At 66.5% G+C, this 54,953-nt stretch carries 60 protein-coding genes and 4 tRNA genes (2 of these 64 cut by a window edge); 31 read left to right on the forward strand and 33 right to left on the reverse strand.

Annotation, left to right across the window (positions count from 1 at the left end; genetic code table 11):
- The 9 genes from AWC25_RS14075 to AWC25_RS14115 all read right to left on the reverse strand — a co-directional run.
- Positions 1-82 carry the 5' portion of a GtrA family protein gene (locus AWC25_RS14075; protein WP_069402650.1) on the reverse strand. Its footprint begins 341 nt before the window's first position, so the window shows 82 of its 423 coding nt (coding positions 1-82); it begins with the start codon at positions 80-82; its stop codon lies beyond the left edge, outside the window.
- A gap of 39 nt (positions 83-121) precedes the next feature.
- The gene (locus AWC25_RS14080; RefSeq protein WP_061557591.1) at positions 122-601 is read right to left on the reverse strand and encodes a GreA/GreB family elongation factor; all 480 of its coding nucleotides are present in this window, start codon (positions 599-601) and stop codon (positions 122-124) included.
- A 108-nt stretch (positions 602-709) separates the two neighbouring features.
- Positions 710-922, reverse strand: a complete 213-nt coding sequence (locus tag AWC25_RS14085; RefSeq protein ID WP_069402651.1) for a helix-turn-helix domain-containing protein — start codon at positions 920-922, stop codon at positions 710-712.
- Positions 923-979: 57 nt separating this feature from the next.
- Positions 980-2,110: an SPFH domain-containing protein gene (locus AWC25_RS14090; protein ID WP_085166981.1), complete on the reverse strand. Its 1,131-nt coding sequence runs from the start codon at positions 2,108-2,110 to the stop codon at positions 980-982.
- 488 nt (positions 2,111-2,598) lie between these two features.
- Complete coding sequence (wzm, locus tag AWC25_RS14095) at positions 2,599-3,429, reverse strand: galactan export ABC transporter permease subunit Wzm/RfbD (protein ID WP_069402653.1); 831 nt, start codon at positions 3,427-3,429, stop codon at positions 2,599-2,601.
- Entirely contained in the window at positions 3,426-4,337 is a 912-nt protein-coding gene (glfT1, locus tag AWC25_RS14100; protein WP_069402654.1) for a galactofuranosyltransferase GlfT1, read from the reverse strand. The genes wzm and glfT1 overlap by 4 nt, the downstream gene beginning before the upstream one ends.
- Positions 4,330-5,178 carry a galactan export ABC transporter ATP-binding subunit Wzt/RfbE gene (wzt, locus tag AWC25_RS14105; protein WP_069402655.1) on the reverse strand — a complete coding sequence of 283 codons (849 nt, stop codon included), beginning with the start codon at positions 5,176-5,178 and terminating at the stop codon, positions 4,330-4,332. The genes glfT1 and wzt overlap by 8 nt, the downstream gene beginning before the upstream one ends.
- An 11-nt stretch (positions 5,179-5,189) precedes the next feature.
- Positions 5,190-5,747 carry a bacterial proteasome activator family protein gene (locus AWC25_RS14110; protein ID WP_069402656.1) on the reverse strand — a complete coding sequence of 186 codons (558 nt, stop codon included), beginning with the start codon at positions 5,745-5,747 and terminating at the stop codon, positions 5,190-5,192.
- 12 nt (positions 5,748-5,759) lie between these two features.
- On the reverse strand, positions 5,760-7,751 hold the full coding sequence (locus tag AWC25_RS14115) for a DUF6541 family protein (protein ID WP_085166962.1): 1,992 nt from the start codon (positions 7,749-7,751) through the stop codon (positions 5,760-5,762).
- Between the two features lie 118 nt (positions 7,752-7,869).
- Between AWC25_RS14115 and AWC25_RS14120 the strand changes: the two genes are divergently transcribed.
- Positions 7,870-9,066: a cysteine desulfurase-like protein gene (locus tag AWC25_RS14120; RefSeq protein WP_069402658.1), complete on the forward strand. Its 1,197-nt coding sequence runs from the start codon at positions 7,870-7,872 to the stop codon at positions 9,064-9,066.
- 127 nt (positions 9,067-9,193) lie between these two features.
- Here AWC25_RS14120 and AWC25_RS14125 read toward each other — a convergent pair whose 3' ends face one another.
- Positions 9,194-10,165, reverse strand: a complete 972-nt coding sequence (locus AWC25_RS14125) for an NAD(P)H-quinone oxidoreductase (protein ID WP_069402659.1) — start codon at positions 10,163-10,165, stop codon at positions 9,194-9,196.
- A 36-nt stretch (positions 10,166-10,201) separates the two neighbouring features.
- Here AWC25_RS14125 and AWC25_RS14130 point away from each other — a divergent pair.
- A tRNA-Ser gene (locus AWC25_RS14130) sits at positions 10,202-10,288 on the forward strand.
- A gap of 250 nt (positions 10,289-10,538) precedes the next feature.
- On the opposite strand, the gene AWC25_RS14135 is transcribed toward AWC25_RS14130, so the two are convergent.
- Genes AWC25_RS14135 through AWC25_RS14145 form a run of 3 tightly spaced genes read right to left on the reverse strand, consistent with a single transcriptional unit; the run spans position 10,539 to position 12,850 of the window.
- Positions 10,539-10,727, reverse strand: a complete 189-nt coding sequence (locus AWC25_RS14135; protein ID WP_069402660.1) for a hypothetical protein — start codon at positions 10,725-10,727, stop codon at positions 10,539-10,541.
- A 28-nt stretch (positions 10,728-10,755) separates the two neighbouring features.
- The gene (lipE, locus tag AWC25_RS14140) at positions 10,756-12,000 is read right to left on the reverse strand and encodes a lipase LipE (protein WP_069402661.1); all 1,245 of its coding nucleotides are present in this window, start codon (positions 11,998-12,000) and stop codon (positions 10,756-10,758) included.
- A gap of 25 nt (positions 12,001-12,025) precedes the next feature.
- A complete protein-coding gene (locus tag AWC25_RS14145) occupies positions 12,026-12,850 on the reverse strand; it encodes a crotonase/enoyl-CoA hydratase family protein (protein WP_085166963.1) in 825 nt (274 codons plus the stop codon).
- Between the two features lie 23 nt (positions 12,851-12,873).
- Here AWC25_RS14145 and AWC25_RS14150 point away from each other — a divergent pair, with 23 nt between their 5' ends.
- A complete protein-coding gene (locus AWC25_RS14150) occupies positions 12,874-13,458 on the forward strand; it encodes a TIGR03086 family metal-binding protein (RefSeq protein WP_198166735.1) in 585 nt (194 codons plus the stop codon).
- Positions 13,459-13,474: 16 nt separating this feature from the next.
- On the opposite strand, the gene AWC25_RS14155 is transcribed toward AWC25_RS14150, so the two are convergent.
- Positions 13,475-13,936 (reverse strand): DUF4334 domain-containing protein, encoded by a 462-nt coding sequence (locus AWC25_RS14155; RefSeq protein ID WP_069402664.1) that lies wholly within the window; start codon positions 13,934-13,936, stop codon positions 13,475-13,477.
- Positions 13,933-15,000: a pyridoxal phosphate-dependent aminotransferase gene (locus AWC25_RS14160; protein ID WP_085166964.1), complete on the reverse strand. Its 1,068-nt coding sequence runs from the start codon at positions 14,998-15,000 to the stop codon at positions 13,933-13,935. The genes AWC25_RS14155 and AWC25_RS14160 overlap by 4 nt, the downstream gene beginning before the upstream one ends.
- Positions 15,001-15,089: 89 nt before the next feature.
- On the opposite strand from AWC25_RS14160, the gene AWC25_RS14165 reads away from it, so the two are divergent.
- Both AWC25_RS14165 and AWC25_RS14170 read left to right on the forward strand, forming a co-directional pair.
- Positions 15,090-15,178 (forward strand) — tRNA-Ser (locus AWC25_RS14165).
- A 34-nt stretch (positions 15,179-15,212) separates the two neighbouring features.
- Positions 15,213-15,285 (forward strand) — tRNA-Arg (locus AWC25_RS14170).
- A gap of 23 nt (positions 15,286-15,308) precedes the next feature.
- Here the strand turns inward: AWC25_RS14170 and AWC25_RS14175 are convergent.
- From AWC25_RS14175 to AWC25_RS14190, 4 genes are all read right to left on the reverse strand, one after another.
- Positions 15,309-15,812, reverse strand: a complete 504-nt coding sequence (locus AWC25_RS14175; RefSeq protein WP_069400059.1) for a DUF732 domain-containing protein — start codon at positions 15,810-15,812, stop codon at positions 15,309-15,311.
- Between the two features lie 128 nt (positions 15,813-15,940).
- A complete protein-coding gene (locus AWC25_RS14180; protein ID WP_069400058.1) occupies positions 15,941-16,156 on the reverse strand; it encodes a hypothetical protein in 216 nt (71 codons plus the stop codon).
- 68 nt (positions 16,157-16,224) lie between these two features.
- The gene (locus AWC25_RS14185) at positions 16,225-17,223 is read right to left on the reverse strand and encodes a phosphotransferase family protein (RefSeq protein WP_085166982.1); all 999 of its coding nucleotides are present in this window, start codon (positions 17,221-17,223) and stop codon (positions 16,225-16,227) included.
- A 47-nt stretch (positions 17,224-17,270) separates the two neighbouring features.
- Positions 17,271-17,636, reverse strand: a complete 366-nt coding sequence (locus AWC25_RS14190; RefSeq protein ID WP_069400056.1) for a nuclear transport factor 2 family protein — start codon at positions 17,634-17,636, stop codon at positions 17,271-17,273.
- A 124-nt stretch (positions 17,637-17,760) separates the two neighbouring features.
- Here AWC25_RS14190 and AWC25_RS14195 point away from each other — a divergent pair, with 124 nt between their 5' ends.
- The 5 genes from AWC25_RS14195 to AWC25_RS14210 all read left to right on the forward strand — a co-directional run bounded on the left by AWC25_RS14195 (position 17,761) and on the right by AWC25_RS14210 (position 21,671).
- Entirely contained in the window at positions 17,761-18,702 is a 942-nt protein-coding gene (locus tag AWC25_RS14195; RefSeq protein ID WP_085166965.1) for a class I SAM-dependent methyltransferase, read from the forward strand.
- 238 nt (positions 18,703-18,940) lie between these two features.
- A complete protein-coding gene (locus AWC25_RS27420; RefSeq protein WP_232326970.1) occupies positions 18,941-19,177 on the forward strand; it encodes a hypothetical protein in 237 nt (78 codons plus the stop codon).
- Positions 19,178-19,188: 11 nt separating this feature from the next.
- Positions 19,189-19,344 (forward strand): DUF6131 family protein, encoded by a 156-nt coding sequence (locus AWC25_RS27010; protein WP_169717127.1) that lies wholly within the window; start codon positions 19,189-19,191, stop codon positions 19,342-19,344.
- A gap of 121 nt (positions 19,345-19,465) precedes the next feature.
- Positions 19,466-20,170, forward strand: a complete 705-nt coding sequence (locus AWC25_RS14205; RefSeq protein WP_085166966.1) for a response regulator transcription factor — start codon at positions 19,466-19,468, stop codon at positions 20,168-20,170.
- Complete coding sequence (locus AWC25_RS14210; protein ID WP_069400054.1) at positions 20,148-21,671, forward strand: sensor histidine kinase; 1,524 nt, start codon at positions 20,148-20,150, stop codon at positions 21,669-21,671. The genes AWC25_RS14205 and AWC25_RS14210 overlap by 23 nt, the downstream gene beginning before the upstream one ends.
- Here the strand turns inward: AWC25_RS14210 and AWC25_RS14215 are convergent.
- A complete protein-coding gene (locus AWC25_RS14215; RefSeq protein WP_069400053.1) occupies positions 21,664-22,137 on the reverse strand; it encodes a lipoprotein LpqH in 474 nt (157 codons plus the stop codon). The genes AWC25_RS14210 and AWC25_RS14215 overlap by 8 nt on opposite strands.
- A 165-nt stretch (positions 22,138-22,302) precedes the next feature.
- On the opposite strand from AWC25_RS14215, the gene AWC25_RS14220 reads away from it, so the two are divergent.
- On the forward strand, positions 22,303-24,183 hold the full coding sequence (locus AWC25_RS14220) for an alkyl/aryl-sulfatase (RefSeq protein WP_169717130.1): 1,881 nt from the start codon (positions 22,303-22,305) through the stop codon (positions 24,181-24,183).
- A gap of 126 nt (positions 24,184-24,309) precedes the next feature.
- Here the strand turns inward: AWC25_RS14220 and AWC25_RS14225 are convergent, their stop codons facing one another.
- From AWC25_RS14225 to AWC25_RS14250, 6 genes are all read right to left on the reverse strand, one after another.
- On the reverse strand, positions 24,310-25,278 hold the full coding sequence (locus AWC25_RS14225; RefSeq protein WP_069400051.1) for an NADPH:quinone oxidoreductase family protein: 969 nt from the start codon (positions 25,276-25,278) through the stop codon (positions 24,310-24,312).
- Complete coding sequence (locus AWC25_RS14230) at positions 25,278-25,889, reverse strand: TetR/AcrR family transcriptional regulator (RefSeq protein ID WP_069400050.1); 612 nt, start codon at positions 25,887-25,889, stop codon at positions 25,278-25,280. The genes AWC25_RS14225 and AWC25_RS14230 overlap by 1 nt, the downstream gene beginning before the upstream one ends.
- A complete protein-coding gene (locus AWC25_RS14235) occupies positions 25,886-27,193 on the reverse strand; it encodes an acyl-CoA dehydrogenase family protein (RefSeq protein WP_085166968.1) in 1,308 nt (435 codons plus the stop codon). Before AWC25_RS14235 ends, AWC25_RS14230 begins: the two co-directional genes overlap by 4 nt.
- Before the next feature lie 17 nt (positions 27,194-27,210).
- On the reverse strand, positions 27,211-27,975 hold the full coding sequence (locus tag AWC25_RS14240) for an SDR family NAD(P)-dependent oxidoreductase (protein WP_069400048.1): 765 nt from the start codon (positions 27,973-27,975) through the stop codon (positions 27,211-27,213).
- A 5-nt stretch (positions 27,976-27,980) separates the two neighbouring features.
- Entirely contained in the window at positions 27,981-29,024 is a 1,044-nt protein-coding gene (locus tag AWC25_RS14245) for a phosphotransferase family protein (RefSeq protein WP_069400047.1), read from the reverse strand.
- A gap of 126 nt (positions 29,025-29,150) precedes the next feature.
- Positions 29,151-29,822: a class I SAM-dependent methyltransferase gene (locus AWC25_RS14250; RefSeq protein ID WP_069400046.1), complete on the reverse strand. Its 672-nt coding sequence runs from the start codon at positions 29,820-29,822 to the stop codon at positions 29,151-29,153.
- 113 nt (positions 29,823-29,935) lie between these two features.
- Between AWC25_RS14250 and AWC25_RS14255 the strand changes: the two genes are divergently transcribed.
- Both AWC25_RS14255 and AWC25_RS14260 read left to right on the forward strand, forming a co-directional pair.
- Positions 29,936-30,544: a histidine phosphatase family protein gene (locus AWC25_RS14255; RefSeq protein ID WP_085166969.1), complete on the forward strand. Its 609-nt coding sequence runs from the start codon at positions 29,936-29,938 to the stop codon at positions 30,542-30,544.
- Positions 30,545-30,553: 9 nt separating this feature from the next.
- The gene (locus AWC25_RS14260; protein WP_069400044.1) at positions 30,554-31,600 is read left to right on the forward strand and encodes a phosphotransferase family protein; all 1,047 of its coding nucleotides are present in this window, start codon (positions 30,554-30,556) and stop codon (positions 31,598-31,600) included.
- Here the strand turns inward: AWC25_RS14260 and AWC25_RS14265 are convergent.
- Positions 31,597-31,971 carry a LapA family protein gene (locus AWC25_RS14265; RefSeq protein WP_069400043.1) on the reverse strand — a complete coding sequence of 125 codons (375 nt, stop codon included), beginning with the start codon at positions 31,969-31,971 and terminating at the stop codon, positions 31,597-31,599. The two genes, AWC25_RS14260 and AWC25_RS14265, sit on opposite strands and share 4 nt — an antisense overlap.
- 103 nt (positions 31,972-32,074) lie before the next feature.
- On the opposite strand from AWC25_RS14265, the gene AWC25_RS14270 reads away from it, so the two are divergent.
- From AWC25_RS14270 to AWC25_RS14290, 5 genes are read left to right on the forward strand one after another with little or no spacing between them, the layout of a single operon-like run.
- Entirely contained in the window at positions 32,075-33,022 is a 948-nt protein-coding gene (locus AWC25_RS14270; RefSeq protein ID WP_085166970.1) for an ABC transporter substrate-binding protein, read from the forward strand.
- Between the two features lie 22 nt (positions 33,023-33,044).
- Positions 33,045-34,136, forward strand: a complete 1,092-nt coding sequence (locus AWC25_RS14275; protein ID WP_085166971.1) for an ABC transporter ATP-binding protein — start codon at positions 33,045-33,047, stop codon at positions 34,134-34,136.
- 2 nt (positions 34,137-34,138) lie between these two features.
- Positions 34,139-34,825, forward strand: coding sequence for an ABC transporter permease (locus AWC25_RS14280; protein ID WP_069400040.1), 687 nt, complete (start codon positions 34,139-34,141; stop codon positions 34,823-34,825).
- The gene (locus tag AWC25_RS14285) at positions 34,822-35,580 is read left to right on the forward strand and encodes an ABC transporter permease (RefSeq protein WP_069400039.1); all 759 of its coding nucleotides are present in this window, start codon (positions 34,822-34,824) and stop codon (positions 35,578-35,580) included. Before AWC25_RS14280 ends, AWC25_RS14285 begins: the two co-directional genes overlap by 4 nt.
- 47 nt (positions 35,581-35,627) lie before the next feature.
- Complete coding sequence (locus tag AWC25_RS14290) at positions 35,628-36,182, forward strand: putative glycolipid-binding domain-containing protein (RefSeq protein ID WP_084229281.1); 555 nt, start codon at positions 35,628-35,630, stop codon at positions 36,180-36,182.
- Here AWC25_RS14290 and AWC25_RS14295 read toward each other — a convergent pair.
- Positions 36,145-37,083, reverse strand: coding sequence for a prephenate dehydrogenase (locus AWC25_RS14295; protein WP_069400037.1), 939 nt, complete (start codon positions 37,081-37,083; stop codon positions 36,145-36,147). The genes AWC25_RS14290 and AWC25_RS14295 overlap by 38 nt on opposite strands.
- Positions 37,084-37,233: 150 nt before the next feature.
- On the opposite strand from AWC25_RS14295, the gene AWC25_RS14300 reads away from it, so the two are divergent.
- From AWC25_RS14300 to AWC25_RS26835, 6 genes are all read left to right on the forward strand, one after another.
- Positions 37,234-37,755, forward strand: a complete 522-nt coding sequence (locus AWC25_RS14300; protein WP_044508957.1) for a tRNA adenosine deaminase-associated protein — start codon at positions 37,234-37,236, stop codon at positions 37,753-37,755.
- Between the two features lie 76 nt (positions 37,756-37,831).
- The gene (locus tag AWC25_RS14305) at positions 37,832-38,290 is read left to right on the forward strand and encodes a nucleoside deaminase (protein WP_069400036.1); all 459 of its coding nucleotides are present in this window, start codon (positions 37,832-37,834) and stop codon (positions 38,288-38,290) included.
- A 29-nt stretch (positions 38,291-38,319) separates the two neighbouring features.
- A tRNA-Ser gene (locus tag AWC25_RS14310) sits at positions 38,320-38,409 on the forward strand.
- Positions 38,410-38,755: 346 nt separating this feature from the next.
- A complete protein-coding gene (locus AWC25_RS14315; protein WP_069400034.1) occupies positions 38,756-39,589 on the forward strand; it encodes an alpha/beta fold hydrolase in 834 nt (277 codons plus the stop codon).
- Between the two features lie 104 nt (positions 39,590-39,693).
- A complete protein-coding gene (locus AWC25_RS14320) occupies positions 39,694-40,272 on the forward strand; it encodes a TetR/AcrR family transcriptional regulator (RefSeq protein WP_069400033.1) in 579 nt (192 codons plus the stop codon).
- Positions 40,273-40,332: 60 nt separating this feature from the next.
- A complete protein-coding gene (locus tag AWC25_RS26835) occupies positions 40,333-40,503 on the forward strand; it encodes a hypothetical protein (RefSeq protein ID WP_158089749.1) in 171 nt (56 codons plus the stop codon).
- A gap of 35 nt (positions 40,504-40,538) precedes the next feature.
- On the opposite strand, the gene AWC25_RS14325 is transcribed toward AWC25_RS26835, so the two are convergent.
- Complete coding sequence (locus AWC25_RS14325) at positions 40,539-41,126, reverse strand: TetR/AcrR family transcriptional regulator (protein ID WP_085166972.1); 588 nt, start codon at positions 41,124-41,126, stop codon at positions 40,539-40,541.
- A gap of 171 nt (positions 41,127-41,297) precedes the next feature.
- Between AWC25_RS14325 and AWC25_RS26840 the strand changes: the two genes are divergently transcribed.
- On the forward strand, positions 41,298-42,623 hold the full coding sequence (locus AWC25_RS26840) for a DUF2255 family protein (protein ID WP_158089750.1): 1,326 nt from the start codon (positions 41,298-41,300) through the stop codon (positions 42,621-42,623).
- A gap of 83 nt (positions 42,624-42,706) precedes the next feature.
- Here AWC25_RS26840 and AWC25_RS14335 read toward each other — a convergent pair whose 3' ends face one another.
- On the reverse strand, positions 42,707-43,837 hold the full coding sequence (locus AWC25_RS14335; protein WP_069400030.1) for a glycoside hydrolase 5 family protein: 1,131 nt from the start codon (positions 43,835-43,837) through the stop codon (positions 42,707-42,709).
- A gap of 95 nt (positions 43,838-43,932) precedes the next feature.
- The gene (locus tag AWC25_RS14340; RefSeq protein WP_069400029.1) at positions 43,933-44,424 is read right to left on the reverse strand and encodes a TM2 domain-containing protein; all 492 of its coding nucleotides are present in this window, start codon (positions 44,422-44,424) and stop codon (positions 43,933-43,935) included.
- 144 nt (positions 44,425-44,568) lie between these two features.
- Here AWC25_RS14340 and AWC25_RS14345 point away from each other — a divergent pair, with 144 nt between their 5' ends.
- Genes AWC25_RS14345 through AWC25_RS14365 form a run of 5 tightly spaced genes read left to right on the forward strand, consistent with a single transcriptional unit; the run spans position 44,569 to position 49,010 of the window.
- The gene (locus AWC25_RS14345) at positions 44,569-44,955 is read left to right on the forward strand and encodes a DUF2237 family protein (RefSeq protein ID WP_069400028.1); all 387 of its coding nucleotides are present in this window, start codon (positions 44,569-44,571) and stop codon (positions 44,953-44,955) included.
- A 44-nt stretch (positions 44,956-44,999) separates the two neighbouring features.
- Positions 45,000-46,268: a sulfotransferase family protein gene (locus AWC25_RS14350; RefSeq protein WP_069400027.1), complete on the forward strand. Its 1,269-nt coding sequence runs from the start codon at positions 45,000-45,002 to the stop codon at positions 46,266-46,268.
- Between the two features lie 15 nt (positions 46,269-46,283).
- Entirely contained in the window at positions 46,284-47,543 is a 1,260-nt protein-coding gene (locus tag AWC25_RS14355; RefSeq protein WP_085166974.1) for an MBL fold metallo-hydrolase, read from the forward strand.
- Entirely contained in the window at positions 47,540-48,019 is a 480-nt protein-coding gene (locus AWC25_RS14360; protein ID WP_085166975.1) for a VOC family protein, read from the forward strand. The genes AWC25_RS14355 and AWC25_RS14360 overlap by 4 nt, the downstream gene beginning before the upstream one ends.
- 1 nt (position 48,020) lies before the next feature.
- Positions 48,021-49,010 (forward strand): LLM class flavin-dependent oxidoreductase, encoded by a 990-nt coding sequence (locus AWC25_RS14365; protein ID WP_085166976.1) that lies wholly within the window; start codon positions 48,021-48,023, stop codon positions 49,008-49,010.
- 301 nt (positions 49,011-49,311) lie between these two features.
- On the opposite strand, the gene AWC25_RS14370 is transcribed toward AWC25_RS14365, so the two are convergent.
- Together AWC25_RS14370 and AWC25_RS14375 are read right to left on the reverse strand one after the other, a co-directional pair.
- Positions 49,312-50,634 (reverse strand): M1 family metallopeptidase, encoded by a 1,323-nt coding sequence (locus tag AWC25_RS14370; protein WP_244899518.1) that lies wholly within the window; start codon positions 50,632-50,634, stop codon positions 49,312-49,314.
- Positions 50,631-54,602, reverse strand: a complete 3,972-nt coding sequence (locus tag AWC25_RS14375; RefSeq protein ID WP_372513443.1) for a Pls/PosA family non-ribosomal peptide synthetase — start codon at positions 54,600-54,602, stop codon at positions 50,631-50,633. The genes AWC25_RS14370 and AWC25_RS14375 overlap by 4 nt, the downstream gene beginning before the upstream one ends.
- A 296-nt stretch (positions 54,603-54,898) precedes the next feature.
- On the opposite strand from AWC25_RS14375, the gene AWC25_RS26590 reads away from it, so the two are divergent.
- On the forward strand, positions 54,899-54,953 hold the 5' end (the start) of the coding sequence (locus AWC25_RS26590; RefSeq protein ID WP_142278840.1) for a hypothetical protein. Its footprint extends 101 nt past the window's final position; 55 of the gene's 156 nt are visible here — the first part of the coding sequence; its start codon is at positions 54,899-54,901; its stop codon lies beyond the right edge, outside the window.

Raw genomic sequence — 54,953 nt, forward strand, 5'->3', positions numbered from 1 at the left:
GTCCCCCGGTCACCACGAAGCGGGTGATCTGCGCGGTCAAGCTCAGGCGCACCGGCGCGGTTGCGGACTCGGGGGGAAGCATTGGGGGAGTTTATCGGGGGCGCGCCCGTCCCCGGGTCGGCTAACGGGGCAGCTTCACCGAGATCAGCTCGACCTGGCTTTCGCCCTGTGGCGTCGAGTAGGTGATGGTGTCGCCGGCCTTGTGACCGGCCAGCGCCTGCCCGAGCGGGCTGTGCGCGGTCAGCGTCTCGGCCTCGCGCCCGGCCGGCGTCTCCTCGACGATGGAGATGACGTGCATGGTGACGACTTCCCCGTCGGCGAACCGCAAGGTCACCTCGGTGCCGCCGGGCAGCGTCTCGTCCTCGTCGGAGTGCGACGGCCCGGCCCGCAGCCTGCGGTCCAGTTCGTTGATGCGATCGCCGAGCACTACTAGCTCCTCGGCCCGCTGAATTGCCTCGGCCGCGTCGCCGTGGTCGCCGATCATGCCGCGATCGTTTTTGACCTCGGCCTCGAGAAGATCGCGCCGCTGTCGCAGCCGGTCCACCTCCGCGGCGAGGTTCTCCCGCGCCGCGTCGGCCGCTGATTGGACCTTCTTGCCCACGTCGGTGAACCTTTCGCCCAGTTTGCTTGGGGTGGCGTATCAGTCTCGCACCACGACGGAGTAGCCGCCACCATTATTCGGCAAGCGCTTACACCCGTTTCCGAACCCCTATCCAGGCGGCCCCGCGACGAGGACGAATTGGGCGAGGTCGACGGCGCGCTGCTCCCATCGGGACGTGACGCCGAGCTTGGCGAGGATGCGCCCCGAATGCCACTGCACGGTGCGTGGGCTGATGAGAAGCCGCGCGCCGATCTGCGAGTTGGGGTAGCCGTCGCGGGCCAGCCGCTCCGTCAGGGGGCTTTCGCCGTCTGCCGGTTGCATTCCAAATGCTCTATCGCACAATGGTATTCAGCGTCTGCATTGCACCTGGTCGGGCAATCAGAGGCTGACATGCCCCGCGTCGTTGTTCGTCGGGACCGGCGGAGCGTCGTCGTATTCGACGATGTCGCCGCGCAGCGCCTCGTAGATCGCCAGGCCCTGCGACACCAGCCCGGCGGCGACTTGACCGAGGCCCTCGGCGCCGTTGAGCACCGTGAGGTTGGAGTTTGACAGGCCCAGCGCGGCCTTTTCGACGATCTGCGGCAGCTGGTCGACCAACGCCTTGTCCAGCGCGACGCGGTTGTGCGACGCAGCCGCTTCGGCCAGGATCTTCATCTTCTCGGCGTCGGCGACGGCCATGATCCGGACGCGTTCGGCCTCGGCCTCGGCGGGCTTGACGACCTCGGCAACCAGTTCCTGCTGGCGCAGTTCGGCGGCCCGCTGCGCCAGCTCGGTCTTCATCTCCAGCACCTCGCGCTGGGCCTGGGCCTCGGCCAGCGGCCCGGCCTGGGCGGCCTGTGCCTGCGCCTTGTCGACCTCCGCCTTGTACTGGGCCTTGACGATCGCCGTCTCCCGGGCGAACTCCGCCTGCTTGCGCTGCGACTCCTGCTCGGCCTCGGCGGCCGCCTGGTTCGCCTGGGCCTGAGCGATCTGCGCCTGTTGCTGGATGGCTGCGTTGTGCGGCGCCGACATGGCGTTGATGTAGCCGAGGCCGTCGTCGTCGATGGACTGGATCTGTAGCGCGTCGACGGCCAATCCGATGCGGGCCATCTCTTCCTTGGATCCGTCGAGTACTTCGGTGGCCAGTTTCTGGCGTTCCCGGATGATCTGTTCGACCGTCATCGAACCGATGATCGAGCGCAGGTGCCCGGCGAAGATGCGGCCGGTGAGGACGGACATCTGGTCTTGTTCGGACAAGAACCGCTGGGCGGCGCTGATGATGCTTTCGGTGTCATTGCCGACCTTGAACGCGATCACGGCGCGCACGTTGAGGGTGATTCCCTGTTGGGTGACGCACTTTTCGGCCACCTCGGACTCACACATGGCGAGCGTCAGGAAGCGCGCCTTTCGGAAGAACGGGATGACGAACGCGCCGTGCCCGGTGACGACCCGGAAGGGGGCGTTACCCTTGGCCCGGCCGCCGGAAATCAGTAGCGCCTCGTCGGGGGCGGGCACCTTGTAACCGAGCATTTGGGGGCTCCTTTCGGTTGGTTGTGTGCAGCAGCGGGTTTCACTCGCCGGTCGGGCCGGTCCAGGTATGGTGCGGCGTCGGCCAGGCTCGACGACGACGGCCCGCCCGCTACGAATTTCGACCACCAGGACCTGACTGTCCTTGGGCAGTGGGTCGTCGGACCACGCCAGGAAGGTCTCCTTGGCACCCCGCACGGTCACCAGCACCTCGCCGGGACCGCGGTCGCCGCGTGTCGCCACGACGAGCCTGCCCACACAACCGATTGCCACGGCGTCGCTCACGATCGCATATTCCCCCATCGACGGGTTCCAGCGTCGAGTTTCTCCGTCTTTGGCCGTCAGGATGGATCCGCAGGCCGCGATCGGTTCATGGTCGAACAGCATTCGCATCGCAATCCCCTCGCCGCGTGCCGGTACCTGGTCAGCACAGCGTCAAAGCGGCGCCTTGGCGGATCCTCAAAGGCTTCTTGGCGCCGGACCGCAACGGGTCAGACCCAATAGGGAACCCGGGCGCGGTATTGCCGCATCGCGAACGCGGCCAGCAACCAGCCGACGACGGTCAGCACCAGCACCACGGCCCAGTGTCGCAACTCTTGGTGGGCGCCGAGCAGCGGCGCGCGCACGATGTCGAGATAGTGCAGCAGCGGGTTGAGTTCGACAATTTTCGACCAGCGGCCGGCGCCCTGCTGCCGCAGCGTGTCGTCGTTCCAGATGATCGGCGTCATAAAGAACAGCAGCTGCACGACCGAAAACAGCAGCGGTCCGATGTCGCGGTAGCGGGTCGCCAGAATGCCGAAGCACAAAGACACCCAGATGCAGTTGAGCACGATCAGCCCGAGCGCGGGGATCACCGAAAGATCGGCCCACGACCAGGGTTTGGGGAAGATCACTGCGACGACGAAGTAGATGACGATGTTGTGAGCGAACAAGATCATCTGTCGCCACACCAGCCGGTAGACGTGCACGCTCAACGGGGTGGGCAACTGCTTGATCAGTCCTTCGTTGGCTACGAAGACGTCGGCGCCTTCCAGGATGGCCGCGTTGATCAGGTTCCAGATGATCAGCCCGAGGGTGACGTAGGGCAGGTGCACCGCCAGGTCGAGATGAAACAGCTTCGAGTACAGCCCGCCCATCGCGACGGCGGTGGTGCCGGTCGCGATGGTGATCCAGAACGGACCCAGCACCGAGCGGCGGTAGCGCTGCTTGATGTCCTGCCAGCCCAGATGCAACCACAGCTCGTGCCGGCGGAAACCAGAGACCAGGTCGCCCCAGGCCCGGGCGAATGTCCGCGACTGCGCGGCGGCGTCGATGAAAGTCATGATCCTCCCGGCTTGCCGAACTGTTCGCGACGGCCCATGCGGCGCAACCGAATCCACTCCTGCAGGCCCTTGGGATCGCGCCGTGATATCAGGAAGAACCAGCCGAACCGCAGCCACTCCTGAGCGATCAGTTTGCGCAGGCCCGGCTGGGCCAGCAGATAGCCGCGGTTGCGGTAGGTGTAGAACCGCTTCGTCGGATTGTCGGGGTACTGGGTGTGCATGCGGCCACCCAGAATCGGCCGGAACTCGTCGGACCCACACGGATGCAGATAGACGGCGTTCAGGCAAGTTCCGAACGGCAGGCCCGACCGCACCAGCCGGCGGTGCAGTTCCACCTCGTCGCCGCGGATGAACAACCGCATGTCCGGGACGCCGACGGCATCCAGCGTCGACGCCCGGAACAACGCGCCATTGAACAGCGACGCGATGCCGGGCAGCAAGTCCTGTCCCGATTCGGTGCGCAATTCGCTTGCGCGCCTGCGCCATACCAGGCCGCGACGCAACGGAAACGCCAGCCGCTCCGGGTCGTCGAGGTTGCACACCATCGGTGACACCTCGGCCAGGCCGTGTTTGTCGGCGCAGGCCAACAGCGTGGCCAGCACCCCGGGGTCCTGCGGGCGGCCGTCGTCGTCGGCCAGCCACACCCAGTCGGCACCCTGCGCCAGCGCGTGCAAAATGCCGAGTGCGAAGCCGCCCGCTCCGCCGAGGTTGCGGCGTGACGGCAGGTAGGTGGTCGAGATGGGTTGGGCGGCAACCAGTTCGGCTATCCGACTGTCCGCGGCGCCGTCGTTGTCGACGACGATCAGGTGATCGGGTAGCCGGGTCTGGGTGCTGAGCATGTCCAGCGATTTGGCGAGTTCTTGCGCGCGCCGGTGGGTGACCACGACGGCGAAGATGGATTCACTCATCCCCGGAAGCGCTTTGCGCCAGCGGCCGGTCGGTGTGGTTTTGCAGGCGGGTTTCTTCGAGCACCTCGCGCACGTGGCGTGCCGCGTCTTCACCCTCGTAGGCGCGCACCACGTCTTCGATGCCGCCCGATTGCCGGATGCTTCCGTGGTCGATCCACATCGCCGTCTTGCACAGCCGGGCCAAAAATTCGTTGGAATGGCTGGCGAAAACCAGGATTCCGGAACGCTCCACCAGCTTCTGCAGCCGTGACTGCGCCTTCTTCAGAAAGTCGGCGTCCACGGCGCCGATACCCTCGTCCAGCAGCAGGATCTCTGGATCGATGCTGGTGACCACGCCCATCGCCAGCCGGACCCGCATACCGGTGGAGTAGGTGCGCAGCGGCATCGACAGATAATCCCCGAGCTCGGTGAACTCGGCGATCTCGTCGACCTTGCTCAGCATCTGTTTTCGGGTCTGCCCGAGAAACAGGCCGCGGATGATGATGTTTTCGTAACCGGAGATCTCGGGGTCCATGCCCACGCCGAGGTCGAACACCGGTGCGACCCGGCCGGTCACCCTCGCCCAGCCACGGGTGGGCTCGTAGATGCCCGAAAGTAACCGCAGCAGTGTCGATTTCCCGGCCCCGTTGTGGCCGACCAGGCCGACGCGGTCGCCCAGCTCGAGCGACATGGTGATGTCCCGCAACGCCTCGACGACGACGACGTTGGAGTTGTTGCGTCCGATCGTGCCGCCCGCCTTACCCAGAAAGGCTTTCTTCAACGAACGCGACTTGGCGTCGAAGATGGGAAACTCCACCCACGCGCTGCTGGTCTCGATATGCGGACCGCCAGGACCGGACACTGACGCTGCTCTTACAGGTACTGCCCGGTGCCCGAGCCGTGTCCGTGGCCCGAGCGCCCGATGCCGGGCGGCAGCGCGCCTTGGCGCATCTGCTCGAGCTGCGCGCGGGCCGCCATCTGCTGGGCGAACAATGCGGTCTGGATGCCGTGGAACAGTCCCTCGAGCCAGCCGACGAGCTGCGCCTGCGCGATGCGCAACTCGGCATCCGAGGGTTCGGAGTTCTCGCTGAACGGCAGCGTCAGGCGGTCGAGCTCCTCGCGAAGCTCCGGCGCCAGTCCGTCTTCCAGCTCGCGGATGCTGGTGGCGTGGATGTCGCGCAGCCGCTTGCGGCTGGCCTCGTCCAGCGGTGCCGCGCGCACCTCTTCCAGCAGTTGTTTGATCATCGTCCCGATCCGCATCACCTTGGCCGGCTGCTCGACCAGGTCGGTCAGGGAGCGCTCCTCGGAGTCTTCGTCGTCAGCGCCCGCGCGTATTGCCATGACGCGCGGATCGACGCCACCAATGATTTCGACACCGTCGGCGTCTGGGCCATCAGGGCTACCTGAGCCGTTACTCAATCCGGTCACCATCCTCGTGTGGTCCTAGCGGCGGGGCTGATCGGCATCTGCGCGCCATTCGTAGATCTTCGCCCCACCGTTGTCGTAGATCAGCGCCCACGACTTCGATTTTTCCAGCGACACTAGTCCGTCCGGTACGGCGAATCCGCGGACCGTCGGAGTGCTGGTGAGGATGTACCGAATATTGAGGGCTTTAATCGCCTCGACCACCCTGGGATCGGATATGCCGCGCCGGGCGAAGGCCCAGAAGTTGTAACGCTGCGGTCCGGGTCCCATTTGTTGCGGATAGTCATAGTGGGTCCAGAGCGGGTGCAGGTCGGCCACGGCGTACATCCAGGCGGTGCCGTCGGTGTTGGCGTTGCCGATCAGCGTGCTGCGCGCCCCGGGCAACCTGGCCAGATAGGCCATCGCCATCAGGTCGCGCTGGTCGATCATCACGGAGTCGTATTTGTCTCCCATCAGCCACAGGTGCCGGTAGAAGTAGTGCCGAGCGATGAACACGGTGGACAGCACCAGCAGCGCCGCGGTCGCAACCACCCAGATCCGCTCGTGCTGCTTCTCGCTGGTGGGGGAGGGTTTGAGCCGTTCGGTGCCGCGCCGGGCCCCGGCCACCAGCGCGACGACGATCGCGAACAACCCCACCCCGGCCATCGGCTCGAGCAGCAGGGTGATCGCCGCGGAGATGCGGCGGGGATCCTTGTAAAAGAACTCCCCGATGCCCCCGGCCAGCGTGCCGATCACCCCGCCGACCGGGGTGCCGGCGTCGACCCCGACCACGACCAGCAACAGCCACACCACCAGTGGCCACCAGACTTTTTTTACGAGGAAGATCAGACCCCCGATCGCTGTCAGGGCGGTCAGGCCGTACTGGACCGGGAAGTCGTTGAGGTGGCGGGAGTGCTGGAAGACCATGTCGAAGACGCCCCGCCTGGTGCTCAGGTAGGTCAAAAACGAATGCCCGGCGATGATGTCTTCCTGCTGCTGGACGCTGATGAACTGCGGCAACAGGATCAACCCCGCCACCACCACGACACCAGCCAATGCCAGTGCGTCGGCGAGCCTGCCCCGAACCGGACGCCACAAGCAGTCGGCGGCCCACCACGCCAGCAGGAACAGCAGGACGATGAACCCGCCGGTGATGTGCACCGACATGACGCCCACCAGGGCCAGCACGGCGACGGGGATGCGGTCGCGGTGCCGCAGCGTCGAGGTGATCAACACGAAGGTCGGCACGGCGACGCCGTAGGCGGCCAGGTTGGGCATCGCCGCGACGCCGAACTCGACGTAGGGGAGCGCGGTGAATGACGCCGACAGCGCGGCCGCGGTGGCCGACGCTCCCGCCGTGCGCCATTGGCTGGTGTGCGGTCGAACCAGCTGCCAGGTCAGCATCGCCGCGCTGGTCGGGAACAGCCAGACCGACCCCGCCACCGCGTTGAGCGTGTAGGCCGTCGTCGGCGCCGCCCCGGTGAGCTGGCAGAACACGGCGGTCAGCGCGTGAAAAACCGACGGGTAGTAGAGCAGGTGGTGGGTTTCGACGTTGCGCAGCTCGCCCATGTGGGTCGAGGACGCCTGGCCGGTGTCGAGGATGAACCGGACCTCGTTGGCGTGCCAGACCGCGTCCCAGGTGCTGGGGATGGTCTGCCAGTGAGCCGCCAATCCGCGGTAGGCCGCCCACATGACCAGCAGTGCGCCCAATAGGACGCCGGCCGCCACCGCCAGCGCCGGCCAGCCCCCGATGCCGCGGGCTTCGGCCTCGGTGTCGCGGTAGCGGGCGAGCACCAGCTGCAGAGCCGTCATCACGATGCACACGACGGCCAGTGCGGCGAGCGCAGTCCAACCGTTCCACGGTATTCCGACGGCACCGAAGGGGATGATCGCCAGCGCGATCACGCCGTAGGTCAGCGCCGGGCCCACGGCGACCGCGACCGGCCAGCTCAGCTGGGCTATGCGCGCGATGATGGTCCCCGGGGCGATCAGCAAGAACAGCGCGGTCAGCGTTCCGATCCAGAGCCCCACTCGACTAGTATGGCTGCCCGGGTGACCTGGCTCGGGAAGCCGCCGTCTGGCTTGAACCGTCGCGGCGCCCGCAACCGTCACAGTTTCGCGGGATTACGCAAGCTCTAAGGTGGCTGGCATGGCTTACGACGTCGCCCGGGTGCGCGGACTGCATCCATCGCTGGGTGACGGGTGGGTGCACTTCGACGCCCCGGCCGGGATGTTGATTCCCGATTCCGTGGCGACCACCGTTTCCACGGCGTTCCGCCGGTCGGCCGCCACGACCGTGGGGGCGCACCCGTCGGCGCAGCGCAGCGCGGCGGTGTTGGACGCGGCCCGGGCCGCGGTGGCCGACCTGTTCAACGCGGACCCCGCGGGCGTGGTGCTGGGCGCCGACCGCGCGATCCTGCTGTCCTCGCTCGCCGAGGCGTCGTCCTCGCGGGCCGGGCTGGGATATGAGGTGGTCGTCAGCCGGCTGGACGACGAGGCCAACATCGCGCCCTGGCTGCGGGCGGCGCACCGCTACGGCGCCAAGGTGAAGTGGGCCGAGGTCGACATCGAGACCGGTGAGCTGCCGACGTGGCAGTGGGAAGGCTTGGTCGGGAAATCCACCCGGCTGATTGCTGTGACGTCGGCGTCGGGCACGTTGGGCACCGTCACCGAGCTGCGGGCGATGACCAAGCTGGTGCACGACGTCGGCGGCATGGTGATCGTGGACCATTCGGCGGCCGCGCCGTATCGGCTGCTCGACGTCAAAGAGACCGACATCGACGTGGTGGCGGTGAACGCGCTTGCTTGGGGCGGCCCGCCGATCGGGGCGATCGTGTTTCGCGATCCGGCGCTGATCAACACGTTCAGCGCGGTTTCCACCGATCCCAACGCCAGCGGCCCGGCGCGTTTGGAGGTCGGTGCGCATCAGTACGGTCTGCTGGCCGGCGTGGTGGCCAGCATCGAATACCTTGCCGCGCTGGACGAGTCGGCGCGCGGCACCCGGCGCGAGCGGCTGTCGGTGTCCATGCAATCCGCCGCGGCGTATATGACCCGCATCTTCGATTACCTGATGACGTCGTTGCGGTCGTTGCCGTTGATGATGCTGATCGGTCGCCCGGAGGTGCGCATCCCGGTGGTCAGCTTCGCGTTGCACGGTGTGCCGGCCGAGCGGGTCGTTCAGCGGTTGGCGGACAACGGAATTCTGGCCGTCTCGAACGCAAGCTCGCGGGTGCTCGACGCGCTGGGCGCCAACGAGGTAGGCGGCGCGGTGACCGTCGGGCTGGCGCACTACTCGACGATGGCCGAGGTCGACCAGCTGGTGCGTGCACTGGCATCGTTCGGCTGATCGACGTCTATCTCACGCTCGCCCGTGTCGTGATGGCGTTCCCGGTGCCTGGAAGGCGGCGACACGCCGACCCATGCCGCCCTGTCAGCACGGCGAAAACCTCAGCGGCACAACGGAGATGGGACGGCTAAACGGTCAGCACGATCTTGCCGTGCACCTCGCCGGCCACCAGGCTGCGGTGGGCCTCGCCGGCCTTGTTGACCGGCATCCGCGCCCCGATGATCGGCCGGACCCGCCCGTCGGCAATCATCGGCCAGACCGACTTCGTCACCGCCGCAACGATTTCGCCCTTGCTGTTCGGGCCGGTCACCGGCCGGGCCCGCAACGTGGTGCCGATGACCCGCAAGCGTTTCGGCAGCAGTTTGCCGATGTTCAGCTCGGCCTTCAGCCCGCCCTGCATGCCGATGATGACCAGCTGACCGTCGGGGGCCAGCGCGTCCAGATTGCGGTCCAGGTAGGAGGCGCCCATGATGTCGAAGATCACGTCGGCGCCGTCGGTCTGCTCGCGCAGCCGCGCGACGAAGTCCTCTTCGTGATAGTTGATCGTGATCTCGGCGCCTAGGTCGCGACAGATGTCGAGCTTGGCCGCCGAGCCGGCGGTGACCGCCACCCGCGCACCCAACGCCCTGGCGATCTGGATCGCGTGCGTGCCGATGCCGCTGGCCCCGCCGTGCATCAGCAGCAGCTGACCCTTGCTCAGATTCGCGGTCAGCACCAGATTCGACCACACCGTGCAGGCCACCTCGGGCAGCCCCGCGGCGTCCTCCAGCGTTACCCCGTGGGGTACCGGCAACACCTGCACCGCGGGAACCGCGACGTATTCGGCGTAGCCGCCGCCGGCCAGCAACGCGCAAACCTCTTGTCCCACGGACCATCCCGTGACACCAGACCCCACTTCGGCGATCAGGCCGGACACTTCCATGCCGATGGTGTCGCTGGCTCCCGGCGGTGGCGGATACTTCCCGGCGGCCTGCAGCACGTCGGCCCGGTTGACCCCGGCCGCGGCGACTTTGATCAAGACCTCGCCGGGACCCGCAGAGACATCGGGGATCTCTTGCCAGACGAGTTGGTCGGAGGATTCGGCGACGATAGCGCGCATGCGGGCCACGGTACTAGCCCCGTTACCCTGGTCAGCGGTGGCGTGGCAGAGCGGCCTAATGCACTCGCCTTGAAAGCGAGAGACGGCAAAAACCGTCCGGGGGTTCAAATCCCTCCGCCACCGCTGCGTGCAGCGGCGACGCTGCGACCGTGTCGGTGAACAGCGAACGACTAGTGCAGCGTCGGCGCCTTGCTGTTCGAGCTGCTCACGCAGCGCCCGCCACTTGAGCTCGCGTTGGGCCTCGGCGTCATGGGTGTCGTGGGAATCGTCGAAGTAAACCGAGGCGAATGGCCCCGGGCCGTCCAGCAGCGAACGGAAGCGCCCAGTATCGATAGCGCTTAGGGTGCCCGCCGAGACAGCAGACGGATCGGACTCAGGCCCGGTCGCCCTCGGTGTCGTCGAAGAACGACCACTGCCCGTCATGCTCGACTTCCATGCGCCAGCCTAGTTCGCTGTTGTCGGCCTTGTTGTCGACGAACCATGCGTGCGCGTCGTCGGCGCTTTCGATGTCCTTGGTGGCGACGACTTCACCGTGCGGGTTGATCACTCGATAGTTGGCCATTGCCACAGTGTTCCCACCGGGGGCGCGGTCAACCCGTCGGGATTTCGGCGGCGATGGTGTTCATCAGGGCGACGTAGCGGCGGCCTTCCGGATCGCGGCCGGGTTTGCCGCTGCTGATCAGGCCGGCCGCCAGGCTGCGTTGCGGGTCGGCCCAGATCGCGATGTTGACCAGCCCGAGGTGACCGAACGCGGCCGGCGCGTTGCGTCCGAACGGGCCGAACCTGTTGGTGCCCAGGATGAATCCGGTCGACCAGCGTGCCGGCATCAGGCCGACCGCGAAGTCCGGCCGCAACCGCCGGCTTTCGGCGGTCGCGGCACGCAGCGTGTCCGGCCGCATCACCTGTACGCCGTCGAGTTCGCCTCCGCGGCGCCATATTTCGGCGAAGCGGGACATCTCGTCGGCCGTCGAGACGGTGTTGGACGACGGGATCACGGTGGTCAGGAAGAACGGCGTGTTGGTCACCGGGATCATCTCGTGCATGGTGCCGCCGATGGCCTTGCGGAATATCTGCGCGATGACCGGAGTCAACGGCCGGCCGGTCGCGTGGCTCGGCGCGACCAGCTCGAGGTCTTTTTTGTCGACACCGAAGTTGGTCCAGCGGAAGCCGAGCGGGTCGAGGATCTCGGCGGCCAGGATTTCGCGGATGTCCTTGCCGGTGGCCGCGTAGACGATTTCGCGCATCAGCGGGCCCCATGTCAGCGCGTGATAAACGTGCACCAGGCCGGGACGGTAGAGCGGCCGCAGGTTGCTGAGCATCTCCTGCGCGTACTGGTGATCGTCGGTCCGCTTGAGGTCCGGCATCGGCCCTGTGGGGAAGGGCAGCCCGGCGCTGTGGGTCATCACGTGGCGGATCGTGATGCGGTCCTTGCCGTGGCTGGTGAAGTTGGGCAGGTACTCGCACACCCGATCGTCGAGCGAGAAAACGCCGCGTTCGACGAGCATGTGCACCACGGTCGCGGTGATGCCCTTGGCCGCTGAGTACACGCAGAACGGCGTGTCGGTGGTGACGGGGATTTTGTCGCTGTCGGGGGCATCGGTGGGGGCGTTGCCCCAGCCGTGGCCGATTGCGCGGTTGAGCACGACGCGCCCACGGTGCCGGAGGCACAGCTGGATGGCCGGATGCATGCCCGCCCGATACCAGTGCCGGACGGCCTGCCAGATGCGTTCGACGGCGGCGGGGTCGATGCCGGAATGGTCTTCCTCGCCGACGGCGGTGACCGCATCCACGTCGGCCGGGACGCGGATCTTTCCGTCTTCAGTCGTAGTCGCCACCCCAGCGAGGGTACGTGGCGGCGAATTACTCCCCGGTGAACTGCGGCGCGCGATTGGCGAACGTCGCCGAGATGCCTTCGGTGAGGTCCTTGGAGGGCAGGAACGCCGCGTTCCACGCCGCGACGTACCGCAGGCTCTCTGCGACGGCGGCGGCGCGCTGCTGGTCCAGCACGTCCTTGATGCCGTGCACGGTCAGCGGTGGGTTGGCGGCAATCTCCGCGGCGGTGGCGTGGGCGGCGGCCAGCGTCGCCTCGGCGTCGGTGTACACGTCGTTGACCAGGCCGATCTTCTCGGCGCGGGCGGCGTCGATGTCCTTGCCGGTCAGCGCGAGCTCGCGCAGATGACCGTCGTTGAGGATCAGCGGCAGCCGGGCCAGGCTGCCGACGTCGGCGACGATGGCGAGTTTGACTTCCCGTACCGAGAACTTGGCGTCGGCGCTGGCGTAGCGGATGTCGACGGCGGAGATCAAGTCCACGCCGCCGCCGATGCACCAGCCGTGCACCGACGCGATGGTGGGCGTGCGGCAGTCGGCGACCGCGGTGATCGCCGCCTGCATGCGCTTGACCTCGCGGTGGAACACCGCGCGGGGCCCGGCAAGCGCATCGCCGGACAGCAGCGGCGTGAAGGAGCCGCCCATGGCCGGCACGTCCAGGCCGTAGCTGAAGTTCTTGCCGGAACCGGTCAGCACGATGGCCCGCACCTCGGGGTCGGCGTCCAGGGTGGCGAATAGTTCGGGCAACTCCGACCAGAACGCGGGCCCCATCGCGTTGCCCTTGCCCGGCCCGATCAGTGTCACCTGTGCGACCAGGTCTTTGATCTCGACGGTGACGGATTCGTATGTTTCGCCCATGTGCAGACCGTAGCGTGGCAAATATGTCTCGTGATTTGCGACCCGGCCCTCATTCCCCGCCCGCCGACGAGCTGCACAGCGCGGAGGACACGTTAGGCATCTTGCAGCGCGTGCTTCATCCCATCGCCACCGACGATCTGTCCAAGCAGACACCGTGCACCGAGTTCGACGTCGCCAAGTTGACCGAGCATCTACTCAAGTCGATCGGCGGCATCGGCGGCATGGTCGGCGCCGAGATTCCGGCGAGCGAGGGACAAGGTTCCGTCGAGCGGCAAATCATCGCCGCGGCTCGGCCCGCCCTGGACGCCTGGCATCGCCGGGGCCTGGACGGCACGGTCAGTGTCGGCGACAACGAAATGTCGGCCCGGGCGGCGTGCGGCATCTTCTCGATCGAATTCCTGGTCCACGCTTGGGATTACGCGGTCGCGGTGGGGCATCAGCTCAACGCCCCCCAACCGCTGGCCGAGTACGTGCTGGATCTCGCGCACAAGACGATCCGGCCGGAGTTCCGCGGGTCCGCAGGCTTCGCCGATCCCGTCGAGGTGCCCGACGACGCGGGGGCGCTGGAGAGGCTGGTCGCGTTCACCGGCCGCGACCCGGCCGCCTAACGGCGCATACCGGCCGTTACACCCGTTCGAGGTAGAAGTAGAAGTACCGGCCCTTATCGCGCACACCCTTGCCGTTCATGATGCCCATCACGGCGTCGTCGTCGATCTTCTTGAAGTGGTCGTGCACCGGCTGCCCGTCGTAAACCATCGTCGCGGTGACCTCGCCGCGGAACTCCTCCAGCCACAGGCTGGCCTCGCCCTTACCCATCTCGGTGTTGGAGAACTTGTTGCCGTCGGCGTCCAGGCACACCAGGGGCTGCACGTCGCGCTCGGAGTTGAAGTTCTTGCCAAACCAGCGGGCCTTTTCCAGCAGATCGTTCATGCGGTGGCCGGTGGCGAACCCGCCGCCCCTCCACTGTCCGATCATGCCGTCGAGTGTGGCCGGCTCCAGGCTCGCCCAAAAATCGTCGAGCTCGACGTCATCGATCGGGCTGCTGCGTTCTTTGAAGTCGGTGAACTTCTTGCGCGCCAAGCTCATTCGTCACTCCCGGCTATCCAGTTGCCGGCGAACTGAAGCAGGGCGTCGTTCTCCTGTGGCGCGCCGATGGAGACGCGGACCCCATCGTCGCCGTAGGGACGCAGCACGATCCCCGCGTCGGCGGCCCGCGCGACGAAGCCCGGCGTCCTGGGCCCCAACGGCAGCCAGACGAAGTTGGCCTGCGACGGCGGCAAACTGAACCCGGCGTCGCGCAACCCGGTGCTCACCCGCACCCGGTCGGCCACCACCGCGTCGGTGCGGGCCAACAGTTCGTCGGCGGCATCCAACGAGGCAATCGCGGCGGCCTGCGAGACGTTCGTGACGGAGAACGGGACGAAAACCTGATCCAGCGCGGTGATCACGTCGGGGTGGCCGACGGCGTAGCCGACGCGCAGTCCTGCCAACCCGTAGGCCTTCGAAAACGTGCGCAGCACAACAACATTGGGGTGTGTGCGGACCAACCCCAGGCTGTCGGGCAACATGTCGTCGCGAATGTACTCGACGTAGGCCTCGTCGAGGGCGATCACGATGTGCGGCGGGACGGCCTCGACGAAGCGCGTCAACGCGTCCGGGTCGACGACCGTCGACGTGGGGTTGTTGGGGTTGCATACGAAGATCAGCCGGGTGCGTTCGGTGATCGCGGCCAGCATCGCGTACAGGTCGAAGGTGTGGTCGGTCAACGGCACCTTGACCCCGACGGCACCGGCGACCTGGGCCAGCGGCGGATAAAGCTCGAAGCTGCGCCAGCCGAAGATCACCTCGTCGCCGGCCGAGGCGGTGATCTGAACCAGCTGCTGGCAAAGGCTTACCGAGCCGGCGCCGACGGCGACGTGCTCGGGTTCGAAGCCGGAGCCGAGATGTTTGGCGAGCGCGGCCTTGAGGTGAACGCAGCCGTTGTCGGGATAGCGGTTGACGATGTCAGTCGCTCGTTCGATCGCGGCGCGAACGCTCGGCAGCGGGCCGAACACCGTTTCGTTGCTGGCCAGTTTGATCGAGCCCGGCACGGTCTTACCAGGCACGTATACCGGCAGCCCGGCCAGCTCGGGCCGTAGGCGGGCAGTCACTTCGACAGCATATGTCGCGGCTGTGTACGCTATGCCTCCGGCGGTTCCGGGACGCCCGCCATGCGTCCGGTACCCTCAGAAAGTCCAAGGGAGGCGTGCCAGAGCGGCCGAATGGGGCTCACTGCTAATGAGTTGTCCCCCTCAAAGGGGACCGGAGGTTCAAATCCTCTCGCCTCCGCTGAGTCCTTTCGAGGACGCATAACTGAACACCGGCGCCCGTAGCTCAACGGATAGAGCATCTGACTACGGATCAGAAGGTTAGGGGTTCGAATCCCTTCGGGCGCGCTTTGCAGCAGCGAATGTCCGGCCTATCCCGGTTTGGCGGGGCAGTAAATGGCCACCGCGGTGTTGACGAACACCACCGATTCGGTGAATGTCATGCCTTCCCGCGTGAGGCGGTTGGCAAGCTCTGTCAGGGTCCGGCCTTCAGCGGCTCGGGTGCACGTCTCGTGGGCGGCCTTGACCAGTGCGGCACCGCCATCGGCGGGGGCGCTGCCGTGCAAGGTGGTCATGACCGCGATCAGCCGCTCGTCGGCGTTCTTGGGCATTGCGCCGCGCGACGGGATCGCCGGTGGTGCACCGGCCGAGCCGTACGGCGACAGGATCACGGTCGGCCGGGTCGCGACCAGCAGCACGCCCACGACCGCGATCACCAGGAAGGCACCCGCGATCACCACGCCGGAAAAGCCCTCGGTGGTGACCTTGTGGCGGGGGCTGCGGTGCAGGGCTGCGCCCGGGTCGGGCGGGGCGCCCCCAGCGTGTGTCTGGACGTGATCGGTTGCGGCGGGCTTTGTTCGGCGCGCGATATGCATCGTCGACGTTCCCCCGCTGACTCGATGAATTTCAGCCGTGGCCAGCCCGTTAGCACCCGGTCGAATAAGGCCGCAGTCTAATTCGGCGACGTTCGCCGTGGGGCCGGTTCGTGCGATTCGCCGCGGACCTACTCCGGATGCCGGTCGCTGTCGGCGCCGTCGGTGTCGGGCATCGGCCCGATAGTGGCGATCATCGGGACTCGCAGCGTCTTACCGCCGGCGATCGGCAGGTGGATCGAGAAGAAGACGATCTTGAGCTCCAGGCTCACTTGCCGCATCGGCTGGGCATAGAGGTCAAAGCGCATGTCCCGCAACCGCGCCAGGCCGCGTTCGAGCCGACTCATGGCGTCGACCCTAGTTGCTCGCGTTGCGGGTGCGCCACGGGCGCTGATCAAACCCCGGGGCGACGTGGTCAGGACTCGGTGGCGATCAAGGCCAGCGCCCGCTCGAACAGGTGGACCGTGCCGGCGTGCAATTGATCGCCGACCTGCTTCTCGGCCTTGCCGGCACACGCGCGTGCCAAGGTGCCCTCGATGACGATGCCCAGCTTGAAACAGGCCAGCACGGTATACCAGGTGATCTGGGACAGGTCGCGGGTGGTGTTGGCGGCGTAACGCTCGAGGAGCTCGTCGGTGCTGGCCAACCCGTCCTGCCCGCCGAGCGCATGGCTGAACACGCTCGATCCGTCCGGCTGACGCCAAGTGGCCAGCAGCCAGCCCAGGTCCAGCAGCGGATCCCCGATGGTGCACATCTCCCAGTCGACGATCGCCACGACGTCGGACCCGGTGTGGGAGAACATGACGTTGGCGGCGTGGTAGTCGCCGTGCATGATGCCGGGCGTCCACGTCGCCGGGCGGTGATGTTCGAGCCAGCCGGATACCTCATCGATCCCCGGGATGTCGGGGCCGGGATAGCCGTCGTACTCGCTGTAGGAGTCCAGCTCGGCGAGCCAGCGCGGGACCTGGCGTTCCAGAAAGCCCTGCGGCTTGCCGAAATCGCTGAGACCCACCGCGGCGTGGTCGACGGCACCCAGTCTTGCCAGGGCGTCGGCCATGGACAGGCCCATGCCGTGCCGGATCTCGGCGTTACCGGCGTGCAGCGGCGGCAGGCCCTCGCCGGCGTTGAACCCGTCGATCGGGTCCATCAAATAGAACACGGCGTCGCCCAGCACACCCGGGTCCTCGCAGACGGCGATCAGGTGGGGGTGTGGCACGTCGGAACCGGCAAGTGCCGCAAGCACTTTCGTTTCCCGCAGGATCACGCTGTTGCTGCGCGGACGCAGATGCCGCGGTCCGCGGCGCAGCACATAGGGCCGACCGGATCGTTCGAACCGCAGCATCACGTTCTGTGTTCCGCCGGTCACGGGGGAAACGTTGTCCAGCGGTCCTTCGCCCAGGCCCTGCGCAGACATCCATTCCGCAACGGCTGTCAAGTCCACGTGCTCCACGTGGTGTGAACCTACTCTGCGGCTACGCGTCGGCCCTTCGGTGCCAGGGTGTAACAGAAAGTCTGTGCGAGGATCATGCCGTCGCGGAACACGAAGGTGTCGACGCCGTCGTCGGCGCGATGGTCGGCCGTCTCGGCGCGCCACTGAAGGAAGAGAAAGTCACCGTCGAAGATCTGCGTCTTGAGGGCCCATTCCGCGCTCGGCAGATCGTCGAGCAGCGCGGCGAAGGCCTTGCGGATGGCGTCTTTGCCGCGCGCACTGCCCATCGGGCTGATCACCACGGCGTCCTCGTGGTAGTCGGCGACGATCGCGTCGAGGTCGCCGGCGACAATCGCCTTGACGTGTTGATCGAATACTTCCTGGGGCGTACGTATCATGGCGCTCCTCGCTGAAACTGTGGACCGTCTGGGAATCAGCCTAGGTGCCCATGGTCGCGACGCCAGCGGTCCGAGAGCCTGGAAGAATAGTGAACGCAACCGACTATCAAGGTGGAGGAACGGCATGCCGCGGACCGATAACGATTCTTGGGACATCACGCAGAGCGTGGGGGCCACCGCGCTCGGCGTCGCGGCGGCCCGTGCCGCGGAGACCGAGAGCGACGATCCCCTCATCCGCGACCCGTTCGCACGCGTCTTCGTCGACGCCGCGGGGGAGGGTGTGTGGAGCATCTACGCCGATCCCGCGCTGTTGGCCAAGGCCGTCGCGATCGAACCGGACGTGCAACATCGGCTGCAGCTGATGGTCGACTTCATGGCGACCCGCACGGCGTTTTTCGACGAGTTCTTTCTCGGTGCGGCCGAGTCCGGCGTTCGGCAGGTGGTGATCCTGGCGTCCGGCTTGGACGCCCGGAGCTGGCGGTTGCCCTGGCCGGACGGCACCGTCGTCTACGAGCTGGACCAACCGAAGGTTCTTCAGTTCAAAAACGAGACGCTGCGCGAACACGGTGCACACCCGAGGGCGCGGCTGGTGAACATCGCCGTGGATCTGCGGCAGGATTGGCCGAAAGCATTGCAGGACGCCGGTTTTGACCCTTCGCAGCCCAGCGCATGGTCGGCCGAGGGGTTGATTCGGTATCTGCCGGCGCAGGCTCAGGACTTGTTGTTCGAACGGATCCTTTCCCTGAGCGCGCCGGGCAGCTGGTTGGCGTCCAACGTTCCGGGGGAGGGATTCGCCGATCCCGAGAAGGTGCGTCGGCACCGCGAAGACATGGCGCGGGTGCGCGCCGCAGCCGCGAAGGTCATCGACGCGGAAGTCACCGATTTCGACGAGCTGTGGTATCCGGAAGAGCGCACGCCCGTCGACAGCTGGCTGCGTGAGCGTGGTTGGGACGTACTGTCGTTGAGCTTCCCCGAACTGATGGCCCGCTACGGGCGCAGCATTCCGGCGGGGCACGAGGACTCGATGTCGCCGATGCAGTTCATCTCGGCGCACCTCACGGCGTAAACATCGCCCGGCGGTTCGGACGAACCTCGAGTTCGTCACGGCGCCTACCGGTTTCGGCCGGGACAATCACGATTAATCGGGCCAGGCTACTCAGGTTAGATCAGCACGTGTGGTACTGCCCGTTGACCGGGTCCGAATGGCATTTCTGCTGCCGCGGAGTTTGCCGTGCCGATGTTTAGACATAAGTCCAATGGGTACCGTTAGGCCACGGGAATGTCTTTCTCGAACGGAGGTCACGATGCGTGGTCGCGGAATAATCGGCGCGGTCGTTCTGGTGTGGCTGCTCATTGGGGTCTTCGCGGCTTGGCAACGCGGTTACTTCAAAAATGAGCAAACCAACTGTGTCACAGCAGGAAACATCGCTCTAACTGTGGTGGCGGGTCCGCTGAATTACGGGGGCGTCAACCCGAAAGTCAAGGATTGCCATGTGCCGCAACCCAGTTCTATGCCGAGTCAACTAGTGTCACTCACGTAAAGGAAACTGTCATGATTGTCTTGGGCGTCGTTCTGCTCATTCTTGGATATGTTTTCACCATTCCTTTGCTATGGACGATCGGCATCATTCTGATCGTTATCGGCGCGGTGATGTGGGTGCTCGGCGCGGTGGGCCGTCCGGTCGCCGGCAGGCGGTACTGGTACTAGTGGCTCCTGGCGCTCGATAACGCCTCACAGGACACACATAGGAATGTCATAGCGGTGGCTCAGTAGGCCGCGGATACTGGAACTTGTGACGCAGTCTCGATCCTCCGTAGAGCGTGTTGTCATGTGCCGCGCCGACGGCAATCCGATCAACGTGCTGGTCGTCGACGACGAATCGGTGTTGGCCGAAATGGTCTCCATGGCACTGCGATACGAGGGCTGGAACATCGCCACGGCCGGGGATGGCGCCTCGGCCATCGCCTCGGCCCGTGCCCATCGGCCCGACGTCGTCGTGCTGGATGTCATGTTGCCCGACATGAGCGGCCTTGAGGTCCTGCACAAACTGCGCGAGGAGAACCCGCAACTTCCGGTGCTGTTGTTGACGGCCAAGGATGCGGTGGAGGATCGGATCGCGGGGCTGACCGCTGGCGGCGACGACTACGTCACCAAGCCGTTCAGCATCGAAGAGGTGGTGCTGAGGTTGCGAGCGCTGTTGCGGCGCACCGGCGTAACCACCGTGGACAGCGGCGCCCAGCTCGTTGTGGGCGACTTGGTGCTCGACGAGGACAGCCACGAGGTGACCCGCGGGGGGGAGCCGATCTCGTTGACTTCCACCGAATTTGAGTTGCTGCGCTTCATGATGCGCAATTCCAAGCGGGTGCTCAGTAAAGCGCAGATCCTCGACCGGGTGTGGAGCTACGACTTCGGTGGCCGATCCAACATCGTCGAGCTGTACATCTCGTACTTGCGCAAAAAGATCGACAGTGGCCGTGACCCGATGATCCACACGCTGCGGGGTGCGGGTTATGTCCTCAAACCAGCCCGTTAGGTCACGGCGGGTCTGGTCGCTTCGGCTGCGGCTTCTGGTTGGCCAGGTCGTGGTGCTCGCCCTGGTCTGCGTCGGAATCACCGCGGCCACCGAACTTTCGCTCAATCATCACCTGATGCGCCAGCTTGACGCGCAGCTCGACGGCACCTCGCACCGCTCCGCTCTGCTGTACCCGGAACCGAACCACCCCGGTCGGCACCGCGACCGGGATCGGGTCTACTACCCGCGGCCGGGGCCGGGCCCGCGCTTCCTCGACGCGCCCGGCCAGCCCGCCGGCATGGTCGCCGCGGTGGTCAGCGATGGCAAGACGGTCGATGCTGGCTACTTGACCAGCATCGGTTCCCGGGCCGCGCTGAGCGACAAGGCTCAGGAGCAGCTCGCGGCGATCGCCGGCGGCCGCGCCCCGGTGACGCTGGACCTCGACGGCCTCGGCCGCTACCGCGTGGTGGCAGCCCCGAGCCGCCGGGGCGGCGACCTGATCGTCACGGGGCTGTCGATGTCCGACGTCGATGCCACCCTGCTGCAGATGCTGGTCATCTTCGGAATCGTCACCGTCATCGCCATCGCCGCGGCGACGATCGCTGGAGCCGTGATCATCCGCCGCGCGCTCGCCCCGCTCCGCCGCGTCGCCCAGACCGCGCGCCGGGTTTCCAACCTGCCGCTGGACCGCGGCGAGGTCGAACTGCCGGTGCGGGTGCCCGAATCCGACGCCAATCCCGCGACGGAGGTCGGTCAACTCGCCTCGGCGCTCAACCGCATGCTCGACCACATCGCGGCCGCGCTGTCGGCGCGGCAGGCCAGCGAGACCCGGGTGCGGCAGTTCGTCGCGGACGCCAGTCACGAACTACGCACCCCGTTGGCCGCGATCCGCGGCTACACCGAACTCACGCAACGGATGGGCGACGACCGCGAGGCGGTGGCGCACGCGATGAGCCGGGTCGCCTCCGAGACGGAGCGGATAACGCGTCTCGTCGAGGACCTGTTGTTGTTGGCACGGTTGGACTCGGGCCGGCCGTTAGAACGCGAACAGGTGGACCTGTCCCGGCTCGCCGTGGACGCGGTCAGCGACGCGCACGTTGCGGGACCGGATCACCAGTGGGAGCTCGACCTGCCGGAGGAACCGGTGGTCGTCGTCGGCGACGCGGCTCGCCTGCACCAGGTGCTGACGAATCTGCTTGCCAATGCCCGCATTCACACCGGCGCCGGGGCCGTGGTGACAACACGGCTCAGCACCGACGCGACGCACAGCGTGCTGCAGGTCATCGACAATGGCCCCGGTATTCCGAAAGCGTTGCAGTCGGAGATTTTCGAACGGTTCGCCCGCGGCGATACCTCACGCTCCCGCAAGGGCGGCAGTACCGGGCTGGGTCTGGCGATCGTGTCCGCAGTTGTCAAGGCGCACAACGGAACCATCACGGTCGACAGTTCGCCCGGGCGGACCGAGTTCACGGTGCGGTTGCCACTGGATGGGTGGCAACCGCCCGCAGACTTGGCTAGCTAGAGCAGGTTACGTCGATTTCGAAGGACTTGTTCACCGGCTGTGTTGGGTTGGCGGTGTCGATGCCGGTGGCGGTGCCGGTGATTTTGTAGCTGTTGCCGTTCTTGGTGGCCGACGCGTTGCCGCCGCCGCCCGCCGAGGAGTACGCGAGGGCGACGCCATTGACGTTGCCCAACCCGACGGAGGTCACCTGGGGCGGGTTCGCGTCGGTCAGCACCGCGGCGATGCCCGAAGCGGCCCCGCCGATTGCGATGTTGACGTTGCCGCCTGCCGTCGTGCAGACGACCGAGCCGGTCACGTTCTGATCTTTGCCGTCGATGACCACCTTGGTACCGCCACCCCCGCTGGCGGTAGCCGACGAACTCGCCGACGACGACCCACTCGTGCTCTTCTTGTCGCTCGAACAACCGGAAAGACCGGCGACCAGAATCGCTGCTCCGGCAACCGCGACCGTCAGTTCACGCTTCACCTGTTCTCCTTTGCCCGATCGTTGCGGCCCACCACATTGCGGGCCGTTCAGGCAGTATGCGGCTTTGCCGGGCCGCGCAAAAGAGGTTCGAGCAAATTGTTTCGTTTTGGTTAACTGGCCACTCCCAGCAAGTTCTTCCCGGCGAGGGGACGTTGATGGCACTGTATTGCCGTGGACCACAAACCCCCTAGCGCGACCATCGAATCGGCGCATCGGAACAATTCCCTGCCCTGGCACGACACAACAGATTTCGACAACGCCGACCGCGGGTTCATCGGGGCGCTGTCCCCATGCGTGATCACGGCGGCCGACGGACGCGTGGTGTGGGACAACGACGCCTACACCTTTCTGGACGGCCCCGCGCCGACGTCGGTGCATCCGAGTCTGTGGCGACAATCGATCCTCAACGCCAAACAAGGCCTCTACGAGGTGGTGCCGGGAATCTATCAAGTGCGTGGCTTCGACATCTCCAACATCACTTTCGTCGAGGGCGACACCGGGATCATCGTCATCGACCCGTTGGTCTGCACCGAGGTCGCGGCCGCCGCGCTCGGCCTGTACCGCGCCCACCGGGGTGGCGAGCGTCCCGTCGTCGCCGTGATCTACACCCATAGCCACGTCGACCATTTCGGGGGCGTGCTGGGTGTCACCTCGCAGGCCGACGTCGACGCCGGCACGGTGGCCGTGCTGGCACCGGAGGGGTTCACCGCACATGCGGTGCAGGAGAACGTCTATGCCGGCCCGGCCATGCTGCGTCGTGCGACGTACATGTACGGCAGCCTGCTGGCGCGCGGACCCCAAGACCAGGTGGGTTGCGGCCTCGGTCAGATCCCCTCGTCGGGTGAGGTCGCCATCATCGTGCCGACTATCGACATTCGCGCGACGGGCCAGACGCACACCATCGACGGCGTGGAGATCGAATTCCAGATGGCGCCCGGCACCGAGGCGCCGGCCGAAATGCATTTCTACTTCCCCCGTTTCCGCGCGCTGTGCATGGCCGAAAACGCCACCCACAACCTGCACAACCTGCTGACGTTGCGCGGGGCCTTGGTCCGCGACCCGCACGCGTGGGCCGGCTACCTCACCGAGGCCATCGATACCTTTGCCGCGCGTACCGATGTCGTGTTCGCGTCGCACCATTGGCCGACGTGGGGCCGGGACAACATCGTCGCGTTCTTGTCGCTGCAGCGCGATCTCTACGCCTACCTGCACGACCAAACGCTGCGCCTGCTCAACCAGGGCTACACCGGTGTCGAAATCGCCGAAATGTTCCAGCTGCCACCGGCTTTGGACGACGCATGGCACACCCGCGGCTATTACGGGTCGGTCAGCCACAACGTCAAGGCCGTTTACCAGCGTTACATGGGATGGTTCGATGGAAATCCGGGCCGGCTGTGGCCACATCCACCCGAGGCGCTGGCACCCCGATACGTGGCGGCGATGGGCGGGATCGAGCGTGTCGTCGAGCTGGCCCGAACTGCCTTCGATTCCGGCGACTTCCGTTGGGCGGCGACACTACTCGATCATGCGATCTTCACCGACAGCGACCACGCCGCGGCGCGGGCACTGTATGCCGACACCTTGGAGCAACTGGCCTACGGCGCCGAAAACGCCACCTGGCGTAACTTTTTCCTCAGCGGGGCAGCAGAACTGCGGAATGGCAACTTCGGCACGGCCGGTCAGGTCACCTCGCAGACCATGCTGTCCCAGCTGACACCGGAACAGATATTCGACGGCCTCGCCATTCGGGTCAACGGACCGCGCAGCTGGGAGCTCGACATCACCACCGACATCACATTCGCCGACCTGGGTGTGAATTACCGGCTAACGTTGCGCAACGGCGTACTCGTGCACCGCCAGGTCGCCGCCGACCCCGCGACGGCAACGGTGACGATCAAGCTGGACAACAAGTCTCGCTTGTTGGCGACCGCCATGGGCGACTTTGATTCGCCCGGCCTGCAAATCTCCGGCGATCGCGGTGCACTGCAGGCCTTCCTGGGTGCACTCGAACAACCGAACCCGAACTTCAACATCGTCACACCCTAGGCGTGTCCCTTGTGCCCGCCTCCGAGCGACAATCAGGCGAGCGCACCCACCGAACCCGGCGTTGTCGCTCGGAGGCAGGCAAATCGGCACCGACCTCGGCGAGCAACCAGTGTGGCGCTTGTGACCTCATGCGACATCGATGACGACCTTGCCGAGCACCTTGCGGTCGGCGACGTGGCGCAACGCCGCGGCGGTCTGCGACAGCGGGAACCGCGCACCGATATAGGGGCGCACGGTGCCGGTGGCGAACATCCGCGTCAGCTCCGCGATGTCCCTGGCCGCCTCGTCCGGGTAATCGGTCATGAACGTGCGGATTTCCATACCCCGCACGCAGATATCTTTGAGCAGAACGAGATTGAGCGGGATGGCCGGGATGCTGCCCGCGGCATAGCCCAGCGTGACGAACGTGCCGCCGCGCGCCAGGGCGCGCAGCGCCGGCTCGGCATACGCTCCTCCGACCGGATCCAGGACAACACGGGCGGCGTCGCCGGTGAGTTCACGGATCCGCGACTTGAGATCCTCGCGGTCGTAGTCCACCACGGCCGCGGCGCCCCGCTGGCGGCACAGCTCGAGTTTCTCCGGGCTCGACGCCGCCGCCAGCACTCGCATGCCCATCGCCACGCCCAGATCCACCGCCGCCAGACCGACGCCGCCCGCGGCGCCCAGCACCACAACCCAGTCACCGGCCGTCACGGCGGCGGTCGAGCGCAGCGCGTGATACGCGGTGCGGTAAGTCACCCCGAACGCGGCGGCCTCGGCGAAGTCCGCATCGTCGGGCACGACGGTCGCCTGGGTCGCGTCCAGCAGCGCCTGTTCGGCGAACGCCCCGAAGGTGGTGCCGGACACCCGCTGCCCGGGGCTGAACGGCGCGCCCGCCCCGACGGCGAGCACCTCGCCGGCGATCTCATTGCCCGGGATGAACGGTGGCGGAATTTTGACCTGATACTTGCCGGCGATGAACAGCACATCGGGAAAGTTGACCGCCGCGGCGTGTACCCGCACCAGCAGCTGGCCCGGTGCGGGCACGGGTTCGGGCACGTCATCGAGTTCCAGGCTTTCCGGCGGACCATACGAGCGACAGACAACAGCGCGCATCATGCGACCCCCAGACCGTTGAGACAGAATTGCACCACATGTGCGATGTCCTCGGGTCCCGGCCGGTTGGCCGCGCCCAGGTAGCGGCGCATCATCGCCGCCGTACAGCAGAACACGGCGTCGACATCGCGTTGTACATCGCTACTGCCCAGGGCCGCAATGGGTTCGACCAGAAGATCACGCAGCGGGCGCATCATTTCCTGGTCGACCGTACGCCAATCGGCGGCCGCCGAGATCTGACCGGCCGCGGCACGGCTCTTTCTGATCAGGTCGGGCGCGGCGACCTGGGCCAGCGTGCCCTCGATCCACCGGACGAGCTTGTCCCGGGGCGCCGACTCCTTTGCCATCTGATGCTCGAGATAGGACACCACGATCGCGATGCCCCGCTCCATGACGGCCAGGATCAGTTCGTCCTTGCCGGCAAAGTATCGGTAGAACGCCTTATTGGAGGACCCAGCCTCCGCGACGATGTCACTCACCCGGGGCGCCTCGGGAGCGACGCGCTCCATGACGCGCACCGCGGCGGCCAGGATGCGTTCGACCTCCTCGGTCGCCTCCCGATGCCGGTCGTCGAGGGCACGCCCGACGGCCGCGGCGACTCTGTTGGTCACGGCGAATGCGGCTGCGCCGGAACGCTGCCGACCAGGGCACCGTACTTCTCCCTGGCCACGGCACGGCGAACGTCGAGCATCTCGCTGGGCCAGGCACCGTCTTCGGCGTCGTATCCCTTGAGCAGCATCCGGGCCAAGTTGACCTTGTGCGCCTCGGTCGGCCCGTCGGCGAGACCCAATGCGATCCCGCCGAGCAGCACGTTGACCAACGGCAGCTGGTCGGTCAGACCGAGCGCGCCGTGGACCTGGATCGCCCGCAGCGCAATCGATTTCAGCACTTGAGAGGCGAGGATCTTGCACGCGGCGATCTCGGCGCGGGCGGCATGCTCGTCGCCGTTGTCGATCAGCCAGGCGGCGTGCAGTACGGTCAACCGGAACGGAATCAGCTCGGTGTATGAGTCGGCGACGAACTCCTGCACCAATTGTTTGTCTGCCAGCGAACTGCCCTGCGTGAAACGGCTTTTCGCGCGCCGGGACATCATCTCGACGGCGCGCTGCGCCATCCCGATGGAACGCATCGCATGATGCAGCCGCCCGCCGGCCAATCGAGTCTGCAAAATCAGGAAGCCCTGTCCCGGCTCGCCCAGCAGCGCATCGGCCGGTACCCGTACCCCGTCGTAATGAACCAGCGAATGTCCCGGCTCGTGCGGGTCAGCTCCCACCAGATGGTGGTTGGCCTCCACCTTCAGTCCGTCGGTCCCGGCGGGGATTAGAAAGGTCGACGCCCCGCGGTGGACGGGTACGTCCGGGTCGGTGATCGCGACCACGATGAAGAACGACGCGACGGAGGCGTTGGAGGAGAAGTACTTTCGTCCGGTAATGACCCATTCGTCGCCGTCCCGGACGGCGCGGGTGGTGAATACGCGGGGGTCGGCCCCGCCCTGTGGTTCCGTCATCGAGAAGCAGGAGAAGATCTCCCCGGACAGCAGGCCGGCCAGATAGCGATCTTTTTGGGACTGGGTGCCGAAGCGCGCGATGATCTCCGCGTTGCCGGTGTCGGGCGCCTGGGTCCCGAAGACGATCGGTGCCCACGGGCTGCGGCCCAGAATCTCGTTGATCAATGTCAGCTTGACCGCCCCGAACCCCTGCCCGCCCAGTTCCGGGCCCAGATGCGGGGCCCACAAGCCATTCTCGCGGACCTGTTGCTTGAGCGGGTCGACGACGCGACGTCGTTCGTCGTTGAGCGGCAGGAACTCGCAGCCGGGAAACAGCACCTCCAGCGGTTCGACTTCCTCGCGTACGAACTCGCGAACCCAGGCGAGTTTCTTTTCGAACTCCGGCTCGGTGGAAAAGTCCCAAGGCATGTCGAGTACTCCTGTTGTTACGGAATTCCGCCGTCGGCCCGCACGATGGAACCGGTGGTAAAGCTGGACGCGTCAGAGGCCAAAAACAGTGCGGCACCGATGATTTCGGGAGGTTCGCCGGGGCGTTGCAGTGACAGATGTGCAAACCTGTTGGTCTTGTCCTGGTCAAGGTTCCAGGCCTTGCTGACGTCGGTCAAGAAGGGACCGGCCATCAGCGTGTTGACCCGCACCGACGGTGCGAACGCCCGGGCCAGCCCCTCGGTCATCGCGTTGAGGCCGGCCTTGGCCGCCGCGTAGGGAACGATATCGGCGCCGGGACGCAATGATCCGGTGGAGCTGACGTTGATGATGGATCCGCTGCCCGCGGCCACCATCCGCTCACCCACCAGCGCCGACAGCCGAAATGGGCCCTTCATGTTCAGGTTGACCACCGCATCGAACAGCTTCTCGGTGACATCGCTCAGCTTGTCGTAGAGCGGTTGCATGCCGGCGTTGTTGATCAATGTGTCAATTTTGCCGAACTTTTCGTAGGTCGCCTCCACCAGGCCGTCGAGTTGCTCCCAGCGGCCGACGTGCACCTGATAGGGCAGGGCGGTGCGCCCGGTCTCGGCCTCGATTTCCTTGGCCGTCGCCACGCAGTTGTCCATCTTTCGGCTGGCGATCACTACATCGGCCCCACAGCGCGCGACCGCGAACGCCATCTCCCGGCCCAGCCCGCGGCTGCCGCCGGTGATCAGCACCACCCGGTCGGTGAGGTCGAAAAGCCGGTCGGCGTAACCCATTTCGGCTAACCCTTCGTCTTCAGCGACCGGGACAACTCGGCAGCGGTCGCGATGAGTTGCAAAATCATCGGCCCGAACGCATCGGTGATTTTCGGGTCGACCTGGCCGGTGCGCACTCCGGCAGCGTAGGTCTTCTCCAGCACGATGCCCAGCTTCCAGTTGGCCAGCACCAGGTAGTAGTCGATGTGCTCGGTGGACAGGCCGCTGACGTCTTCGTAGTGGGCGAGCAACTCACTGCGGGTCGGCATGCCGCGCATGTCCAGATAAAACCCGTCGGCCTTGGGGGTTTCGCCGTCGTAGCCCAGCAATGCCCAGGCCAGATCCAGCAACGGATCTCCGACGGTGGTCATCTCCCAGTCCACGATCGCGGCGAGTCGAGGCTGGCTGCCGTGGGCGAACATGACGTTGGCGAACTGGTAGTCGCCGTGCATGATCCCCGGCCGGTACGAGGCGGGCCGGTTGTTGCGCAGCCAGTCGGCGGCCTCGTGCAGGCCGGGCAACTCGCGCACCCGATACGATTCGAGGAACGCCAGCCAGCGATCGACCTGGCGATCGTGGAACCCGTCCGGGCGGCCGAAGCCTTCGAGTCCTTGGCGGCGCCAATCGACGCGGCCGAGCTTGGCGGCGCCCTCGACGAGTTGGAATGCCAAGCCGCGTCGCGCATCCAGGTCGGTGTCGAATGGCGGCTGCCAGCCGCCGTCCACCGGGCTCCAGCCGTCGATCGCCCGCATTACGTAGAACGGCCTGCCCAGCACCGTGCCGCTGTCGTCGGCGGCGATCAACTCGGCGTGCGGTACGTCGGTGCCCGACAACGCCCGCACCAGCCGGATCTCCCGCAGCAGGCCGTCGATGCGAGCCGCGTCCGCGCGCGGGCCCGGCATCCGCAGCACCATGCGTTGTCCGCCGCGAGTAATCAGATACAGCGTGTTCTGCGAACCGCCCTTGAGGGGGTCCAGCAGCGGCTCTTCGCCACTGCCGGGGGCGTCGCTGGCGTCTAGCCAGCGGCCAAGTGCCCGCGGGTCCAGCTGGGTTTCACCGGCAGTCGTCATTGTCCGCACACCCCACTCTCTCCATGGAGAATAGCATTCTCCATGGGTGGCGCTAGCGTTATGCCTGACATCGCCGAACGTGCTTCGATGGCGAAAATCCAGCGGCAAAATCCTGCCAGTAGAGCGCTAGTTCGGTTTGTGGGCACTGAGCAGAAAGCCCGGTACCATGAAATGCCCCTCACCGTCGTGCTCTACGTTCGGTAACTCGGTGTCGAGGGCGGCCTCGTTGCCGTAGACCTTTGCGGGGCGAACGTCGTCGACCTGCCACTGTGCCCCGACCGACTCACGTAATTCGCCTTCGGTGAAACCGCGTGGACCGGGCCGATCATGCGAGTCACCGAGCGCCCCGGCGGCGAACGCCAAGATGTACAACGCCGCACCGGGCGCGGCCGCGCGAAGAATCGACCGCAAATAGTCCTGGCGCCCCTCGGGAGGCAGGGCATGGAACAGCCCGCTATCCACGATGGTGGCAAACCGGCCTTCGGAACCGGGTGGGTAGCCGCCGAAGGATGTGACATCAGCCTGCGCGAAAGTCGCTGTCGTCAAACCTCGTTCGGCAGCAGCGGCGGCCGCGGCGTTGACCGCGGTCGCGCTGGCATCCAGCCCGACGACGGTGTAGCCGCGCTCAGCGAGCGCCAGCGACAGGGCGGCATGGCCACAACCGGAGTCCAGCACGTCCCCGCGGATCTTGCCCTGATCGATCAGTGCCGCCAGCTCGGGCTGAGGCCGACCGATGCTCCATGGCGGTGGTGATTCCTGTCGGTAGGCGGCATCCCAATCGATGCTCGGTTGGGTCATCTGTCCTCCTCGAGGTGGGCCTCCTTGCAGATTAGGCGGCGGCCGCGCGCGGCCGCATCGCGCGATGAGAAACTGCGAACCCGTCACTGGACACCCGACCGACAGGGAGAGCCATGCAAGTCCTTCTGGTCCGGCATGCGCTGCCGCTGCGCAGCGAACACGGCCAGGGATCTGACCCCGATTTGTCCGAAGAGGGCATCGCGCAGATCGCGCGCCTGCCGCAGGCACTGGCCAGGTTCCCGATCGCGCGGGTGGTCAGCAGCCCGCAGCGGCGCGCCATCCAGACCGCCGAACCGGTTGCCGCCGCCCGAAACCTCGCCGTCGAGGTGGACGAGCGGTTCGCCGAATACGATCGCGACCTGCCCGTGTACATCCCGGTCGAGCAGATCCGCGCGGAAAACCCCAAGGAGTGGCAGCGACTGGCCCAGGGGCATCTGCCCAGCGCGGTCGACGAGGACGCGTTCCGGGCGCGGGTAATCGCGGGGATAGCTGATCTCGTCGCCTCGTCCGAGCCCCAGGACACCGTCGCGGTCTTCAGCCACGGCGGGGTGATCAACGTGGTGCTGCACCACATCCTGGGCACGCAGCGGCTGTTGTCGTTTCCCGTCGACTACGCGTCGGTCACGCGTCTGTTGTACTCGCGCACCGGTTCAGCAACGGTGGCGGGAGTCAACGGCGTCGAACACGTGTGGGACCTGTTGCCGCGTAATCAGCGATGGTAAACAAGTTCGGTGACTTCGGCTGATCGACTCGACGGGCTGGACCTGCCCGCCCTGGACCGGTATCTGCGTTCGCTCGGCATCGAACGCGACGGCGAACTGCGTGGCGAGTTCATCTCCGGCGGCCGCTCCAATCTGACGTTCCGGATCTACGACGACAAGACGAATTGGTTGGTGCGCCGGCCGCCGCTGCACGGCCTCACGCCGTCCGCGCACGATATGGCCCGCGAGTACAAAGTTGTGGCGGCACTGCAGGACACGCCCGTACCGGTGGCGCGAGCTATCGCGCTGTGCGAGGACGACTCGGTGCTCGGTGCGCCGTTTCAGATCGTCGAGTTTGTCGCTGGCCAGGTGGTGCGCCGCCGCGCGCAGCTCGAAGCCCTCAGCCACACGGTGATCGACCGATGCGTGGACAGCTTGATCCGCGTGCTCGTCGACTTACACAATGTCGACCCGGATGCCGTGGGGCTGGCCGATTTCGGTAAGCCCAGCGGATACCTGGAGCGGCAGGTGCGCCGGTGGGGGTCGCAATGGGCATTGGTGCGACTGCCCGACGACCAGCGCGACGCCGACGTGGAACGCCTGCATTCCGGTCTGCAGCAAGCCATTCCGCCGCAAAGCCGCACCTCGATCGTGCACGGCGACTACCGGATCGACAACACCATCCTCGACGCCGACGACCCGACGCGGGTGCGCGCCGTGGTGGACTGGGAACTCTCGACGCTGGGCGACCCGCTCTCGGACGCCGCCCTGATGTGCGTGTACCGCGACCCGGCGCTGGATCTGATCGTCAACGCGCAAGCGGCCTGGACGTCGCCGCTGCTGCCGACGGCCGACGAACTGGCCGACCGCTATTCACTAGTCGCGGGTCTGCCGCTGGCGCATTGGGAGTTCTACATGGCGTTGGCCTACTTCAAGCTGGCCATCATCGCCGCGGGTATCGATTTCCGCCGACGCATGGCCGATCAGGCCAGCGGCCGGGAGTCCGAGCACACGCCCGAAGTCGTCGCGCCGTTGATCTCCCGCGGTCTGGCGGAGCTTGCCAAGCTGCCGGGCTAGCCGCGCGGCCCGGCGTGCTGCTTCTTGGCGGCGCGGCGCAACTGCAGGATCCGCGCGGTCCCGACGGCGACGGTGATCAGCCCGCCGACCACGGCCGCGAGCAAGATGGCCACCCCCAGCGGCAGGCTCCAGTGCCAGCCCAAGAACTGGAACGGCGTCGACGTCGTGTTCTGGGTGATGAAGATCAGCAGCAGGATCAAAATCAGGAAACCCGCGATCAGGGCCGTCCACAGCGCCCCGGCGCGGGTGAACCCGATCGCGGGATCGCCGGGTTTGGCGCCGACGCGGCGACCTGAAGCTGGGGCCGGGGGCGGTACCGGAGGTGGTTCAGGCGGCGGGTTACCCGGCGAACCGGGTGTGTTGCTGCTCATAGATCTATCTTTGTCCCATCCGGGCCAGATTGAAACCAAACCCGCCGAACCGCTCGCATTTCCGGCCCGGCGTCCGGGCGATTCTGCCGATAGGGTCACCGTTATGCGGATGCTGCGGCGCGTGCGGCGCCCGATCATCTTCGCGGCGGTGGGCGTTGCGGCCATGTGTCTGATGGTGTCCTGCATCAACTCCGACCCGCTGGGACCGCAGGTCCGGAGCATGAATTCCATCGTGGTCGGCTCGGCGGATTTCCCGGAATCCCAGATCGTGGCCGAGATCTACGCACAGGCGTTGCGGGCCAATGGTTTCGAGGTGGGCCGACGGATGGGCATCGGCAGCCGCGAGACGTACATCCCGGCACTCAAAGACCATTCCATCGATCTGGTGCCGGAATACGTCGGCAATCTGCTGCGGTATTTCGCCCCGGAGTCCACCGCAACCATGCTCGCCCCCGTCGAATTGGAGCTCTACCAGAAACTGCCGGGTGATCTGTCATTGCTGACGCCGTCCCCGGCCACCGACACCGACACGGTGAGCGTCACCAGTGCGACCGCGGCGATGTGGCGTCTCAAGACGATCGGAGACTTGGCCCGGCATTCGCCGGAGGTGAAATTCGGCGCCCCGTCGGCCTTCGAAACCCGGCCGTTCGGCCTGCCGGGGCTGCGCCAGAAGTACGGGCTGCTCATCAGTCCCGGGAACTTCGTGGCAATCAACGATAGTGGCGGGGCCGTCACGGTGCGGGCGCTGGTGCAGGGGCGGGTGACGGCCGCCAACATCTTCACCACCTCCCCGGCGATACAGCAAAACGATCTGGTCACGTTGGACGATCCCGAACACAACTTCTTGGCGGGTAACATTGTGCCGCTTGTGAATTCGCAAAAGAAGTCCGACCGGCTCAAACGTGTGCTGGACGCGGTGTCGGCAAAGTTGACGACGGCCGGCATGGCCGCGCTCAATGCGTCCGTGGCGGGCAATTCGGGTGTCGATCCGGACCAGGCAGCACGAAACTGGGTGCGGGAAAACGGTTTCAACCACCCGATCGGACAGTGATGGGCGGCTGGAGAGTGGGAAAGTGATCGTCTTCGACGACGTCTGCAAGACATTTGCCGACGGGACCACCGCCGTGGACCACCTGAACCTGGTGGCCGCCAACGGTAAGCTGACCGTCTTCGTCGGCTCGTCCGGCAGCGGCAAAACGACGGCGCTGCGGATGATCAATCGGATGATCGAGCCGACCTCGGGCCGCATCACCGTTGACGGCAAAGACGTTTCGGCCGTCAACCCGGTGACCTTGCGGCTCGGTATCGGCTATGTGATTCAACACGCCGGGCTGATGCCGCACCAGCGGGTCATCGACAACGTCGCGACCGTCCCGGTGTTGCGAGGACAGTCGCGGCGGGACGCGCGCGCGGCCGCTTACCAGGTGCTCGAACGCGTCGGCCTGGACGCCAGACTCGCCAACCGTTACCCGGCGCAACTCTCCGGCGGCGAGCAGCAACGCGTCGGCGTGGCCCGCGCGCTGGCCGCCGATCCGCCAATTCTGTTGATGGACGAGCCATTTTCGGCAGTCGACCCCGTGGTCCGTGTCGACCTGCAGAACGAAATCTTGCGTCTGCAAAGCGAATTACGCAAGACCATCGTGTTCGTCACCCATGACATCGACGAGGCGCTCAAACTGGCCGACCGGGTCGCGATTTTCGGGCCCGGCGGCGTCTTGCAGCAGTACGCCGAACCCGCCGAATTGCTTTCACGCCCGGCCAACCGTTTCGTGTCGAACTTCATCGGTCTCGGCCGCGGTTACCGATGGCTGCAGCTGATCGACGCGGACGGCCTGCCACTGCACCCGGTCGACAAGATCTCGGTCAGCAGTGTGCGCGACGGCACGCCCGCCGGCTGGGCGCTGGTCGTCGACGATCGCGGCCTGCCGTTGGGCTGGATCGACGGCGAGGGCCTGCGTCGGCATCGCGGCGGAGCTGCGCTGGCGGACAGCATGACGGCGGTCGGGTCGCTGTTTCGCCCCGGCGACAACCTGAGCCGGGCGCTGGACGCCGCCCTGTCGTCGCCGTCGAGTATCGGCGTCGCCGTGGACCGCGACGGCATGGTGATCGGCGGAGTCCTGGCCGCCGACGTTCTCGCTGTCGCCGATGCCCAGCGGCGGGCCTGACCATGCACTATCTGCTCAACCACCTCGGCGAGGCCTGGGCGCTGGCGGTGATTCATCTGCGGTTGTCGTTGCTGCCGGTTCTGATCGGATTGGCGATCGCGGTCCCGCTCGGTGTGTTGGTGTGGCGTAACCCGATTGCGCGATGGCTGACGACGGCGACGGCCAGCGTCGTGTTCACCGTCCCGTCGCTGGCACTGTTCGTGGTGCTGCCGGTGCTCATCGGGACCCGCATCCTCGACGAGGCCAACGTCCTGGTTGCGCTGACTGCCTACACCACCGCGCTGATGGTGCGTGCGGTGCTCGAAGCGCTGGACGCGGTGCCGGCCGAGGTGCGCGACGCCGCCACCGCGGTCGGGTATTCGCCGGTCGACCGGATCTTGAAAGTCGAACTTCCGCTTGCAATTCCGGTGATGGTGGCCGGGATACGTGTGGTGGTGGTGACCAACATTGCGATGGTGTCGGTGGGCTCGGTGATCGGCATCGGCGGGCTGGGCACCTGGTTCACGATCGGCTACCAGACCGACAAGAGCGACCAGATCCTGGCAGGCATCATCGCGCTGTTCGTGTTGGCGGTCGTCATCGATTTGCTGATCGTGGCGGCGGGCCGGCTCGCCACACCGTGGACACGCGCTGGGAAGAGGCCGCGACGCCGGTCGGTGGTCGCCCCCGTGGTTGGTGGTGCCCGATGAACTTCGTCCAGCAAGCCGTCTCCTACCTGTTGACCGTCGACAACTGGACCGGACCGGTCGGACTCGCGGCGAGGATCTTGGAGCACCTCGAGTACACGGCCGTCGCGGTGGGCGCATCGGCGGTGATCGCGGTACCGATCGGCCTGGTCATCGGGCACACCGGCCGCGGCACCCTGCTGGTGGTGGGCGCGGTCAATGGGCTGCGCTCGCTGCCGACCCTCGGCGTGCTGTTGCTGGGCGTGCTGCTGTTCGGCCTGGGGCTCGGGCCGCCGCTGGTCGCCCTGACGCTGCTCGGGGTGCCGTCGCTGTTGGCGGGGACCTATGCGGGCATCGCAAACGTCGACCCCGTGGTGGTCGACGCGGCTCGCGCGATGGGCATGACCGAGGCGCAGGTGCTGCTGCGGGTGGAGGTGCCCAACGCGATGCCGTTGATCCTGGGCGGATTGCGCAGCGCGACGCTGCAGGTGGTCGCCACGGCGACGGTGGCCGCCTACGCGAGTCTCGGCGGCCTGGGCCGCTACCTGATCGACGGGATCAAGGAGCGGGAATTCCAGCTCGCCTTGGTCGGGGCGCTGATGGTGGCCGCGCTCGCGCTGATCCTCGACGGATTGCTGGCGATGGCCGTGTGGGTGTCGGTGCCGGGCACCGGACGGTTACGCCGGGTTCACCGGCGCGACGATGTGACGATGACCGCAGTGACGATGACCGCAGTTGGTGACCAGCCTGCGGCGGCCGGCGGCCAAGTTTTACGGTAGGGAGTGTGAACAGCCCCTCTGACCCGACTCAACGCGTCTGGCCCGCGATGCTGACCTGGCGCGCGCCCGACATCTCGCGCATGGAATCGGTGCGAGTTCAGGTGTCCGGCAAGCGAATCAAGGCCACCGGCCGAATCGTTGCCGCGGCCACCGAGACCAACCCGGCCTTCGGTGCCTTCTACGAGCTGCAGACCGACGACAGCGGGGCCACCAAGCGCTTCGGGCTGACGATCACCCTCGCGGAGCGCGAGCGCCAACTCGCGATCGCCCGTGACGAAGAGAACATGTGGATGATCACCGACCACCAGGGGGAGCGGCGCGAGGGGTACCAAGGAGCACTCGACGTCGACGTTGTGTTCAGCCCGTTCTTCAACGCGTTGCCCATCCGCCGGCTCGGGCTGCACGAGCACGCGGACACCACCACGCTGCCGATGGTGTACGTCAATGTGCCGGAGATGTCGGTCGCCGCAGCGACGGTGAGTTACGCCAGCGAAGGCAGATTGGACGGGATCAAGCTGCGTTCGCCGGTCGCCGACACCACCGTCAGCGTCGACGCCGACGGATTCATCGTGGAGTATCCCGGATTGGCAGAGCGGATCTGATCACGCCGCCGGCGCGGCCGGCGGCGGCCAGTTCCTCGCGCCAGTTCTCCGCGCCGATCACGACGGTGAAGATGTCCGAGCGCGGGAATCGGTCGTAGCGCGTCCGCGCGGCGTGCCCGGCCTCTACGAGTTCGGCCACCGAGTGGTCCCAGTCCAGCGAGTCGCGTGCGCGGCCGAGCAGATCCATCACCCGGTCGAGGGCCGTCAGCAGGTGGCTGCAGTTGCCCTCGCACATCGCGCGCACCAGGTCCGGGGCACTGCCCGCCACCCGGGTGCCATCCCGGAATGATCCGGCAGCCAGCGCGAATGCCAGGGGGACCTCGGCCGCGGTCACCGCCAGCGCTTCGGCGAGCAGATGCGGCAGATGCGAGATGGCGGCTGCGGCGGCGTCGTGCTCGTCCGATTTGGCCGGGACCACCACCGAGCCGCATTCCAGCGCCAGGTTCATCACCATCGACCACACCACCGGGTCGACATGGTCGTCGACGCTAACCACCCACGGCGCGGCGGTGAACAATCCGGCGTGCCCGGCCGACCAGCCCGAGCTTTCGGTGCCGGTCATCGGGTGCCCGCCCACAAAACGTTCCTGCAGGCCGGCCGCGATGACCTCGTCGAGCACTGCCGATTTGACACTGGTCACGTCGGTGAGCGGGCACTTGGGTGCCAATTCGCTCACATGCGCCAGCATCAGCGGCAGGGCCGGCATCGGCACGGCCAGCACGATCAGCGCGCGAGTGTCGGCGGCGCGGGTGAGCGTCTCGTGAACGTCGGTGGTGGCGGCGAAACCCTCGGCCAGGGCCCCGTGTGCCCCCTCCACCGAGCGGTTGTAACCGAACACTTCGCGGCCGGCGGCCGCGGCGGCCCGCATGATCGAGCCGCCGATCAGCCCCAAGCCGAGCACGCATACCGGGGTTTTGCTACCCGCCCCGGTCGAAGTCGAAGACACCCTCCAAGGTTGGCACAGTTGGGCGGCGAGCGGTGCCCGCAGGTCCCCGCGCCGGGGCCGTGCTGTCTGGTCAAGCGGCCTGGTCAGCGACTAGCGTAGGCGGCCATGGGACGAGAGCGGGCTGCAACGCAAGGGGCGTCCGTGGACACGCCGGATGGCTTCGGCGTGGCCGTCGTACGCGAAGAGGGTCAGTGGCGTTGTTCTGTGATGTCACCCAAAGCGCTGACGAGTCTGGCGGCCGCCGAGACGGAACTGCGCGAACTGCGTAGTGCGGGCGCGGTGTTTGGCCTGCTCGACATCGACGACGAGTTCTTCGTCATCGTGCGACCCGCGCCGTCGAGGACCCGGCTGCTGCTCTCGGATGCCACCGCGGCGCTGGACTACGACATCGCCGCCGAAGTGCTGGACAGCCTGGACGCGGACATCGATCCCGAAGACCTCGAGGACTCCGAGCCGTTCGAGGAGGGCGACCTCGGCTTGCTGTCCGACATCGGCCTGCCCGAAGCGGTGCTCGGCGTCATCCTCGACGAGTCCGACCTCTACGCCGACGAGCAGTTGGGGCGCATTGCCCGCGAGATGGGCTTTGCCGACCAGTTGTCGGCGGTGATCGACCGTCTCGGTCGGTGATCGCAAGCGTGGCCGCAGCGGGTCGCCACCCGTGACAGAGCCGGGCGCAGCGGGTCGCCGTCATCAGACTCGGTCGGTGAGGACTGACGAGGAGCTGATCCGGGCCGCGCTGGAGGTTGCCGGCACTGCGGGCCCGCGCGATGTGCCGATCGGAGCGGTGGTCGTCGCCGCGGACGGAACCGAGCTTGCCCGGGCGGTGAATGCTCGTGAGGCCCTTGGTGATCCGACCGCCCACGCGGAAGTCCTGGCGCTACGCGCGGCGGCCGCGGTGCTGGGCGACGGGTGGCGGCTGGAGGGAGCCACGTTGGCGGTCACCGTCGAACCGTGCACGATGTGCGCGGGTGCTCTGATCCTGGCCCGCGTCGCGCGGCTGGTGTTCGGCGCGTGGGAACCCAAGACCGGCGCGGTCGGGTCATTGTGGGACGTGGTGCGCGACCGGCGGCTCAATCACCGCCCGCAGGTGCGGGGCGGTGTCCTGGCAGAACAGTGCGCCGCGCCGCTGGAGGACTTCTTCGCCCGCCAGCGATTGGGGTGAGCGGCTGGTCGTTGGGTAAGCTGCTCGGCGGTGGCGTGTCCGAGCGGCCTAAGGAGCACGCCTCGAAAGCGTGTGACGGCTAAAACCGTCCGAGGGTTCAAATCCCTCCGCCACCGCCATGTGATGTCTCAAGACATCGGAATAGGTCCGAACCCTCGTTTAGGGTTCGGATTTTTTTCTTCGGAGGTCGGGTGCGGCGGCCGCCACCGCCAAAGTGATGAGTCGCGTCATGGCTGACAGATTTCCTTCAGGACGTGGTGGCCGGCGTTGCTGATGGCGGCGACCGTGTAGGAGCGCACCGGGGGCGGATGATCCGCACATTCCACCGAGGCGGCGAGCCCCTGCGACACCAGGCGGCCCATGAATTGTTGACCCTGGACTAAAAATTAGTAGCGTTGGCGCGCAGCACGGGCCATCGCCGCGAGGGGGCACGAGATGCGTTTCGAAGACTGGGATTGTGGGCGCGTGGCCACCCAAGACGTGAGTCTGTTCTATCGTCGCCACGGGGCGGGCGATCCACTGCTCCTCATCCATGGCTGTCCACAGCACTCGTTGATGTGGCACGCGATTGGTCCTGAGCTGGCCAAGGCTTTCGACGTGATCGCGTACGACCAACGCGGGATGGGGTTGTCGACCATCGTGCCGACCGGTTTCGATGGCACCACCAAGGCCCGGGATCTACTGGCACTCTTCGACGAGCTGGGGATCGAGCAAGCCCACATCGTCGGGTTCGACCTGGGCGCCCAGACTGCCGCCTCCTTCGCCCGGGACTATCCCGAAAGGGTCAAGCGCATCGCGTTTTTGGAGTACGCATTGGCCGGATTCGGCTACGAGGAGCACATGAACCCGAAACCGGATTGGACCCTGGCCTCCAACTGGCACCTAGCCTTTTTCATGGTGCCCGAGGCGGCCGAGTTCCTGATCCGTGACCGGGAACGGCAGATGCTGTCGTGGTGGTTCTACCACATCAGCTATTCCGGTGACAGCTACATGAGTCCCGAACACTTCGAGGCCTATGTGCGCTCACTGTCCAAGCCCGGCGCGCTGCGCGCCTGCATCGAGCATTACGCCCAAGTGTGGGACGATGCTCGCGACAACGCGGTGATCCGCGAAAACCCTTTGACCATGCCTACGTTGGCCATGGGAGGCGAGGCGTCATTGGGTCCGGCGGTCGAACCGGCGTGGCGCGACGTCGCGACGAATCTGACCACCAGGGTGATTCCCAAGGCGGGCCATTGGCTCAGTGACGAAAACCCCGGATTCACCGCCCAGGCGCTGGGAGACTTCTTCAAGGGATAAGACTTGAGTGCGCGGACAGCGCGGCTCCGCGCCGACGGGAAGAGGCCACGATGCCAGCGGGACGACCGCGGACCTTCGACAAAGACGCAGCGCTGCATGCCGCGATGGAGGTGTTTTGGCGCGATGGCTTCGAGGGCGCCTCCACCGAAACGCTCAGGTGTGCCATGGGTATTCGCCACGCCGCCAGCTTCTACCGGGTGTTCGGCGACAAACGAAATCTGTTCTTCCTCGCCGTCGAGCACTACGCCGCCACGGTGGGGTCGGCGCCGATCGCCGCCCTGAGCCAAGGGAAGACTGCCGATGAAGCGGTGGCCGCCATGCTGGCCTCCGGAGCACAGCTCTATACCGAAAAGTCCTCTGGCATCGGATGTTTGATCGTGAGCGGCGCAGTCAACTGCACACCGGAGAACGCCGATGTCGCCGAGTTCCTCGCTGCCTACCGCGTCACGATCCAGAAGAAGCTCGTCGAACGCCTGGAACGCGCCGTCGCGGACGGCGAGCTGTCACGGCACACCAACATCGGCGCAGTGGCGGAATTCTATGCCTCACTGCTGCACGGCATCGCGGTGCGCGCTCGCGACGGAGCCCCTGGTGCGGATCTCCGCGCCGCCGTCGCCCTCGCCCCGCGGGTTTCCCAGCTAAGTGCCTGCCCCGCCGACAATTTCGATACCCGCAGCGACTAACCTTCCCGAGCCTGCCTATCAGCACGTTGCTCGCTGCTTAGTTGTATATGGACAGGTGTTATGTCGCAATCAGATTCGCTCGGAGCTGACGAAGCGGCCGCGCACGCGGCCGTGTGGGAGATCATCACCGGCCATTGGAGGAGCCAGATCCTGCGGTCGCTGGCCAGGCCTTCGGTAGCAGACCATCTGGCGGTGATCACGACGACTTTGCCACTGCCGCAGCGGCTTTGAGACGCAGGGCGCGCAGGTACCGGGCCACGAACTGCTCAGGACCTGGCGCGGGTCTTCTTTCGCCGGGCATTGGTCGGCCGAGCCGCACCGGATGTTTGAGTCAACCCGGCGAGCAATATTTGCACCGCCTTGGACCGGCCGGCATGGTCGTCGGCGGCGACGGTCATGCGTATGAGCATTGCAATGTCGTCGGCAGTGATGCCCGGGTGCAGACCCCCGGCATCGCGGAGTCGAACGGTGAACGGTTCCACCAGATCGGTGATCAGTCGATGAGCGTGTGCCCGGGTGCGCGGGCTGGTCGCCGCGAGCCGCAGAAAGGTCTCCGTGTCGGCGTCGCTGAGGTCGCAAGTGCCGATGAACATCGAACGAAACGCCTCGAGCGCGTCGGGGATGTCCGCGGCCGAGTCCGTCCCCTCGCGCGCTTCGGCAATCAACTCGTCGAGAACCGCGATCACCAGATCGTCCTTGTCCGCGAAGTGGCGGTAGAGCGTGGTGGCGCCGACGCCGGCACGGCGGGCGATCTCTTCCAGGCTCGTCCCGGGTCCCTGCTCGTTGAATGCCTCGCGGGCCGCGGCGACCAACCGTTGCCGATTGCGTTGTACGTCTTTGCGCGGCGCCCGCATCTGACCTCCTCGCCCCGATTGCGTAGCCCCATGGTAGGGGCCGCGCGACCGAACCGGTGGTGTAACACCCGTATTAGTCCAGACCGTGATCGCCGTCAAAGCGGTAGCAACACCACCATTTTATCACTACAGTCTAAGTGGATGTATAACTACCACTTAAGGGAGTGCGAGATGAGGAGCCAACCGACCTCCGGGGCCGGGGCGTGCCGTCGGCTTGACGACGCGGTGTGCGTGCAGCGGGTGACGTTCGACTCGTCCGGTGAGGTCCTTGCCGGCGACATGTACCTACCCGGTCCCTCGACCGGCGGTCCGCGGCCGGCCGTCGTGGTGGCCGGAGCATGGGCGACAGTCAAGGAACAGATGGCCGCGGGGTATGCGCGCGAGCTGGCCGCCCGGGGCTACATCGCCATGGCGTTCGACTTTCGCAGTTGGGGGCGCAGCGGTGGGCAGCCACGGTCCATGGAGGACCCCGCTGCGAAGAGCGCCGATATCGTCGCTGCCGCAGAGTTTCTCGCGCGGCACGCCGCCGTCGATTTCGACGCCATCGGCGGGCTGGGTATCTGTGCGGGGAGTAGTTACCTGGTGGCCGCGGCGACCGTATCGCCGCTCATTAAATCGCTCGTCCTGGTCGCCCCGGCATTACCGACGCGGGCCGACGTTCGGCAGAACCTCGGAGGCGAGCAGAACATGGCCGCATTGATCGCCGCGGCGGAGCAGGCATCGGCGGAATACGAGCGCAGCGGTCAGCAGCGGCTGGTACCGGCAGTCCCACCGGCAGACGACGATCGCGCAGCCCGGGAGAGCTACTTCAGCGACCCTGATCGCGGGCTGATTCCCGAGTGGGACAACACCTTCAACCCGGCATCGTGGTCGCGCTGGATTCCCTTCGATGTGCATGCCCTTGCCCACCGGCTGGCCCAGCCGACCTGCGTCGTGCACAGCGACGTTGCGGTCAACCCCGACAGTGTGCGCGCGTTCCTGTCCAAGGTGTCGGGTCCGGTCGACCAGTTATCGCTGGACGGCCTAAGCCAATTCGACTTTTATGACCAACCCCACGCGATGGCCGCTGCGACCGGCGCCGCGGTGGCGCATTTCAGCCGCACACTCCGACCGGCTGGTGCCACCGCATTGCTCGATCACCTCGCCGCGTCGGAAGTGGTCACGATAGGCACGATCACGACAAGGGGGCACGTGATCAACACACTCGTCGGCGCGGTCGTCGTCGACGATGCCGGCTACATACGCAGCCAGCACGGTGCTAAAGCCAAGTGGTATCGCAGAGCGACACGGGTGCCCCACGGATTCGTCATCCACGACGCTGCCCGCTTCCCGGTGGGCTTTAGCCGTGTGACTGACGCCGAGACGATTCACCGCGTGGACCGCGCGGCTTACCGCAAGTACGGTGGCAAAGTTCGATCACTGCTGTTGCGGCCGTTGCTGTGGCGGACGCGTCACCACGTCCTGAAGATCACCCCGCAAGGTTGCCCCACCGATTAACCTGAACCGCTCCACATCATTTAGATCAGGTGTGAGCGCGACATTCTCGTCGATTCGGGGCGGCGTCTATCGGTGACGCACGATTAGCCGATACCGCCGGTCAACCCCCGCACCGTTTGCATCTCGGTGCTGCGGTAGGGCCGCCCATCGGGTAGCAGCAAATCGTGGAACCAGAGCTTCGGTGGCGCCGTATACGGATGATCCCACGAATCCCAGGGGAAATAGGTTTGTGTCTTCCCGGCGACGAACCCCCAGTTGAACGCACCGACGTTGTGCCGCTTGGCAATTGGCAGAATCGTCTCGATGGTGCTGCCCTGGGACCGGGCCATGTATTCGGTGCAGATGATCGGTCGTCCCAGCGGCGCCAACTCGTTGACCTTCGCCTCGAATTCGGCCGGTTTGCCGTAGTTGTGGAAGGTGATCACGTCGGCGTTGTCGAGCTGGATACCGCTGATGGTGCTACGGCTACCGGGGTCTCCCCAAGATCCTTGCCAGACGCCACTTGTCAGCGGTTGTGCCGGATCGACCGCGCGGGCCCAGCGAAACACCTGGGGCAGCAGGTCGGCGACGAGTTGCAGCTTGTCTTTGCGCTCGACCTTGCGGTACTCCTTGGCGGGGTTGTCGGGCTCATTCCACAGGTCCCAGCCGAGCACCCGGTCGTCATTGCGGAACTGCCGCAAGACTCCCGTCACGTAATCCTGCATCACCGGGAGGTAGCGGGGGTCGCCCATCCGCTCGGCCCCCGGGCTTTGCACCCATCCGGAGTTGTGCACCCCGCGCACCGGCGGGTGCTGCGGGCCGGACTTGGGCAGCGGATCCCAGCATGAATCGAACAATACGAACAGCGGCTTGATGCTGTGGCGGGCGGCGATCCCGACGAACTGGCCGAGGCGGCTCTGAAAGCCCTGGCGGTCCTGGGCCCAAAGCTGATCGTGGAGAAAGACCCGCATGGTGTTGAATCCCATGGCGCGCGCCACATTCAGTTCGCTGTCGATGCGTTGAGCGTCAAACGTTCCCGCCTGAAACATCTCCAGCTGGTTGATGGCGGTCGATGGGACGTAGTTCGCGCCGACCAGCCAGCCTTGCGCCTGATACCAGGCCTTGGCGCGGTCCGGCGACCATCGTCCCGCGTCCGCGACTGCGCGGGGAGTGTGGGCTAACACGGCACCCGCCGCGAGCATCAGCGGCAGCTTCATGGCCGTGCGGCGGTTCACGACGTGACACTAATTTTCGCTGTTCCCGCAATTGGTTTGCCACGCCGTGGGCAATGACGCGAGGTTGGGAATCGTTATCTTCCCGTGACCCAGGACTAGCGAAGTCGACGGCCGTGGTTGTCCTTCACGCTGCCGGTGAACATCATGATCGCGTCGACGATCGCCCAGACGACGCTGCCGAGCAGGACCGGGAATCCGAGGAAGCAGAACAAACTGAAGACCAGTCCGAACAGGCCCAGCACCAGTTGCGCCACCGCGATCTGTGTCGAGTCGATGTAGAACCGACCGATGCCGAACACGCCGAAGAACAGTTGCAAGAGGCCAGCCGTGGCGCTCGATTTGTCCGATAGCGGGACCCCCGTGGCGGGATCGCGCCCGAACGGCGCCTGCGGATCGGATGGGTAGCCCGGGTAGCCGGCATAACCGGGATAGGGCTGGGGCTGCGGGTATCCGTGTGGCTGCGCTGACCCCGGATACCCCGGGTAGCCCGGATATCCGAAGGGCGGTGGTGGCGGGCCCGGGGGCGGCTGGTAGCCGGGCGGCTGCCAGCCCTCGGGAGGTTCTCCGGGTGGGCGCGGCGTCGACATTTGCTAAGTGACTCTCCCGTCGCGGCTGCAGCGAATTACTGGGCATCGCTGTCCCTGTCGCCAGCACTACTTTGGCACAAATTTGCCGAGCGCAGTCGGCGAAGTCTCTTCTAACTTCCGCCCCGACGGGGCAATACTAACGAGGTGTCCGATCGCAACGTGCTGGGCGGCCCGCTGCAACCGTGCGGCAGCGAACCCCTCACCGGCTATTACCGTGACGGTTGTTGTTCGAGCGGGGCCGAGGACGTCGGCCGCCACACGATCTGCGCCGTGATGACGACGGAATTCCTGGAGCACCAGCGTTCTATCGGCAACGACCTGTTGACGCCGGTGCCCGAGTACCGGTTTCCGGGCCTGCTGCCGGGTGACCGCTGGTGCGTCACCGCCCTCAACTGGCTTCGGGCCCACCAGGATGGCTGCGCGGCACCGGTGGTGTTGGCCTCCACCCATGAACGCACCCTCGAGGTGGTGCCGCTGGAGGTGTTGCGGGAGCACCAAGTCGACGTTCCCGACGATCTGGCAAACCTGTAAGGCCCGCGGTCCCACCATTCGATACCCGTCCGGGAGGCGGTCACATGAGCGCTGCGGGCTCCGACATCGCAGACCTGGATTTCGACGACCTGACCTCGCCGCGCCTGACCGACGTCCAGCGTCAGATCTTGGAATACACCGAGGCCAGGCCGGTGGACTTCGATATCGACCGGATGCTCGCGGAGGCCGTCGAGCAAGCCGGTGCCGACGATTTGGACGACACCGACGGCTTCGGAGACCGCCTACGAGCGCACGTCGCCGCGATCGAAGCCGACCACGGGCTGCGCCAGCTCACCCGGTCGACCCTGCGGCAACGGGTGGTCCGCCTGCTCCGAAACCGGTTATCCCTGACCGAACTGATCAAGCGCTACCCCGAGATCGAGTCGATCACGATCGAGCAGCCCTTCGTCGTGGTCGGCATGCCGCGGTCGGGCACCACTCATCTGGTGAATCTCATCGCCGCCGACCCGCGCCGACGCGCCCTGCCGTACTGGGAGAGCCAGGAGCCGATACCGGCGCGCGGCGAGGGCCCGGGCATCGACGGCATCGACCCGCGCTATGCCCGCGCGAAGGCCGAGCACGATGCACTGATGGTCAGCGCACCCGTCGTGGCGGCTATGCACGATCGCTTCCCCGAAGCGATCGAGGAGGAGGTCGAACTCCTCGACCTTGACCTGGCTGGCTACGTCCTGGAATGGCATGCGCGCGTGCCGGATTGGCGTGACTACTATCTGGCACTCGACCAGACCCGGCATTACGGCTACCTGAAGAAGGTGCTGCAGGCCCTCACCTTTCTGCGTGGACCGCAAACGTGGATCCTCAAGAGCCCCCAACACTGCGAGCAACTGGGTGCGCTGATGACGACATTCCCCGACGCGACCGTCGCGTTCACCCACCGCGATCCGGTCGCGGTTGTGCAGTCGGCGATCACGATGATGGCCTACTCCGATCGGCTGCGCCGCACCAGTATCGATCCGCAGTGGCTGCTCGACTACTGGACCGATCGGGTGCACCGGCTGCTGACCGCGTGTGTCCGTGACCGCGAGCTGGTCGAAGCCGACCGGAGCATCGACATCAATTTCCACCAACTCAACGGCACCGAAATGCCGGTGCTCGACCAGCTTTACCGCCGCGCCGGTGTTGAGCTGACACCTAAGGTGCGCAACCGGTTTCAGCAATATCTGGACGGCAATCCGCGCGGTAAGCACGGCCGCATCCGTTACGATCTGCAGCGGCACTTCGGCGTGTCGGCCGACGAACTGCGCCGTCGGTTCGGCTTCTACTTCGACCGGTTCGACGTCCACCCCGAATGAAGGAGACAGCAGCGAATGTTCGAGCCGGTATGGCGCAGCAGGCCGGGGGCCGACGCGCTACAACCCGCAGCCGCCGAACGGGCCGAGCAAATTGCCCCCGGATTGTGGTGCTCACCGGGACTGTCCAATTCGTACCTGCTGACCACCCGCGACGGCCGGGTCATTGTCAACACCGGCATGGGTTTCGAGGGCCCGGTGCACCGGGCCAACTTCGACGCCGTCGACTCCTCGCCGGTGCGCTACATCATCTTCACCCAGGGTCACGTCGACCATGTGGGCGGGCTGGACAGCGTTCGGGACCCGGAGACCGTCGTTGTAGCCCAGGCTAATTGGACGGCATGGCGTGACGACAACGAACGCCTCATCCCCTACCGGGCGAACCGCAGCGCGTTCGCGTTCAAAGACAAACTGGCGACCGGCATTCAAGCAATTCACCGCCGTCTCGGCACCAAAAAGCTTCCCGCCCAGAGCGTTCCGAGTGTCGATCTGTCCTTCGACGACACCCTTCTTCTCGAGGTCGGTGGGCGCCGACTGGAGCTGCTGTCGGTGCCGGGTGGCGAGACCACCGACTCGCTAGTGGTCTGGCTGACCGATGAACGAATCTGTCTGTGCGGGAACACCTTCGGGCCGATATTTGGGCACATCCCAAATCTGGTCACCATCCGCGGCGACCGGTACCGCGACGCCCTGACCGCCATCTCGTCGGTGGAACGGGTACGTGACCTGCGGCCCGAACTGCTGGTGACCGGCCACTTCGAGCCGATCGCCGGCGCCGACCGGATCCACGCCGAACTGACCCGGTTGCGCAACGCCATCGAGTACATACACGATCAGACCGTGGCCGGGATGAACGCCGGCAAAGACGTGCAGACCCTGATGCGGGAGATCACGTTGCCCGCCGAATACGAAGTGGGGCAAGGCTACGGCAAGGTCTCCTGGGACGTACGGGCCATCTGGGAGAACTACTCGGGCTGGTTCCACCACCGGTCGACCACCGAGCTCTACCCCGTCGGCTTCGACGCCGTCAGCGCCGACGTGGTGCAGCTCGCCGGCGCGGGCGCGCTGGTGGATCGGGCTCGGGCCCACCTCGCCGAGCATCGACCGCTGCACGCCATCCACCTTGCCGAGCTCGTCACCACCGTGCAGCCCGACCATCCGGGTGCGCACGACGTGTTGCGAGCAGCCCACCAGGACCTGCTGGCCGACAGCACCAACTTTTGGGAAACCGCCTGGCTACGTAACTATTTGGATCATCAGACAGCGAGGACCGCATGACGCTTCGAGCCGAAGACCTCTATCACACCGGCATCGTGGTCTCCGACCTCGACGCCGCGATGGCGCGGCTGACCGCGTTGGCAGGCTACCGGTGGATCACCCCGCTGCGCTACACGTTGCCCTTCCGCACCACGGCCGGGATTCGCGACCTGACCTCGACCATCGTGTACTCGGTCCAGGGCCCGCACCTGGAACTGATTCAGGAGGTACCGGGTACGCCGTGGACGGTGCCACCCGGTAATGCCGTACACCATGTGGGCTACTTCACCGACAACCTTGCCGACACCGCACGCCAGTTGGAAGCCAACGGTTTCACCTTCGAAATGACCGGCGAGGTGGATGGAGCGGAGTTCGGGATGTTTGCCTACTACATCGACCCGGACGGCGCCCGCATCGAGATCGTCGATCGCGCCGTGTTTCCCGACTTCACCGCCTTCGTGGAATCCATGGCGGCACCGGCCTCCCATGGGGCCTGACATGCTGCTGACGGTCCTGCGCTTCAATTTCGCTTCGCCGCAAGGAGATCCGCGGACCCAGAACAAGCTGTTGTCGGCTGCCCTCGAGTTGGCGCAATGGGGCGAGTCGCACGGCATCACGTCGGTGAGCGTGGACGAGCACCACGCCACCGGTCACGGCTGGAGCTGCAACCCGATCATGGCCGCGGCGATGTTCTTGGCGCGCACCTCCACGATGATCGCCAGCGTGGATTGCGCGCTGGGTCCGTTGTGGAGTCCGGTCCGACTCGCCGAGGACATCGCGCTGGTCGACAACATGAGCCGCGGCCGGCTGCACACCACCGTCGGACTGGGTTATCGCAGCGCCGAATATGTGGCCTTGGGCTTGGATTTCAACAAACGCGGCGATCTGATGGACAGCCTGCTCGAGCGGATGCTGTCCGTATGGTCCGGCCAGGCGGACACGGCAATCTGCCCCGGCACCTGGAGCCGGCCGCACCCACCGCTGTATGTCGGCGGCGGGGTTCGGGCCACCGCGCGCCGCGCCGCCCGGTTCGGCTTGCCGCTCAGCCTGGCCGACCATTTGCCCGACATCGCCGGCTACTACCGCGAGCTGTGTTCGGCCGCCGGTATCAAACCTCTGGTACTGATGCCGGGACCGGTCAATCGCGGAATGATCTACCTACATGAAGACCCCGACCGGGCCTGGGCCGAGCTGGGGGAGCACATCCTGTGGGAGGCAGTCACTTACGGACGGTGGTCGTCCGATCAGCGTTCGCTGATGCACCTGCCCGGGGTGCAGACGCTCGACGAGGTCCGAGCATCGGGGCGGTATCGGTTCCTCACCCCGGACCAGCTCATCACCGAAATTCGCGACAGCGACGAGTACGGACCGCTCGTGCTGCACCCCCTGGTCGGTGGTATGCCCGTCGATGAGGCCTGGAAGTCGGTGCAGTTACTCACCGACACGGTATTGCCCGCGCTGACACCTCGTTCCGGATCGTCTGGTTGAGCCCGCAGCGAGCGGGTACGGCAACGAGATCCGACAGGAATGAGGGGAATGCGATGACATCTGATGCGGTGAAGCGGGCCTGCGCCTTCCTTGGCGGTGCGGCGGTGCTGAGTCTGACGGCAGCCTGCGGCAGTGGTGGTGGCTTGCCGCTGGGGGTGCCCCCGCCGACCTCGTCGCCGCCGACTTCGACTGGGACACCGGGCCCGGTCACGTCGGTGGTGCCGGCACCCGGCCAATACCCGGCGGATGGATCGGGAACCGGTGGCGGTAGCGCTGGCGGCGGGGCAGCCGGGGGCTGAGTTCAGGGCACTTTCGTCGCGTAGAGCCACTGGTCCCACAGCGGGCGCAGCGAATCGCTTGCGTAGTTCGCCGCCAGGCCGGTGAAATCGCCGGTGACGGCGGTGCTGTGGCGGTGCCGCGTGGTCCAATCATTTAGCAGCGCAACGAAGTTGTCGTCGCCAAGGTGGCGGCGCAGCGCGTGCAGCGTCAGGGCGCCGCGCTTGTACACGCGATCGTCGAACATGTCCCGGGCACCGGGATCGGCCAGTAACAGGTCCTGGGGCTGGGCGCGCAACTGCGCGTGATGCGCCGCGGCCAGCTCGTCGGCGTCGGGTCCGCCGCTGTGCTCCGACCACAGCCACTCCGCATAGCAGGCGAATCCTTCGTGCAGCCAGATGTCGCGCCATTGACCGGCGGTCACCGAGTTACCGAACCACTGGTGTGCCAGTTCGTGGGCGATCAGCCGCTCACTGGCCCGGGTGCCGTCACAGTGGTTGGCGCCGAAGATCGAAATGCCTTGCGCTTCAACCGGTATCTCCAACACATCGTCGGTGACGACGACGGTGTACCCGCTGCCCAGGGGATACGGCCCGAACAGCTCGATGAACAACCGCATCATCTCGGGCTGGCGGGCGAAGTCGTGGTCGAAGTTTCCCCGCAGGCGGGCGGGCAGTGCGGCGGTAATCGCCACCGGTGTGCGCGTCAACCGGTGCATCTCGTAGCTGCCGATCTGCAGCGTGATCAGGTAGGTGGACGTGGGCTCACGCTGTTCGTAGGTCCATACGGTTCGCGACGCGCGAGCCCGCCGGGACAGCAGTTCCCCGTTGGCGATCACGCGGTACCGGCTTTCGGTGCTGACCTGGATGTGAAACGCGGCTTTGGCGCTGGGGTGGTCGTTGCAGGGAAACCAGGACGCGGCGCCGTTGGGCTGCCCGGCCACCAACGCGCCCTCGGTCAGCTCCTCGAAACCGACGTTGCCCCAAAGGGACCGGATCGGTCGCGGTGAACCACCATAGTGCACCACGATCGACAGGGCGGCGCCGATGGGCACCGTCGAGCCGAGACGGATCCGCAATTTCCCTGCTCGACAAGAGAACTGGTCCACCCGCCTGCCGTTCACCGACACCTTGGACACCGTCAATGCGTTGGACAGGTCCAGGGTGAGCTGCCGCAGTTCGGTCAGCGCCACGGCGGTGATCGTGGCTACCCCGGAAAGCCGGTTGAGGGCCACCCGGTAGTCCAGGTCCAGTTCGTAGCGGGACACCTGGTAGCCGGGGTCGCCGTTCTTCGGCAGGTACTCGTCGAGCACCTCCGGTGGTGCCGCCTTGTTGGCCGAGGCTTTCACGCCGCGGTGTCCTGCACGCCGCGCCGGGCGGCGTTCTTGCGGGGCTTCTTGCGGCGGACAGTCCATGGCTTGATCGGATTGCCTTGCCAGCGTGTCGATGCTGGGACCTCGTCGCCGCGCACCACCAGCGAGGCCGGCCCGACTGTTGCGCCGGCGCCGATCCTGGCGGCGGGCAGCGCCACACCGTGCGGGCCCAGCGTCGCGCCGGGTTCGAATACCACGGCGTCCATCCGCATTATCCGATCGTGGAACAGGTGGGTCTGCACCACACAGCCACGGCCGACGGCGGCGCCCGCACCGAGGGTGACGAGGTCCGCCTCGGGAAGCCAATAGGTTTCACACCACACCCCGCGCCCGATGCGGGCGCCCAGGGCCCGCAGCCACAGGTTCAGCATCGGCGTGCCGCTGGCCGCGCGGGCGAACCAGGGGGCGGCCACGGTTTCGACGAACGTGTCGGCGACCTCGTTGCGCCACACAAACGACGACCACAGCGGAAACTCGCCGGCCCGGATCCGCCCGACGAGAAGCCATTTCGCAGCTACCGTGGTCACTCCGGCGATCACGCCCGCCGCCAGCATGACCAGCCCGCCACCCACGGCCGCCCACCAGATGCCGAAAATTCTTGCCAGCGCCTGCAATCCGCCGAGCACCGCAAGTCCGATGCCGGCCGACACGAACACCGGCACCAGCCGGAGCGTTTCGACCAACGCCCGCATCACCTTCAGCCGCTGCGGCGGATCGTAGGTGGTCGCCTCGTCGGTGTCGACGGGGCGACGGCGCAGCCGCATCGGCGGGCTGCCCAGCCAGGACGAGCCCCGCTTGGCCTTCGGCGGCGCCGCCGACAGCACCGCGACCAATCCGTCGTCGGGCACGCGACGGCCCGGCTGGGTGATGCCGGAGTTGCCAAGAAACGCACGCCGGCCCACGGCCGTCGGCGCCGCATGGATCCAGCCACCGCCGAGTTCGTAGGACGCGACCATGGTGTCGTCGGCCAGGAACGCGCCGTCCTCGATCACGGTGAACTTCGGCGTGGCCAATACCGTCGAAATTTCGGTGCCCCGACCAACTTTGGCGCCCAACAGCCGTAGCCACACCGGGGTCAACAGGCTGGCGTACAGCGGGAACAGGTAGGTGCGCGCGGCATCCATCAGCCGCTGGGTGGCCCACAGCTGCCACCCGGGGCGGCTGCGCACCGGGTGATACCCCTCGCGCAGGCCCAACGACAGCGTCCGCACCGCCAGCACCGTCAGCACGGCGTAGACCAACAGCGCGATCAACGCCGCCAACGGCGTCCAGGCCAGTGCCGGAATCACGGCTTGCGACAACCGATGGGTATGCCGGACGCCGAAGCCGATGACCGCGATACCGGAACCGGCCGCCAGCAACGGCAGCGCTGCCAACACCACAGACGTCAACCCGTACCAGGCCGCCCAAGAGGCGCCGCGCGGTGGCCGCTCATCCGGCCATGGATGGTTGACCCGCCCGGACTTGACCGCCGGCGAGCCTTTCCAATACTGACCGTTCTTGATCTTGTCCCGCACGCCGCCGCCCGGGGCCACATCGGCGTTCTTGCCGACGACCGCTCCGGGCAACAGCGTCGATCGCGCACCGATCGTGGCGTCGTTGCCGATCGTGATCTCGCCGACGTGGAAGGCGTCCCCGTCGATCCAGTGACCGCACAGGTCGACTTCGGGTTCGACCGCGCTGCGGTGGCCCATGGTGAGCAGACCGGTGACGGGGGGCAGCGAGTGCAGATCGACTCCCTTGCCGATGCGGGCGCCGAGCGCGCGGGCGTAGTACACCAGCCACGGTGCGCCCGACAGGTTGTGGGCCCCGCCGGCCTCGGCAAGCCGTTCGACGAACCAGATCCGCAGATGCACCGATCCGCCGCGCCGGTAGGTGCCCGGCCGTAGCTTCCTCAACAACAACCGCGCGCACAGCACCGTGATCCCCATCCGGCCGACGGGCGTGACGAACACCGCGAACGCCGCGGCGATCAGCCACCAGTTCACCGCGACGGTCCAGGGCACGACGTGCAGCGCGCGGGCGACGTTGTTGCCCAACGCCAGCCACGTCAGCCAGGGCAGTGCCGACAACGTCGCCAACGGCAGGGCAAGCACGGCCTGCGCGAGTTGCGTCACCGCCGGGGTCGGACGCACCACGCGCTCGGTCACCGGCGGCGGCGGGTCGAGCTCGTCGAGAAACGCGGCAAGAGAGCCCAGCCGCGGATGGTCGTAGAGGTCGGCGACCGTCACCTCCGGGTACTGGCGGCGCAGCGCCGCGACGAGCTGCGCCGCAGCCAGCGATCCACCACCCAGCGCAAAGAAGTCGGCCTCCAAAGTGTCGACCTGTCCGGTCTCGAAGGCCCCGAGCAGGTCCCGCCACAACCTGGTAAGCCACCCGGCGGTGCCGCTCAGCACGGCCGAACCGTCGGACTCGTCGACCGGCGGCGGCCAGGGCAGCGCGTCACGGTCGACCTTGCCCGAGGTGCGGGTCGGCAACTCCGCGATCCGCACCAGCCGCGGCGCCAGCGCGGCCGGCAGTTGCGCGGCGAGCGCGGCGCGTGCCTGCTGAAGGTCGAACGACGGGTCGGGGCTCACGACGTAGCCGACCAGCACGGGAGCGCCGGCGGCGGTGTGCCGCACCGCGGCCGCGCCGCCGCTGACACCGGGCAAATGCACCAGCGCCGAGTCGATCTCACCCAATTCGATCCGTCGACCACCGACCTTGACCTGGTCGTCGCTGCGGCCACAGAAATACAGCCCGTCGCGCTCCAGCCGAACCAGATCACCGCTGCGGTAGGCGCGCGACCATCCCAGCGACGGCATCGGGGCGTACTTTTCGGCGTCACGGTCCTTGTCCAGGTATCGGGCCAGCCCGACGCCCCCGATCACCAGCTCACCGACATCGCCGTAGGCGACCGGCAGGGTGTCGGCGTCGACGACCGCCAGGTCCCAGCCCGGCAGCGGCAGTCCGATGCTGATCGGCCCCGGGCCGCCGAGCTTCGCCGCACACGCGACCACGGTGGCCTCGGTGGGGCCGTAAGTGTTCCACACCTCCCGACCGTCGACAGCGAGCCGCTCGACCAGCTCCGGTGGGCAGGCCTCGCCGCCAAAGATCAACAACCGCACGGCTTCTAGCGCCTCGCTGGGCCATAACGCGGCCAGGGCGGGCACGGTCGACACCACGGTCACATCGCGGGTGACCAGCCAGGGACCCAGGTCCATTCCGCTGCGCACGAGCGACCGCGGCGCGGGGACCAGACACGCGCCGTGCCGCCACGCCAGCCACATCTCCTCACAGGAGGCGTCGAACGCCACCGAAAGCCCGGCCAGGACCCGGTCACCGGGTCCAATGGGGTTGTCTTGTAGGAAGATTCGCGCCTCAGCGTCGACGAACGCGGCGGCACTGCGGTGCGTGACGGCTACCCCCTTCGGCGTGCCGGTGGACCCGGACGTGAAGATGATCCAGGCGTCGTCGCGCGCCAACGGCGCGGTGGCCCGCCAGCCTCGCGACGACCCGACACCGCGCACCAGGCCCGCCTCGGTGATGACGCCGACGACGCCGGCCTCGCCGAACACCAAGTCGGCGCGTTCGTCGGGGTCGTCCGCGTCGACCGGGACGTAGGCCGCGCCCGTGGCCAGCGTCGACAAGATCGCCACATACAGCGCGTAGTTGCCCGACGGCATCCGGATGCCGATCCGGTCGCCGCGGCCGATGCCCCGGGCGGCCAGCCATTCCACGCTCGCTTCGATGTCGCCGATCAGTTCGCTGTAGGTGAGTTGGACGGTGCCGTCGTCGATCGCGGTGGCGTCGGGGTGGCGCGCCGCGGTCTCGTAAAGGATGTCGATCAGCGTGCGCGGGCTGGGCGCAGCAGCGGACAGCGTGTACTGCGCCGGTACTCGCGCGGGGATGGGAGGCCCAGGAGGTAAAGGCACCCCACGAAAATACTCACCATCCGGCGCCAGACCGGCGAGCGCGCGCGGCGTGTGACGGTGGTCGGTCTCCGGCGCGCTGCTCGAGCCAGTCGGCCAGCGAGCGCCCGCGTTCAGTACCTGGCGCTCGGCGATCGCGCGGGCCCGCTCGGCATCCTTCCCGCCGAGCGCGTGATCACGTCCCGGTATTCGTCGAGCGAATGTTTCTCGCGGTCGGGAAACAGCGTGAGGAAGTTGCTCGGCACTACTCGGGTTGATTGAAGGCGCTCTTGTCGGGGTAGTCCGGTGAATGATCAATTCGACTGACGCCCAATAGAAAGGGGCACGACGTGATTATCCTCGGTATCATCCTCGCGATCATCGGTTATGTCGCCGGAATCGCGA

It is taken from the genome of Mycobacterium sherrisii, assembly GCF_002102355.1.
Classification (GTDB): domain Bacteria; phylum Actinomycetota; class Actinomycetes; order Mycobacteriales; family Mycobacteriaceae; genus Mycobacterium; species Mycobacterium sherrisii.

Bases quoted from the DNA above. Each gene is read 5' to 3' on its own strand.
- AWC25_RS14175 (WP_069400059.1), bottom strand. From the start codon at position 15,812: ATGCATATCGCGCGCCGAACAAAGCCCGCCGCAACCGATCACGTCCAG.
- AWC25_RS14240 (WP_069400048.1), bottom strand. From the start codon at position 27,975: ATGGGTTACGCCGACCGGCTTTTCGACCTCACCGACCGGGTGGTGCTG.
- AWC25_RS14255 (WP_085166969.1), top strand. From the start codon at position 29,936: ATGCAAGTCCTTCTGGTCCGGCATGCGCTGCCGCTGCGCAGCGAACAC.
- AWC25_RS27420 (WP_232326970.1), top strand. From the start codon at position 18,941: ATGCGTGGTCGCGGAATAATCGGCGCGGTCGTTCTGGTGTGGCTGCTC.
- AWC25_RS14365 (WP_085166976.1), top strand. From the start codon at position 48,021: ATGCTGCTGACGGTCCTGCGCTTCAATTTCGCTTCGCCGCAAGGAGAT.
- AWC25_RS14360 (WP_085166975.1), top strand. From the start codon at position 47,540: ATGACGCTTCGAGCCGAAGACCTCTATCACACCGGCATCGTGGTCTCC.
- AWC25_RS14210 (WP_069400054.1), top strand. From the start codon at position 20,148: ATGTCCTCAAACCAGCCCGTTAGGTCACGGCGGGTCTGGTCGCTTCGG.
- AWC25_RS14245 (WP_069400047.1), bottom strand. From the start codon at position 29,024: ATGACGACTGCCGGTGAAACCCAGCTGGACCCGCGGGCACTTGGCCGC.
- AWC25_RS14190 (WP_069400056.1), bottom strand. From the start codon at position 17,636: ATGATACGTACGCCCCAGGAAGTATTCGATCAACACGTCAAGGCGATT.
- glfT1 (WP_069402654.1), bottom strand. From the start codon at position 4,337: ATGAGTGAATCCATCTTCGCCGTCGTGGTCACCCACCGGCGCGCGCAA.
- AWC25_RS14090 (WP_085166981.1), bottom strand. From the start codon at position 2,110: ATGCTCGGTTACAAGGTGCCCGCCCCCGACGAGGCGCTACTGATTTCC.
- AWC25_RS14265 (WP_069400043.1), bottom strand. From the start codon at position 31,971: ATGAGCAGCAACACACCCGGTTCGCCGGGTAACCCGCCGCCTGAACCA.
- AWC25_RS14135 (WP_069402660.1), bottom strand. From the start codon at position 10,727: ATGGCCAACTATCGAGTGATCAACCCGCACGGTGAAGTCGTCGCCACC.
- AWC25_RS14320 (WP_069400033.1), top strand. From the start codon at position 39,694: ATGGAGGTGTTTTGGCGCGATGGCTTCGAGGGCGCCTCCACCGAAACG.
- AWC25_RS26840 (WP_158089750.1), top strand. From the start codon at position 41,298: ATGAGGAGCCAACCGACCTCCGGGGCCGGGGCGTGCCGTCGGCTTGAC.
- AWC25_RS14205 (WP_085166966.1), top strand. From the start codon at position 19,466: ATGTGCCGCGCCGACGGCAATCCGATCAACGTGCTGGTCGTCGACGAC.
- AWC25_RS14285 (WP_069400039.1), top strand. From the start codon at position 34,822: ATGAACTTCGTCCAGCAAGCCGTCTCCTACCTGTTGACCGTCGACAAC.
- AWC25_RS14300 (WP_044508957.1), top strand. From the start codon at position 37,234: ATGGGACGAGAGCGGGCTGCAACGCAAGGGGCGTCCGTGGACACGCCG.
- AWC25_RS14110 (WP_069402656.1), bottom strand. From the start codon at position 5,747: ATGGTGACCGGATTGAGTAACGGCTCAGGTAGCCCTGATGGCCCAGAC.
- AWC25_RS14355 (WP_085166974.1), top strand. From the start codon at position 46,284: ATGTTCGAGCCGGTATGGCGCAGCAGGCCGGGGGCCGACGCGCTACAA.
- AWC25_RS14225 (WP_069400051.1), bottom strand. From the start codon at position 25,278: ATGCGCGCTGTTGTCTGTCGCTCGTATGGTCCGCCGGAAAGCCTGGAA.
- AWC25_RS14125 (WP_069402659.1), bottom strand. From the start codon at position 10,165: ATGCGCGCTATCGTCGCCGAATCCTCCGACCAACTCGTCTGGCAAGAG.
- AWC25_RS14250 (WP_069400046.1), bottom strand. From the start codon at position 29,822: ATGACCCAACCGAGCATCGATTGGGATGCCGCCTACCGACAGGAATCA.
- AWC25_RS14120 (WP_069402658.1), top strand. From the start codon at position 7,870: ATGGCTTACGACGTCGCCCGGGTGCGCGGACTGCATCCATCGCTGGGT.
- wzm (WP_069402653.1), bottom strand. From the start codon at position 3,429: ATGACTTTCATCGACGCCGCCGCGCAGTCGCGGACATTCGCCCGGGCC.
- AWC25_RS14340 (WP_069400029.1), bottom strand. From the start codon at position 44,424: ATGTCGACGCCGCGCCCACCCGGAGAACCTCCCGAGGGCTGGCAGCCG.
- AWC25_RS14350 (WP_069400027.1), top strand. From the start codon at position 45,000: ATGAGCGCTGCGGGCTCCGACATCGCAGACCTGGATTTCGACGACCTG.
- AWC25_RS14180 (WP_069400058.1), bottom strand. From the start codon at position 16,156: ATGAGTCGGCTCGAACGCGGCCTGGCGCGGTTGCGGGACATGCGCTTT.
- AWC25_RS14270 (WP_085166970.1), top strand. From the start codon at position 32,075: ATGCGGATGCTGCGGCGCGTGCGGCGCCCGATCATCTTCGCGGCGGTG.
- AWC25_RS14325 (WP_085166972.1), bottom strand. From the start codon at position 41,126: ATGCGGGCGCCGCGCAAAGACGTACAACGCAATCGGCAACGGTTGGTC.
- AWC25_RS14145 (WP_085166963.1), bottom strand. From the start codon at position 12,850: ATGGGCGAAACATACGAATCCGTCACCGTCGAGATCAAAGACCTGGTC.
- AWC25_RS14155 (WP_069402664.1), bottom strand. From the start codon at position 13,936: ATGAGCTTGGCGCGCAAGAAGTTCACCGACTTCAAAGAACGCAGCAGC.
- AWC25_RS14280 (WP_069400040.1), top strand. From the start codon at position 34,139: ATGCACTATCTGCTCAACCACCTCGGCGAGGCCTGGGCGCTGGCGGTG.
- AWC25_RS14195 (WP_085166965.1), top strand. From the start codon at position 17,761: ATGCCGCGGACCGATAACGATTCTTGGGACATCACGCAGAGCGTGGGG.
- AWC25_RS14185 (WP_085166982.1), bottom strand. From the start codon at position 17,223: ATGTCTGCGCAGGGCCTGGGCGAAGGACCGCTGGACAACGTTTCCCCC.
- AWC25_RS27010 (WP_169717127.1), top strand. From the start codon at position 19,189: ATGATTGTCTTGGGCGTCGTTCTGCTCATTCTTGGATATGTTTTCACC.
- AWC25_RS14235 (WP_085166968.1), bottom strand. From the start codon at position 27,193: ATGCCTTGGGACTTTTCCACCGAGCCGGAGTTCGAAAAGAAACTCGCC.
- AWC25_RS14150 (WP_198166735.1), top strand. From the start codon at position 12,874: ATGTCTCGTGATTTGCGACCCGGCCCTCATTCCCCGCCCGCCGACGAG.
- AWC25_RS14085 (WP_069402651.1), bottom strand. From the start codon at position 922: ATGCAACCGGCAGACGGCGAAAGCCCCCTGACGGAGCGGCTGGCCCGC.
- AWC25_RS26835 (WP_158089749.1), top strand. From the start codon at position 40,333: ATGTCGCAATCAGATTCGCTCGGAGCTGACGAAGCGGCCGCGCACGCG.
- AWC25_RS14290 (WP_084229281.1), top strand. From the start codon at position 35,628: ATGCTGACCTGGCGCGCGCCCGACATCTCGCGCATGGAATCGGTGCGA.